The sequence below is a fragment of the Streptomyces sp. NPDC043427 genome, assembly GCF_056436655.1.
In genome coordinates, this window is sequence record NZ_JBWKCC010000011.1 from 102,820 (window position 1) to 160,009 (window position 57,190).

At 71.5% G+C, this 57,190-nt stretch carries 48 protein-coding genes and 1 pseudogene (1 of these 49 cut by a window edge); 23 read left to right on the forward strand and 26 right to left on the reverse strand.

The features are described from left to right. The first annotated feature begins 249 nt into the window (after positions 1-249). Positions 250-2,436, forward strand: coding sequence for a glycoside hydrolase family 3 N-terminal domain-containing protein (locus tag AC067M_RS19875; protein WP_478698415.1), 2,187 nt, complete (start codon positions 250-252; stop codon positions 2,434-2,436). Here AC067M_RS19875 and AC067M_RS19880 read toward each other — a convergent pair. From AC067M_RS19880 to AC067M_RS19905, 6 genes are all read right to left on the reverse strand, one after another. Further along, positions 2,400-3,275 (reverse strand): carbohydrate ABC transporter permease, encoded by an 876-nt coding sequence (locus AC067M_RS19880; RefSeq protein WP_478698306.1) that lies wholly within the window; start codon positions 3,273-3,275, stop codon positions 2,400-2,402. The two genes, AC067M_RS19875 and AC067M_RS19880, sit on opposite strands and share 37 nt — an antisense overlap. After that, positions 3,272-4,282 carry a carbohydrate ABC transporter permease gene (locus AC067M_RS19885; RefSeq protein WP_478698307.1) on the reverse strand — a complete coding sequence of 337 codons (1,011 nt, stop codon included), beginning with the start codon at positions 4,280-4,282 and terminating at the stop codon, positions 3,272-3,274. The genes AC067M_RS19880 and AC067M_RS19885 overlap by 4 nt, the downstream gene beginning before the upstream one ends. A 2-nt stretch (positions 4,283-4,284) precedes the next feature. Beyond that, entirely contained in the window at positions 4,285-5,658 is a 1,374-nt protein-coding gene (locus tag AC067M_RS19890) for an extracellular solute-binding protein (protein ID WP_478698308.1), read from the reverse strand. 137 nt (positions 5,659-5,795) lie between these two features. Continuing rightward, positions 5,796-6,452, reverse strand: a complete 657-nt coding sequence (locus AC067M_RS19895; RefSeq protein WP_478698309.1) for a peptidyl-prolyl cis-trans isomerase — start codon at positions 6,450-6,452, stop codon at positions 5,796-5,798. Beyond that, a complete protein-coding gene (locus AC067M_RS19900; protein WP_478698310.1) occupies positions 6,449-10,690 on the reverse strand; it encodes a glycoside hydrolase family 38 N-terminal domain-containing protein in 4,242 nt (1,413 codons plus the stop codon). Before AC067M_RS19900 ends, AC067M_RS19895 begins: the two co-directional genes overlap by 4 nt. Positions 10,691-10,804: 114 nt before the next feature. Next, positions 10,805-11,689: a MurR/RpiR family transcriptional regulator gene (locus AC067M_RS19905; RefSeq protein ID WP_478698311.1), complete on the reverse strand. Its 885-nt coding sequence runs from the start codon at positions 11,687-11,689 to the stop codon at positions 10,805-10,807. 133 nt (positions 11,690-11,822) lie between these two features. Here AC067M_RS19905 and AC067M_RS19910 point away from each other — a divergent pair, with 133 nt between their 5' ends. After that, on the forward strand, positions 11,823-12,596 hold the full coding sequence (locus tag AC067M_RS19910) for a sugar isomerase domain-containing protein (RefSeq protein WP_478698312.1): 774 nt from the start codon (positions 11,823-11,825) through the stop codon (positions 12,594-12,596). Between the two features lie 46 nt (positions 12,597-12,642). On the opposite strand, the gene AC067M_RS19915 is transcribed toward AC067M_RS19910, so the two are convergent. After that, a complete protein-coding gene (locus AC067M_RS19915) occupies positions 12,643-12,822 on the reverse strand; it encodes a hypothetical protein (RefSeq protein WP_478698313.1) in 180 nt (59 codons plus the stop codon). Positions 12,823-12,904: 82 nt separating this feature from the next. Between AC067M_RS19915 and AC067M_RS19920 the strand changes: the two genes are divergently transcribed. After that, the gene (locus AC067M_RS19920; RefSeq protein ID WP_478698416.1) at positions 12,905-13,594 is read left to right on the forward strand and encodes a hypothetical protein; all 690 of its coding nucleotides are present in this window, start codon (positions 12,905-12,907) and stop codon (positions 13,592-13,594) included. A gap of 337 nt (positions 13,595-13,931) precedes the next feature. On the opposite strand, the gene AC067M_RS19925 is transcribed toward AC067M_RS19920, so the two are convergent. Further along, positions 13,932-14,873 carry a helix-turn-helix domain-containing protein gene (locus AC067M_RS19925; protein WP_478698314.1) on the reverse strand — a complete coding sequence of 314 codons (942 nt, stop codon included), beginning with the start codon at positions 14,871-14,873 and terminating at the stop codon, positions 13,932-13,934. Positions 14,874-15,116: 243 nt separating this feature from the next. Between AC067M_RS19925 and AC067M_RS19930 the strand changes: the two genes are divergently transcribed. Next, complete coding sequence (locus AC067M_RS19930) at positions 15,117-16,598, forward strand: MFS transporter (RefSeq protein ID WP_478698315.1); 1,482 nt, start codon at positions 15,117-15,119, stop codon at positions 16,596-16,598. A 49-nt stretch (positions 16,599-16,647) separates the two neighbouring features. Here the strand turns inward: AC067M_RS19930 and AC067M_RS19935 are convergent, their stop codons facing one another. Then, positions 16,648-18,093, reverse strand: coding sequence for a sensor histidine kinase (locus AC067M_RS19935; protein ID WP_478698316.1), 1,446 nt, complete (start codon positions 18,091-18,093; stop codon positions 16,648-16,650). Continuing rightward, entirely contained in the window at positions 18,090-18,779 is a 690-nt protein-coding gene (locus AC067M_RS19940) for a response regulator transcription factor (RefSeq protein WP_133932720.1), read from the reverse strand. Before AC067M_RS19940 ends, AC067M_RS19935 begins: the two co-directional genes overlap by 4 nt. Positions 18,780-18,930: 151 nt before the next feature. Here AC067M_RS19940 and AC067M_RS19945 point away from each other — a divergent pair, with 151 nt between their 5' ends. The 6 genes from AC067M_RS19945 to AC067M_RS19970 all read left to right on the forward strand — a co-directional run bounded on the left by AC067M_RS19945 (position 18,931) and on the right by AC067M_RS19970 (position 24,293). After that, entirely contained in the window at positions 18,931-20,268 is a 1,338-nt protein-coding gene (locus AC067M_RS19945) for a ferredoxin reductase family protein (protein WP_478698317.1), read from the forward strand. Positions 20,269-20,278: 10 nt separating this feature from the next. Next, positions 20,279-20,671 (forward strand): FMN-binding protein, encoded by a 393-nt coding sequence (locus AC067M_RS19950; protein WP_478698318.1) that lies wholly within the window; start codon positions 20,279-20,281, stop codon positions 20,669-20,671. 1 nt (position 20,672) lies between these two features. Beyond that, the gene (locus tag AC067M_RS19955; RefSeq protein ID WP_478698319.1) at positions 20,673-21,407 is read left to right on the forward strand and encodes an FAD:protein FMN transferase; all 735 of its coding nucleotides are present in this window, start codon (positions 20,673-20,675) and stop codon (positions 21,405-21,407) included. 386 nt (positions 21,408-21,793) lie between these two features. Next, positions 21,794-22,924, forward strand: coding sequence for an ABC transporter ATP-binding protein (locus AC067M_RS19960; RefSeq protein WP_478698320.1), 1,131 nt, complete (start codon positions 21,794-21,796; stop codon positions 22,922-22,924). Next, the gene (locus AC067M_RS19965) at positions 22,921-23,628 is read left to right on the forward strand and encodes an ABC transporter permease (protein WP_478698321.1); all 708 of its coding nucleotides are present in this window, start codon (positions 22,921-22,923) and stop codon (positions 23,626-23,628) included. Before AC067M_RS19960 ends, AC067M_RS19965 begins: the two co-directional genes overlap by 4 nt. After that, positions 23,625-24,293 carry an ABC transporter permease gene (locus AC067M_RS19970; RefSeq protein ID WP_478698322.1) on the forward strand — a complete coding sequence of 223 codons (669 nt, stop codon included), beginning with the start codon at positions 23,625-23,627 and terminating at the stop codon, positions 24,291-24,293. Before AC067M_RS19965 ends, AC067M_RS19970 begins: the two co-directional genes overlap by 4 nt. Before the next feature lie 934 nt (positions 24,294-25,227). On the opposite strand, the gene AC067M_RS19975 is transcribed toward AC067M_RS19970, so the two are convergent. Genes AC067M_RS19975 through AC067M_RS19990 form a run of 4 tightly spaced genes read right to left on the reverse strand, consistent with a single transcriptional unit; the run spans position 25,228 to position 29,836 of the window. Next, complete coding sequence (locus tag AC067M_RS19975; protein WP_133932651.1) at positions 25,228-25,827, reverse strand: GTP-binding protein; 600 nt, start codon at positions 25,825-25,827, stop codon at positions 25,228-25,230. Beyond that, the gene (locus tag AC067M_RS19980) at positions 25,814-26,263 is read right to left on the reverse strand and encodes a DUF742 domain-containing protein (protein ID WP_478698323.1); all 450 of its coding nucleotides are present in this window, start codon (positions 26,261-26,263) and stop codon (positions 25,814-25,816) included. Before AC067M_RS19980 ends, AC067M_RS19975 begins: the two co-directional genes overlap by 14 nt. A 37-nt stretch (positions 26,264-26,300) precedes the next feature. Further along, positions 26,301-26,783 carry a roadblock/LC7 domain-containing protein gene (locus tag AC067M_RS19985; protein ID WP_478698324.1) on the reverse strand — a complete coding sequence of 161 codons (483 nt, stop codon included), beginning with the start codon at positions 26,781-26,783 and terminating at the stop codon, positions 26,301-26,303. Continuing rightward, positions 26,780-29,836 (reverse strand): ATP-binding protein, encoded by a 3,057-nt coding sequence (locus AC067M_RS19990; RefSeq protein ID WP_478698325.1) that lies wholly within the window; start codon positions 29,834-29,836, stop codon positions 26,780-26,782. The genes AC067M_RS19985 and AC067M_RS19990 overlap by 4 nt, the downstream gene beginning before the upstream one ends. Positions 29,837-30,116: 280 nt before the next feature. On the opposite strand from AC067M_RS19990, the gene AC067M_RS19995 reads away from it, so the two are divergent. Both AC067M_RS19995 and AC067M_RS20000 read left to right on the forward strand, forming a co-directional pair. Then, positions 30,117-31,073, forward strand: a complete 957-nt coding sequence (locus AC067M_RS19995) for an ABC transporter substrate-binding protein (protein WP_478698417.1) — start codon at positions 30,117-30,119, stop codon at positions 31,071-31,073. Between the two features lie 7 nt (positions 31,074-31,080). Continuing rightward, positions 31,081-32,658 carry an aromatic amino acid ammonia-lyase gene (locus AC067M_RS20000; RefSeq protein WP_478698326.1) on the forward strand — a complete coding sequence of 526 codons (1,578 nt, stop codon included), beginning with the start codon at positions 31,081-31,083 and terminating at the stop codon, positions 32,656-32,658. Positions 32,659-32,800: 142 nt separating this feature from the next. Here the strand turns inward: AC067M_RS20000 and AC067M_RS20005 are convergent, their stop codons facing one another. From AC067M_RS20005 to AC067M_RS20030, 6 genes are all read right to left on the reverse strand, one after another. Beyond that, the gene (locus AC067M_RS20005) at positions 32,801-34,174 is read right to left on the reverse strand and encodes a glycoside hydrolase family 43 protein (RefSeq protein WP_478698327.1); all 1,374 of its coding nucleotides are present in this window, start codon (positions 34,172-34,174) and stop codon (positions 32,801-32,803) included. Positions 34,175-34,350: 176 nt separating this feature from the next. Then, entirely contained in the window at positions 34,351-34,914 is a 564-nt protein-coding gene (locus tag AC067M_RS20010) for a GTP-binding protein (protein ID WP_478698328.1), read from the reverse strand. Beyond that, positions 34,901-35,257: a DUF742 domain-containing protein gene (locus tag AC067M_RS20015; protein ID WP_478698329.1), complete on the reverse strand. Its 357-nt coding sequence runs from the start codon at positions 35,255-35,257 to the stop codon at positions 34,901-34,903. Before AC067M_RS20015 ends, AC067M_RS20010 begins: the two co-directional genes overlap by 14 nt. Position 35,258: 1 nt before the next feature. Continuing rightward, entirely contained in the window at positions 35,259-35,690 is a 432-nt protein-coding gene (locus AC067M_RS20020) for a roadblock/LC7 domain-containing protein (RefSeq protein WP_133932660.1), read from the reverse strand. Positions 35,691-35,701: 11 nt separating this feature from the next. Further along, positions 35,702-38,020 carry a sensor histidine kinase gene (locus AC067M_RS20025; protein ID WP_478698330.1) on the reverse strand — a complete coding sequence of 773 codons (2,319 nt, stop codon included), beginning with the start codon at positions 38,018-38,020 and terminating at the stop codon, positions 35,702-35,704. Between the two features lie 91 nt (positions 38,021-38,111). Next, complete coding sequence (locus AC067M_RS20030; RefSeq protein WP_478698331.1) at positions 38,112-39,125, reverse strand: substrate-binding domain-containing protein; 1,014 nt, start codon at positions 39,123-39,125, stop codon at positions 38,112-38,114. Positions 39,126-39,545: 420 nt separating this feature from the next. Here AC067M_RS20030 and AC067M_RS20035 point away from each other — a divergent pair. Beyond that, positions 39,546-39,806, forward strand: a pseudogene (locus AC067M_RS20035) (ArsR family transcriptional regulator); the annotation flags it as partial. Between the two features lie 58 nt (positions 39,807-39,864). On the opposite strand, the gene AC067M_RS20040 reads toward AC067M_RS20035, so the two are convergent. Beyond that, positions 39,865-40,305 (reverse strand): DUF6114 domain-containing protein, encoded by a 441-nt coding sequence (locus tag AC067M_RS20040; protein WP_478698332.1) that lies wholly within the window; start codon positions 40,303-40,305, stop codon positions 39,865-39,867. Further along, a complete protein-coding gene (locus tag AC067M_RS20045; RefSeq protein ID WP_478698333.1) occupies positions 40,305-40,970 on the reverse strand; it encodes a DUF6230 family protein in 666 nt (221 codons plus the stop codon). Before AC067M_RS20045 ends, AC067M_RS20040 begins: the two co-directional genes overlap by 1 nt. Positions 40,971-41,732: 762 nt before the next feature. Here AC067M_RS20045 and AC067M_RS20050 point away from each other — a divergent pair. Continuing rightward, positions 41,733-42,371, forward strand: coding sequence for a Tat pathway signal sequence domain protein (locus tag AC067M_RS20050; protein WP_478698334.1), 639 nt, complete (start codon positions 41,733-41,735; stop codon positions 42,369-42,371). 18 nt (positions 42,372-42,389) lie between these two features. Here the strand turns inward: AC067M_RS20050 and AC067M_RS20055 are convergent, their stop codons facing one another. Further along, a complete protein-coding gene (locus AC067M_RS20055) occupies positions 42,390-43,319 on the reverse strand; it encodes a lytic polysaccharide monooxygenase auxiliary activity family 9 protein (protein ID WP_478698335.1) in 930 nt (309 codons plus the stop codon). Between the two features lie 386 nt (positions 43,320-43,705). Between AC067M_RS20055 and AC067M_RS20060 the strand changes: the two genes are divergently transcribed. After that, positions 43,706-45,517, forward strand: coding sequence for a S8 family peptidase (locus AC067M_RS20060; protein ID WP_478698336.1), 1,812 nt, complete (start codon positions 43,706-43,708; stop codon positions 45,515-45,517). 97 nt (positions 45,518-45,614) lie between these two features. Here AC067M_RS20060 and AC067M_RS20065 read toward each other — a convergent pair whose 3' ends face one another. Further along, positions 45,615-46,286 (reverse strand): ScbR family autoregulator-binding transcription factor, encoded by a 672-nt coding sequence (locus tag AC067M_RS20065; RefSeq protein WP_478698337.1) that lies wholly within the window; start codon positions 46,284-46,286, stop codon positions 45,615-45,617. A gap of 216 nt (positions 46,287-46,502) precedes the next feature. Between AC067M_RS20065 and AC067M_RS20070 the strand changes: the two genes are divergently transcribed. The 4 genes from AC067M_RS20070 to cyc2 all read left to right on the forward strand — a co-directional run bounded on the left by AC067M_RS20070 (position 46,503) and on the right by cyc2 (position 51,636). Then, positions 46,503-47,369, forward strand: coding sequence for a ScbA/BarX family gamma-butyrolactone biosynthesis protein (locus AC067M_RS20070; protein ID WP_478698338.1), 867 nt, complete (start codon positions 46,503-46,505; stop codon positions 47,367-47,369). Between the two features lie 69 nt (positions 47,370-47,438). Next, complete coding sequence (locus AC067M_RS20075) at positions 47,439-48,095, forward strand: ScbR family autoregulator-binding transcription factor (protein WP_393623917.1); 657 nt, start codon at positions 47,439-47,441, stop codon at positions 48,093-48,095. Positions 48,096-48,163: 68 nt separating this feature from the next. Beyond that, a complete protein-coding gene (locus AC067M_RS20080) occupies positions 48,164-49,342 on the forward strand; it encodes a damage-control phosphatase ARMT1 family protein (RefSeq protein ID WP_478698339.1) in 1,179 nt (392 codons plus the stop codon). A 131-nt stretch (positions 49,343-49,473) separates the two neighbouring features. Beyond that, positions 49,474-51,636: a germacradienol/geosmin synthase Cyc2 gene (gene cyc2 / locus AC067M_RS20085; protein WP_478698340.1), complete on the forward strand. Its 2,163-nt coding sequence runs from the start codon at positions 49,474-49,476 to the stop codon at positions 51,634-51,636. Between the two features lie 10 nt (positions 51,637-51,646). Here cyc2 and AC067M_RS20090 read toward each other — a convergent pair whose 3' ends face one another. Continuing rightward, positions 51,647-52,381 (reverse strand): CTP synthase C-terminal region-related (seleno)protein, encoded by a 735-nt coding sequence (locus tag AC067M_RS20090; protein WP_478698341.1) that lies wholly within the window; start codon positions 52,379-52,381, stop codon positions 51,647-51,649. A gap of 93 nt (positions 52,382-52,474) precedes the next feature. Here AC067M_RS20090 and AC067M_RS20095 point away from each other — a divergent pair, with 93 nt between their 5' ends. Both AC067M_RS20095 and AC067M_RS20100 read left to right on the forward strand, forming a co-directional pair. Next, positions 52,475-53,356 carry a LysR family transcriptional regulator gene (locus AC067M_RS20095; protein WP_478698342.1) on the forward strand — a complete coding sequence of 294 codons (882 nt, stop codon included), beginning with the start codon at positions 52,475-52,477 and terminating at the stop codon, positions 53,354-53,356. A gap of 138 nt (positions 53,357-53,494) precedes the next feature. Beyond that, on the forward strand, positions 53,495-54,085 hold the full coding sequence (locus AC067M_RS20100) for a PDZ domain-containing protein (protein WP_478698343.1): 591 nt from the start codon (positions 53,495-53,497) through the stop codon (positions 54,083-54,085). Positions 54,086-54,091: 6 nt separating this feature from the next. Here AC067M_RS20100 and AC067M_RS20105 read toward each other — a convergent pair whose 3' ends face one another. Next, the gene (locus AC067M_RS20105) at positions 54,092-54,850 is read right to left on the reverse strand and encodes a phosphodiesterase (protein ID WP_478698344.1); all 759 of its coding nucleotides are present in this window, start codon (positions 54,848-54,850) and stop codon (positions 54,092-54,094) included. Between the two features lie 216 nt (positions 54,851-55,066). Between AC067M_RS20105 and AC067M_RS20110 the strand changes: the two genes are divergently transcribed. Together AC067M_RS20110 and AC067M_RS20115 are read left to right on the forward strand one after the other, a co-directional pair. Continuing rightward, on the forward strand, positions 55,067-56,194 hold the full coding sequence (locus tag AC067M_RS20110; RefSeq protein ID WP_478698345.1) for an aminopeptidase P family protein: 1,128 nt from the start codon (positions 55,067-55,069) through the stop codon (positions 56,192-56,194). A 46-nt stretch (positions 56,195-56,240) separates the two neighbouring features. Then, positions 56,241-57,190: the 5' portion of an aminoglycoside phosphotransferase family protein gene (locus tag AC067M_RS20115; RefSeq protein ID WP_478698346.1), read on the forward strand. It continues 88 nt past the right edge of the window; the window shows 950 of its 1,038 coding nt (coding positions 1-950); its start codon is at positions 56,241-56,243; the stop codon falls past the right edge of the window.

Genomic DNA, 57,190 nt, shown 5'->3' on the forward strand with positions numbered 1-57,190 from the left:
GAGGTGTCGGGTTCGGCGGCTGGCGTGGCCGACGCTCTGCACCCCGCGGGCGACCGGGCCGACGCTCCGCGGTTCGACTCGTATCCCGCGGCCGACGCGGCGGCTGGGCACCCCTGCTCGTCGGCCCACGGGGACTCGCGCGCCACCGGGGCCTGCACCGGCGCCATCCGCCACGGAGGCTCGGCCCTCCCCCCGTACCGCGACCCCAGCACCCCCCTCCCCGCCCGCGTCGCCGACCTCCTCTCCCGTATGACCCTCCGCGAGAAGGTCGGGCAGCTCAACCAGCGGATGTACGGCTGGGACGCCTATCGGCGCACCGCCGACGGGGGCTTCGAGATCACCGAGGCCCTGCGTGCCGAGACGGACCGCTTCGAGGGGCTCGGGGCGCTCTACGGGCTGATGCGGGCCGACGCCTGGTCCGGGGTCGGGCACGGCAGTGGGCCCGGGGTGGCGGACAGCGCGGGCCTCGCCGACCTCGTGCAGCGGCATGTCGTCGAGCGCAGTCGGCTCGGCATTCCCGCGCTGTTCGTCGAAGAGGTACCGCACGGCCACATGGCCCTGGACGGCACCGTCCTGCCGGTGAACCTCGCCGTCGGCGCCACCTGGGACCCGGAGCTGTACGAGCGAGCCGCCGCCCACGCCGCTGCCGAACTGCGGGCCCGCGGCGGGCACGTGGCGCTGGTCTCCGCGCTGGACATCGCGCGCGACCCGCGCTGGGGCCGTACGGAGGAGTGCTTCGGCGAGGACCCGTACCTGGCCGCCCGGCTCACCGAGGCACTGGTGCGGGGCATGCAGGGGGAGCTCGGAGAACCCGACGACGCGTGCTTCGCCGCCGACAAGGCCCCCGTCGTCCTCAAGCACTTCGCCGGTCAGGGCGCCACCGTCGGCGGCCGCAACTCCGCGGAGTCCGAGCTCGGCCCGCGTGAGCTGCACGAGATCCACCTGCCCGCCGCCCGGGCCGGCGTCCGCGCCGGGGCCGCCGCCGTGATGGCCGCGTACAACGAGGTGGACGGCCTGCCGTGCTGCGGAAACCGTGCCCTGCTCGACGGGCTCCTGCGACAGCGGTGGGGATTCGACGGGCTGGTCATGGCGGACGGTCTCGCCGTGGACCGGCTGGCCCGCGTCACCGGGGACAAGGTCTCCGCCGGCGCTCTCGCCCTCGACGCGGGTGTCGACCTGAGCCTGTGGGACGAGGGCTTCACGCATCTGGAGGAGGCGGTCGAGCGGGGGCTGGTCGGCGAGGAGGCCGTCGACGCCGCCGTGGCCCGCGTACTGCGCCTGAAGTTCCGGCTCGGGCTGTTCGAGCGGCCGTACGGCCCGCACACGCCCCCGCCGTCGGCCGAGCGCGGGCGCGAGCTGAGCACCGCGCTCGCCCGCGCCGCCGTCACGCTCCTCCACAACGACCGTTGCGTACTCCCGATCCGCCCCGACGTCTCCCGGATCGCGGTGCTGGGCCCCCACGCGGCCACCACCGCCCACCAGCTCGGTGACTACACCGCCCCCCAACTCCCCGGCACCGGATGCACCGTGCTGGACGCGCTGCGCCGGCTGGCCCCACCCGGCACCGCCGTACGGCACACCCGCGGCTGCGCCCTCACCGGCGACGACCGCACGGGCATCCCCGAGGCGGTCGCCGCGGCCGCCGCCTCCGACCTGGCCGTCCTGGTCCTGGGCGGCAGCAGCGCCCGTACGCCCGACACGGAGTTCGACGCCAACGGGGCCGCGCGCAAGGCCGTCTCGGAGATGACCTGTGGCGAGGGCGTCGACCTCGCCGGACTGCGCCTGGGCCCCGCCCAGCACGCGCTCCTCGACGCGGTCACCGCGACCGGTACGCCCACCGTGGTCGTCCTCGTCCAGGGCCGCCCGCACGCCGTCCCCGAGGCGGCGGACCACACGGCCGCGCTGCTCACCGCCTGGTATCCGGGGCCCTGGGGCGGCGAGGCGATCGCCGAGGTGCTGCTCGGGCGCGCGGAACCGGTCGGCCGTCTGCCGGTCTCCGTCCCGCGCTCGGCGACTCAACTCCCCGTGTACTACAACCACAAGGACACCGAGTACGGCGGCTACGTCGACGACAGCGCCGAGCCGCTGTACTCCTTCGGGCACGGGCTGTCGTACACGAGTTTCGCGTACGGCCCGCCGCGTGCGGACGGGCGAACCGTCCGCGTCGACGTCACCAACACCGGGCTGCGCCACGGCCGTACCGTCGCGCAGCTCTACATCCGCCGCCTGCGGGCCCCTGTCTGGCCCCGCACCCTCGAACTCCGCGGCTTCCAGGCCGTCGACCTCGCGCCGGGCGAGACCCGCACGCTTGCCTTCCCCCAGGTCGGCGCCGGTTCGCAGAGCACGGTGGAGATCCGCGTCGCCGAGTCGGCGCGGGCGGCACTCACCGCCGTACCGACTCAGAGTTTCACGGCGCCGGACGACACTCCTCTGTAGAACCACCGCTGGGTGATCACGAACAGCACCAGCACCGGAATCACCGAGATCACCGAACCCGCCATCACCAGGCGCTGGTCGTAGCCGAACGACGACGACTGCAACCGTGCCAGCCCGAGCGTCAGCGTGAAGTGGTCCTCGGTGCGCAGCACGATCAGCGGCCACAGGAAGTCGTCCCAGGCGCTGATGAACGTGTTGATGGTGACGACGAGGAGCGCGCCGTACGCGGACGGCAGGTACAGGTACCGGAACCGCTTCCACTCGCCCGCGCCGTCGAGCATCGCCGCGTCCTCGATCTCGCGCGGGACGGCGAGGAACGCGGCCCGCATGATGAGGACGTTGATCGCGGCGACGAAACCGGGCAGCCACACGCCGGCCAGGTGGTCGACCAGGCCCAGGTCCCGGACGCTGAGGAACAGGGAGACCATGATCGACTCGAAGGGGAACATCATGGAGGCCATCAGCAGCACCCACACCAGCTTGCGGCCCTTCCAGCCGGGCTTGGAGAGCATGTAGCCGGCCAGCGTGGAGAAGACGAGCTGGCTGCCGATCGACAGGAGCGCCACGACCAGGCTGTTGGCGATGTACGTCCACACCGGGACCTGGTCGAAGACCTGCCGATAGGCCCGCAGCGACGGATGGTGCGGGAAGAGCGAGGCGCCCGCGCCGAACACGTCCTCGCCGGCGCCCTTGAGCGACGACAGCACCTGCCACAGCAGCGGGCCGACGGTGATCCCGAGGACGAAGAGCAACAGCAGGTAGCGCACGACGAGTTCGCGGGGGCGGCCGTAGTCCCGCCAGCGCGGCATGAGGCGGCGCTTGTCCACGGCCGTGGTCATCCCTCGTCCTCCTTCGTCAGGCGCTGTGCGATGAGTGTCAGGCCCAGGGTGAGGACGAAGAGGGCGACGCTGACCGCGGAGCCGTAGCCCGCGTTTCCGGTGAGCGGGTCCAGGCCGACGTCCCGGATGTAGAACGGCAGCGTGCGGTCCGCGCCGCCGGGACCGCCGGTGGAGCCGCCGAGCATGTAGATCTCGGTGAAGACGCGCAGCGAGCCGATGCCGGTGAGGGTGCCGACCAGCATCATCGAGGTCCGTACGCCGGGCACGGTGACGTGCCAGAAGCGGCGCACGGCGCCCGCGCCGTCCACGGCGGCGGCCTCGTGCAGTTCCTTGGGCACGTTCCCCAGCGCGGCCAGGTAGAAGATCATGTACCAGCCGAGGCCCTTCCACAGCGTCAGGCCCATCGCCGACAGCAGGATCAGCCACGAGTCGGAGAGGAAGGGAATGGCGGACCGGATCAAGTGGGCTTTCTGCAGCCAGGTGTTGACCAGGCCCTGGTCGGCCAGCAGCCACTGCCAGCTCAGGCCGACGACCACGCTGGAGGCGAGGACGGGCGTGTAGAAGGCGGAGCGGAAGAAGCCGATGCCGGGCAGGTTCTTCTCGACCAGGACGGCCAGCAGCAGCGGCAGCAGCACCATCAGGGGGACGACGATCAGCGCGTACAGCAGGCTGTTGCGGGTGGCGAGCCAGAAGTCGGAGTCGCCGAACATCCGGGTGTAGTTGTCCAGGCCCACGAAGGACGCGGCGCCGCCGAGCGGCTTGGCGTCGGTGAAGGACAGCAGGAGCGTGTTCAGGAACGGATACACCCCGAACACCGTCACGCCGATGATCGCCGGCGCCATCCACAGCCAGGGCAGCCACCAGCGGCGGTAGAGCGCGGCGCCGCCCGCGTCGGCGCTGGGGCCGGGCAGCACCGCCCGGAGCCTGCGCCACCGGGCGGGGCGCCCGGTGGCCGGGGCGCCCGTGTCCGATGCGGTGGGCACGGGCGCCGATGACAGTGTCGTCATCGTCAGCTGCCCTGCGCAATCAGCGCGTTCGCCTTCGACTGGGCCTCGTCGAGGGCGTCCTGGGCGCTCTTCTTGCCCTGCATGGCGAGCTGCACCTGCGCTGAGATGGCGTTGAGCTCACCGGGCGTGAGGGCGATCTCGTCGGCGGTCGCGGTCTGGCGATCGCTCGCCACGATCTTGCGGGCCTGCGCGAACGGGTCGTCGCCCTGGACCGACTGGAAGAACGGGTCGTTCAGGGAGGCGGTGGTGGACGGGAAGATGACGACGTTCGGGTCCTTCGCCCACTCCAGCTGGTTCGGGGCGTTCGTCAGGAACTGCGCGAAGGCCAGCGCGGTCGAGGCGTTCTTGCTGGTGGACGCGGTGCCGATGTACTGCGGGGCGCCGACGGTGTGGCCGAGGGCGTCCAGCATGTAGCGGGCGACGCCGGTCGTCTTGTAGACGCTCGGGTTGTTCTGCTGGATGAAGCGCAGGAAGTTGGGGTTGGTGGAGCCGTAGACCAGCTTGCCCTGGCCGTAGACCGTCGACGGGTCCTGGTTGGAGGAGAGCGAGTCGCGCGGCATGGCGCCCGCCTTGTAGAGCTTGGTCATGCCCTCGACCCACTGGGCGGTCTTCGGGTCGTCGGCGAAGGTGAACTTCTTGCCGTCGGCGGTGAGCACCTTGACGCCCATCTGCTGCCAGTCGGCGGGGATGCGCAGCTGGGGGTTGGCGAGGAAGGCGTAGTACTTGCCGTCGGAGACCTTGGCGATCTTCTCGGCGTCGTCGAAGAGACCGAGGATGGTCGTCGGAGGTTTGGCCGGGTCGAGGCCCGCCTCCTTCAGCAGATCGTTGTTGAAGGTCTGCACCATGCCGCCGGAGTACCAGGGCAGGACGCTGTGCACGTCGGTGCCGGAGGAGTCGGGGAAGGTGCTCGACTGCCACATCGCGGTGGTGAACGGCTTGCCCGCGTCGGGCGCCTTCTTGTCCAGGTTCAGCAGGTAGCCGTTCTTGGTGAGCGCGATCGCGGTGTTGACGTTGATGTTCACCACGTCGGGCAGGGTGCAGGCCTGGGCGTCGGCGACCAGCCGCTGGGTGAAGGTGGCGTCGCCCGGGTCGTCGATCCACTTGACGCTCGTGCCGGGGTGCGCCTTCTCGAACGCCTTGATGACGCCGTTGAAGTAGCCGCTGAAGTCTTTCTTCAGGTTGGTGGTCTGGAAGGTGATCTTGCCCTTCACCTCGCCGGTGAGCTTCCCCGATCCGACGTTGCCCTTGGCCACCTTGCACCCGCCGGCGGTGGCGGAGCCGTCGCCGGACCCGCCACCGGACAGGCCGCAGCCAGCGGCCGTCAACGTCAGGGTGACGAGACAGGTGAGGGTTCCGGTCAGTCTTCTCGCACGCATAGCTGCTGCCTCCTGCTGGTTCAAATCACCAACTCTGACCCCGGTTGATGAAAAGGTGGACCAGAATTCATCGGAGGTCAATGGGTTGCCGTGTTGCGTTTCGGTTCCGTCGTCAGATGGGCGCGAAGGGAGCGCGATCAGTGCCGGTGTTCGTGGTCCGGGTGGGACGGGTCGCCCGGGTGCTCGTGCCCGGTGGCGTACACCACCCCCGAGCGGGCCCGGTCCAGCCAGTCGAAGAAGGCCCGTCGGCCCGCCGTGCGTCGCAGCTCGCGTGCGATGCCGTCGCGGGCGCGTTCGTAGGGCAGGAAGTCCTCCGGGGCCGCCCCGCCGAACGGGTCGATGCCCCGACGCAGTGCCTCGGGAGTGAGGAAGCGGTCCGGGTTGCGGTCGTAGTAGTCGCGTACGGCCGACTCCGGGACCTCCTGCTCGCGCTCCAGCTCGGCCAGCAGGGCGCGCGCGGCCGGGGAGTGGGCGAGCGCCGCCGCGACGATGCTGCCGAGGTCGGCGACGTCCGTACCGGCCACCGCGAGCACCCGGGACGGTGAGACCTCGTCGGGCGGCGCGAGCCCGCGTTCCTCGCAGGTCCTGCGGGCGAGTTCGTCGGTGACGACGACCTGGGTCGCCCAGCGCCGCCGCTGCCGCTCGGCCCGGGCGAGCGCCTCGGGGCGCGCCTCGCCATCACGGGCGGGGACGGCCGTGAGCAGGGCATCCACCCGGGCCCTGGGGACGGCCTCACCGTGCACCAGGGCGGCGTGCTCCGCGTGTGCCGGTCCATGGGCCCCGTGTCCGTTCACGGTGTCACCTCCACCGGTACCGCCTCCGTGTACGCCACACAGCCGTGCCAGGCGAGCTTCGCCATCAGCCAGTACGTGCCCGGCGGCACCGCCGAGCCGTCCACCTCGACGACGTACTCCGCCTCCTCCCCGGCCTCCACCGTGAACCCCTGGCAGCCCGGCGCGACCCCCGCCCAGGTGCCCCAGGAGGACACGGCCCACAGGGTGCCGTTCACCGGCCCCCGGGTCGGGTTGCGCAGGGTCACCGGGACCCGGAACCGCTCGCCCCGGCGTACGGCCACCCGCTCCACTCCGATCCCGGACACCAGCGTCGGCCCCGGGGGCTCGCCCGGCACGTCGAGGGCGACCACGTCCTCGTACGTCTGCCCGCCGTACGACAGCCGCGCGCTCAGCCAGTGCCGGCCGGGCACCGCGTCCGGCGGCGGCACCACGGTGACCTCGCCGACCGTGAACCCGCCGGGGCCCAGCGCGTACGGCACCTCGGCGGGCTCGACCGACCAGCCGGGCGCCACCGTCAGGCGCACCGCCCCCGCCACCGACGCGTCCGTCAACTCCGAGCCGACCCGGACCGTCGCGGTGACCGGGCCGGACACGGCGAGCACGCTCGGCGAGAGGTACACCGCCACGGGGAGGTTGCCGCGGGGCGCGGGGCCGCAGTTGTGCAACCAGTAGCGGGTGGGGACGGGTTGGGCGGGCTCGTGGGCGGCGATGCCTGAGGCCTCCGTCGTCGCCGCCGAGTCGGGTGTCGCCAGGACCGTAGCCACCTCGAAGCCCGTCAGGCGCACCTCCAGCCCGCCGTCCGCGTCCGGGGTCAGGGGCTCCCCGGGCCGTTCCAGTACGTCCGCCCGGGCGGAGGCCGTCCACGCGTGCGGGCCGCGCACACGTGCCCGGGCCGGGCGGCCGTTCACCTCGTGCATCCGGACGACGACCCCGCGCCCGGGATCCGCCGGCGCCACGCTGCCGCGGGCGAGCGGTGAGCCCGCCGGCTTGAGGGCGTCGAGGAGGACCGTGCCCGTGGGCTCGAGCTCCAGCAGGGTCGCCGCCCTCGGGAGCACCGCCGCCTTGTCCGACGGGCGTCTCAACCGTGCCGTGAGCGGGTGGTTGAACGCATGGCCGGCCTGCGGCAGCCGCAGCTCGCGCCAGTCGCCCTCGCCCGCGACGACGGCGTACTCGAAGGTGTGGGACCAGCGCTGGAGTTGGAACGCGGATCCGTCGGGGGCGGTCCGGCGGGGTGGGTCGACCCAGATGCCGGAGGGCCAGCCGGTGCAGGAGCGCATGAGGGACATGTAGAGGTCGCCGGAGGGCGTGACGACACAGCCCGGCGTGCCGCGGTTGAGGAGGGCGAAGCTGCGGCCGTCCCAGGCGTCGCCAGGCGGCAGCGCCTCGCCGCCGCCCGCCGCGGTGGCCCGCACGGTCGCGGTGTCGTCGAGCTGGTCGACCAGCGCGTCCACGGCCTTGGCGTCGTCCTCCAGGAGGGCGCCCGCCACCACGAGCAGCGGCAGCCGTTCGAGGTCGCGCAGGTCCGCCCCGGGCACCCACTCCTCGCGCAGGGAGGCGCGCGGCGCCACCCACACCGCTGCGACCCCGCCGTCGGCGAGCTGCCGGCGCAGCTCGCGCGCGGCGGCCGGGTCCCAGCCGAGGGCCTCGGCGACCACGGCGTTGCGGTCGGGCCCGCCGACGGCCACGCGGATGTCGGGGAGGTTGGAGTCGACCTCCAGATCGCCGTACCGGGGGCCGCCCGCGATCGTCGAAGTCGCGGTGACGCCCGCGCGGACCAGGGCGGCCGCGAGCGGGGTGCCGAGGTCACCGGCCTCCTCCCAGGAGGCGAACACCAGCTCGGCGACCCCGATCGCCCGGTGCCCGAGGAACCGTCCGGAGTCGTCGTGCACGGCGACCCGTGCCGTGCAGCCGAGCCCGAACCATGTGTTCGCCGGGTTGTCCAGCGTCCAGGGGAACCGCTCGCTGTCCACGTCCACGAAGCCGAAGCCGCGGCCGATCACCGCGTCCGCCCCCTCGTGCACCGGCAGCCCGCCCCGCACGTCCGACGGCCAGCGCACCCGGATCAGCCGGTCGGCGCCGCCGTATCCGTCGACGGTGGTGGACACGTCCAGGCGGTCGACGCCCGTCCACAGGGTCAGCCGCTGCGTGTAGCGGAAGACGCCGAGGTCGGCGCGGACGGTGATGCGGGACCCGGCGGGGGAGTGTTCGACATCGATGTCGGCGCTCACGTCGCGGCTGCGGGCGACGGTGGTGCCGGTCGGCGTGAGGTGCCAGGGACCCTCGCCGAAGCGGGGGTGCCTCGGGTACTCCTCCTGCACGACGAGTTCGTTGCCGACGTCACCGGCCCGCAGTAGTTCCCGGCCGCCGTCCGCTTCGGTGAGGGCGCGCAGGCTGCTGACGGCGCCGCCGCGTGCCGGGTCGACCGTCACTTCGTAGAACTCGTTGCGGATCGTCGTCCCCTCGCCCCGGGCCCAACCGGGCACGGGACCCCGGGCGAGGGGGAGCGCCCTGAGTCCCGTACCCGGTGTCTTGGGTGCGACGACCCGCAGGCATCCGTCCTCGTCGCGCACGGCGGGCAGGGGCTGGAAGCCGTCGTCGAGGGGGACGAGGTCCGGGTCGTCGACCGAGAGCACGTCCCGGCGTTCCCAGGTGGCGGAGTTGAAGACGACCAGGTCGGGGCCGCTGCCCGGGGTGACACGGTCGGCGAGTGCCTGGGTCGCGTCGGCGTGCACGGCCCGGGCGAGGTCGTACAGCTCGCGCCAGCCCGTCAGCAGGTCGATGTAGACCTGGTCGGACTCGGAGCCGGTGATGGCGTCGTGGTGGGCGCCGTAGATCAGCTGCCGCCACGCCTTGTCGAGGGCCGCGTCGGGGTAGGGGTGGCCGGTGACGAGGGCGGCGAGCGTCGCCCAGGCCTCGGCGTCGGCGAGGAGCGTCTCGCCGTGGCGCTGGGCCTGCTTGGTGTCGATGTAGGAGACGTCCTTGCCGGTGTAGACGGGGTTCATGTCCCGCGTCTGCGGCGAGGCCCGGCGGCCCTCCTCGGCGAGCTGGGCCCGTACGGCGGCGAAGAAGTCGCGCGGGATGCCGCTGACGAAGCGCGGCCAGACGTACCGGGCGTTCCAGTCGCGGTGGATGGCCATCACCCAGCGGCACGGTGGTGCGTAGTCCCCGCCGACCGGGAGCAGCACGTTGCGGGTGAGCGCGACCTTCTTCAGCCCCCTGAACAGCTTGAGGGCGGCCGCCTCCGCCTCGGGCAGGGTCGGCGCGTTGTCGATCGCCCAGCCGGCGCCGTAGTGGTTGACCATGTACGCGGTCAGCAGCCCGCGCCCCGAGGGGGCGATCCACTCGAACTCGGCCGGGAACTGCATCCGTCGCGGGTCCCTCGGCTCCTCGCCGAACACGGACAGCGTCGGTCCCCACTGGTGGAACGGCCCGCGCGCCCACGAGCTGGACGTGACCCCCGCGTCCGCCATCAGCCCGGGGAACTGCGGATCGTGCCCGAACGCGTCCAGCTGCCAGGCGGTCTCCGGCGACGCCCCGATGATCCCGCGCTGGTACCCGTCGCCGTACAGCGCGTTGCGTACGGTCGCCTCGGCGCCGGTGAGGTTGGTGTTGGGCTCGTTGTAGGTGCCGCCCATGATCTCGACGCGGCCGGTGCGGATCAGCTGGCGCAGGAAGGCGCGCTCCTCCGGGAAGGCGTCCCAGTATGGCTTGAGGTAGTCGACCTCCGCGAGCACGAAGGTGTACGCCGGGTCGCGCCGCGCCAGGTCGCAGTGGGCGCGGACCAGGCTCATGCCGGACTGGCCGCGCGAGTCGAAGGTGCGGGCAGGCAGGCCGGTGAGGGCGGGGTCGTCGGCGACGTCCCAGGTCTCGGTGTAGGCGGCCTGGGTGTTCCACCAGACGGGGTCGTAGTGGAAGTGGCTGACCATGAACATGGTCCAGCCGGGCTCGGCGGCCGTGAACGCGGCGCTGTGCCGCGCGACGTGGGCGCCGTCCTCGGCGGTCACCGTGATCTCCCGGTGGTCGCCGGGGACGAGCCCCGTGGCGGTCACGGGGATCTCGGCGCGCAGGGCGCCGTCGTCGTCCGTCGTGGCGACGGCCTCTCCGGCGACTCCGGGGCCCTCGACGGTGAGGCGGACGCTGCGGCCGGGGACGTGGCTCAGCTCGACGGCGAGAACCTGGCGCGGCTGCTCCGCGGTTCCGACGAACAGCTCGGTCGACTCGACAGAGGTGACGCGCATGGGGCTCCTACGAAGGAGGGATGCTCGGCGGGGCCCCATGGTGGCACCGTGAGGATGGTTCAAACAACCATCTTCACGGTTTTCGGTTGGCTCGATCCTGCATGTGCGTGCGGTTCACCGAGCGCGACGGTTCTTGACCGCGTGCTGACCGGCGATGTGGTCGGTCAGTGCCAGCGACGCGCTCGCACGCTGGTAGGAGAGCTGGGCGACCCGGACGTACAGGCAGTCGATGAGGACCAGGACGGAGTGGCGGGCGCCGATGATGCCGGTGGGGAAGCTGGTCTCCGAGGTGGAGGAGATGAGCCGGATGTCGGCGGCGCGGGCGAGCGGCGAGCGCGGGTCGGCGGTGATCGCCACGGTGGTGGCGCCGCGCTCCTTGGCCAGCTCGAACGGCTCGATGGTCTCGCGGGTCACCCCCGAGCGGGAGATGCCGATGGCGACGTCCGCCGGGGTGAGCAGGGCGGCGGAGGTGGTGGCGGCGTGCACCTCGGTCCAGCCGCGGACCGTGCAACCGATGCGGAACAGGCGGGTCTCCGTCTCCTGGGCCACCGCGCCGCTGCCGCCGACGCCGTAGACGTCGATGCGGCGGGCGCGGGCCATGGCCTGTGCCGTGCGCTCGATCGCGTCGAGGTCGATGCGGTCGATGGTCTGCTGCACGGCCCGCAGGTCCGCGCTGCCGACGACCTGCACGACCCGTTCCAGGTCGTCGTCAGGGGAGATGTCGGGGCCGATCTCGGCGCTGCCCCAGTCGGACGCCTCGCCGCGGCCGCGCTCCTGGGCCAGCTCGATCAGCAGGTGCTGGTAGGAGTCGAGGCCGATGGCGCGGCAGAAGCGCGTCACCGTGGCCTGGGAGGTGCCGGTGCGGCGACCGAGTTCCGCAGCCGAGCAGTGGGTGACGGCGGCCGGGTCCTCCAGGATGAGCTCCCCGACTTTGCGGAGAGAGCCGGCCAGGCGTGGCAGTTCCGTGCGGATCAGGGTGGTGACGTCGGTCGAGGGCATGGGGAGAAGGTACCAGCCACCCTTTGACGCGCTGATTGAATACCAGGACCGCGTATGATTTATTGATTCACCGATAGGATTGCAGAAGGTGGTTCAATCCACCAACTGTCGTTGCCACTGTGGGGAGTGCCGAGTGTCCGTCGAGTCCGTCCAGTCCGTGAGCGCCGAGAGGTTCGCGCGGGAGGGCCTGGCCGTCCTCCACCGCGTCACCGAGTCCGCCCGGGACGACGTGGCCCGGGCCGCCGGACTGATCGCCGACTGCGTGCGCGCCGACGGTGTGGTCCAGGCGTTCGGGACCGGCCACTCCCAGGCCCTCGTCCTCGAACTCGCCGGTCGCGCGGGCGGGTTGGTGCCCACCAACCGGCTGAGCATCGCCGACCTCGTCCTGTACGGCGGCGACGCCCCGAGCGTCCTCGACGATCCGCTCCTCGAACGCCGGCCGGGCGTGGCCGAGCGGCTCTACGAGCTCGCCGCACCGCGCCCCCAGGACCTCTTCGTCGTCATCTCCAACTCCGGCGTCAACAACGTGATCGTCGAGATGGCGCTGCACGCCAAGGAGCGGGGCCACCGCCTGCTCGCCATCACCTCGCTCGCCCACACCCGTGCCGTCCCCGCCGGCCACCCCAGCGGCAAGAAGCTCGCCGACCTCGCCGACGTCGTCCTCGACAACGCGGCCCCACGCGGCGACGCCCTCCTCGAACTCCCCGACGGCGGCTCGGTCTGCGCCCTGTCCACCCTCACCGGCGTCATGCTCGTCCAGATGACCGTCGCCGAGACCGCAGCCCACCTCCTCACCACCGGCGACCGACCTCCGGTCTACGTCTCCGCCAACGTCCCCGGCGGCTTCGAGGGCAACCTGGAACTGGAGAAGCGGTATGCGGGGCGGATCCGGCGGACGGCGAGCTGAGGGGGCGAGTCGGCTGGGGCGGCGCATGTGTCTCCGACTACCAAGCTCACGCGCCGGGGGAGCGGAAGGTGACCTGCCGACGGACGGCCTCGTCGATGTCGTCGAGGGTGAGGAGAGGGGTGGCCGGGGTGTGGAGGGCGCCGCTGGCCTTGACGGTGAGGATGCCCCGTCCGGCGTCGTGGTTGTCACAAGCCTTCTGATCCGTAGCTCTGGCGGGATTGGTCATTGCGATGACCTTGCCTCCGCTGTCATGCGTAAAGGGATCGCGCCAACGGGCCGTTCGGGCGATGATCTGTCGCGTGACAGAGATGGCGGGCTCGGGCGTCGACGACGGCCACGGGTGGACTGAGCGTTTGGCGTGGGCTTACGGCCTGATAGCAACGGACCCTGACGAACGTGCCGCTGCCCTTGTTCGACTGGCCAGTGCCCGACGAGAGGTTGAGTCTGCTCGTCTCCGGATCATCAAGGCGTGGCACCCGACCCCCCGGTTGCGGTTCAAGGCGCGGGACCGGAGAGCTGCTCGGAAGGCCTACGACGAGGCCGCAAGCCACTGTCTGCCCGAAGCCCTGTGGAGCAGGCATGCCACCGGGGAGATCAGCACGTGGGCGGGGCTGCCCTTCGCCCTGCTGTTCCTGGAATGGGAGGCCCGGTACCCACAGGAGTGGACACAGCACGCGAAGGCGTGGGGTACGAAGCAATCTCTGATCAGGGAGTTGGCCACTGCTGATCACGAGGACCAGGTCAGAACGAAACTCGTCGATCTGGTCGACCTCGCTGTCCAGCGGGTCTATCGGTGCAAGGACCGTGAATACGTTCGTGTGGCCCGGGCGGTAGACGGAGTCGAACTGCGCGGCAGGCTCCACAAGGCTCATCGCTCGGGAACCCCGTTCGCACAGATCCACGCGGGCTACGTTCTCTGGCTCCTGGACAATCCCGAGGTGCCGAACACCCGACATGTTTGGAAAACGTGGCTCGCCGCCGGCACCCGCACCCGCTGATTCAGGCGCACGATCCCAGTGGGTGGCCTACGAACGAGCGTGAACGCCGCTGAATGAGACGAAAGCCGCACGTCGTCTGGCGCAAGTTCGGTCTTAGATCCCCGGACTCGCGATGGCTGTCGATACGGAACGGCCCCTACGGCCGCTTCCTGTCCTGAGCTGCCGGGTGCCCGCCCCAGGAACCGGCGACGCCCCGCGAGCAAGGGCGGTTGGAGAAGGAGATCCTGTGCTGGTCGGTCGGCGAGGAGCCCGGTGCTCGAACATTCCAGCGCGACCTGCGGCCGGCGCTTTCGCCGGGGGCTCCGGTGCCCGAAGAGGCGAGGATGGAGGCCCGGGCTCAGCCGGCGGAGGCGTGGGCCGGGGAGGGCGTACCGGCGGGGCATGACTCGGCGGCCGCCTCCGGATGGTCCGAGGGCGCCGACTCCGGTCGGTTGTCCGCAGACTCCAGGCGGAGCATGGCCGTCTCATCCGGGGTGCCGGGGGGTGCCTGGTAGACCACCATGCGCTGGCCCCCCGTCCGGGCCAGTCGCATGACCTCGTAGGTCAGGGTCATCGGGCCGGCCTTCGGATGCCGGAAGGACTTCTGCCCGCCGCCGCGTTCGCAGACGTCGTACCGCTCCCAGAGTCGCGCGAACTCCGGTGATTTCAGAAGCAGTTCACCGACGAGCGCGGTCAGTTCGGGATCGTCCGGGTCGGCCCCGGCGACTGCCCGCAGATGCGCCACCGAGAGGGCGACTGTGTCCTCCCACGGCTCGTAGAGCGTCCGGCCGACCGGGTGGAGGAAGACGTAGCGGGTCAGGTTGCGCCGGTCCTCCGGCCAGTCCCAGAGCCCGGGCATCAGCCGTCGGCCGGGCGCGTTCGCGGCCAGTACGCGGTTGTAGCGACTCACCACATAGGCGGGCAGCGGGCGCACCGACTCGAGCATCCGCAGCACCGAGTCGCGGACGGTGTGGTTCGAGCTGGCCGGCAGCTCGGAGAACCGGCCGGAGGCCAGTTCCGCGAGCTCGTGCAGGCGTTCGTAACCGTCGCCACGCAGTCGCAGGGCACGGCCGAGGGCGTCCACCACGGCGGGGGAGGGGTTGGTCTCCCGGCCTCGCTCCAGGCGGATGTAGTAGTCGACGCTCACTCCGGCCAGCGCGGCCAGCTCCTCCCGGCGCAGTCCGGGGGTGCGGCGCAGGCCCGCGCCGGCCGGGAGGCCGACATCCTCCGGGCGCACCTGCGCCCTGCGGGCCTTCAGGTATCGGCCGAGCTCCGTGCCTCTCGTATCCGCTGCTGCCATTCGGCCATTGTCGCAGGCGGTCAAGGAGCGTGGGGGGCCGTGTCAGTGCCTGGAACGCCGCACCCCGGGCACAGCGTGGTCTGCCGGGCGGCCACGCGCGGGTGGAGAGTTGATCCCGGAGCGGGCGGCCCGTCCGCCGGGGGCCCAGGGGGTGCGAGACACCGGACCGCGGCTCCGGCGGCTGCGACCGCCCGCCCAATTCTCTCTGATGAGCCGTCACCCGCAGTTGCCGAGGAGTTCACCATGCCCGCCACCCCTGCTCCGCCCCCCTCCCCGACCACGGCATCCATCCCCGGGCAGGCCTCGGAACTGTCGACGCGCGGGCGGTCACGACAGCCGGACCAGGCCCGACCAACCGCGCCGTCCGCCGAGGCCCCCGCCGCACCGCACCGGAGCGGCGTCGCGCTGGTCGCCTCGCTGCTCGGATTCACCGTGATCACCATCGACGTCTCGGCCCTGAACATCGCATTGCCTGCGATCCGGGACTCCCTGAGCGGCGGGATGGCCGGGCTGCAATGGGTGGTGGACGCGTACACCCTGATGTTCGCGGCCCTGATGCTCTCCGCGGGCGCCCTCGCCGACCGCGCCGGGGCCCGCCGTGCCTACGCCTGGGGTGTCGCCCTGTTCACCCTCGCCTCCCTCGGCTGCGCGCTCGCGCCCGGCATCGGCGTGCTGGTCGGCTCGCGCGTGGCGCAGGGCGCCGCCGCCGCGATCGTGATGCCGGCCTCGCTGGCGCTGATCCGGCAGGCCTACGAGGACGCCCGGGCGCGTGCCCGCGCCATCGCGCTGTGGACGGTCGGCGGCTCGGTGGCGATGGCCGCGGGCCCGGTGCTGGGCGGGCTGCTCACCGACTCGGCCGGCTGGCGGGCGGTCTTCCTGCTCAACCTCCCCGTGGGTGCTGTGATCCTGGGCCTGCTGGCCAGGGTGCCGCGCTCCCCGCGCCGGCCCGCCGCGCTGGACGGCGGCGGCCAGCTCACCGCCGTAGTGGCCCTGGCCGGTCTGGCCTTCGCGGTGATCGAGGGCGGCCATCTGGGCTGGACCAGCGGCCCCGTGCTGACCGCCGCCGCGCTCGCCCTCGCCTCCGGGTGCGCCTTCCGCGTGGTGGAGGCCCGGCACCGCCAACCCATGGTCCCCCCGGGCATGCTGACGGACCGCCGGGTGGCCGTCCCGCTAGCGGTGGGCTTCGCCGTCAACGCCGCCTTCTACGGCGGAATCTTCCTGCTCGGGCTGTACTACCAGCAGCTGCGCGGGATGTCGGCCATCGCGGCCGGGCTCATGTTCGTCCCGATGTCGGCGGTGGTGACGGCGACCAACCTGGTCTCGCCGCGGCTGGCGGAGCGGATCGGACGGCGGCCGGTGATCGTCGCCGGGCAGCTGATCTTCACCGGAGCGATGGTGGCCATGCTGCCGCTGGCCGCGCACACCCCGGTATGGCTGGTACTCGTCCTGCTGCTGCCGCTGAGTGTCGGCGGGGCGCTCGCGGTGCCCGCCCTGACCGCGCTGATGATGGACGCCGTCCCGCAGGAACGCGCGGGGACCGCGTCCGGGCTGCTCAACTCCCTCCGCCAAACCGGTGGTGCGCTCGCTGTCGCCCTCTTCGGCAGCTTGCTCTCCGGCCCGGGCGGGGGCTTCTCCCTGCCGGGCATGCGCATCGGCCTCCTCACCGTTGCCGCCCTCCTCCTCGCCACCGCCGCCCTGTCCCGCCTCCTCCTGCCCCGTGGCTGACCCCATCGATCGGCTCCACTCGCCCTCCTGCAGCCGCTCCGACGCGTCCTCACGCCCCCCGCGTCAACGGGAGCCGCACAGTGAACACCGTCGCCCCCGGCCCCCCGCCGAGTTCCAGCGTGCCGCCGTGGGCGTGGATGAGGGAGCGGGCGACGGAGAGGCCGAGGCCGCTGCCGCCGCGGTCACGGCTGCGGGCCTTGTCGACGCGGTAGAAGCGGTCGAAGACGCGTTCGCGGTCGGCGGGCGGGATGCCGGGGCCGGCGTCGGTGACGCGGACGAGGGCCGCGTCGGGGGCGACGGCGATCTCGACGGACACCGGGGTGCCGGCGGGGGTGTGGACGGCCGCGTTGGTGAGGAGGTTGTCCAGGACCTGGCGGACGCGCTGCGGGTCGATGCGCAGGCGGAGCGGGCCGGGACCGGTGGTGACCTTCAGGGGACGGTCGGGGCGGCTCGCGCGGAACGCGTCCGCCGCCTGCTGGACCAGCTCCACCAGGTCGGCGTCCTCCAGACGCAGCGGTGTCTCCACCTCGGCCGCGTCCAGACGGGCCAGCAGGAGGAGGTCGTCGAGGAGGAACCCCATGCGCGCGGCCTCGGCACGCAGGCGGGCCAGGTGCTTGTCCCGTTCCTCGGGCGCGTTGGCGGCGGCGTACTGGAAGAGGTCCGCGTAGCCCCGTACCGACATCAGAGGGGTGCGCAGCTCGTGCGAGGCGTCGGCGACGAAGCGGCGCAGCCGCTGTTCGGCCTCCGCGCGGACCGCGAGGGAGTCGTCGATGTGCTCCAGCATGGTGTTGAACGCGGTGCGCAGCTCCTCGACCTCCGGGCCGCCGCCGGGCCCGTCCGCGCGCAGCGGAAGCCGGGCCGCCGACTCGGTGAGGTCGTGCGAGGTGATGCCGTGCGCGGTGTGCGCCATGTCGCTCAGCGGCTTCAGACCGCGCCGCAGCATGGCCCGCCCGAACACCACGAGAGCCAGCAGCGCGAGCCCGAAGGTGAGGACCTGGATCGTGATCAGCTGGCCCACGGTGTCGTCGATGTCGTCCATGGGCGCCGCGCTGACCAGGACCACGCCGGGCTTGACCTCACAGGCGCGCAACCGGTAGGCGCCCTTGCCCTGGAGATGCTCGGTGCGCAGGAGTTCCGTGTCGGCGGTGGTCTGCGCCCGGGCCAGGGCGGCGAAGTCGTCGACGTCCTCCGGCAGGTCGGCGGGGTCGTCGGGCCTGCGGAGCTCGGCCTTGCCGTCCGACACGTCGTACACGGCGTAGAACCAGCTGTAGTACTTCTTCTCCGTCAGCGTGCCGTAGTCCGCGATGCTCTTGGCCTGGGCGATCTGGCCCTGTGCCAACTGCGTGTCGAGCTGGCGCGACAGGTAGTCGCGCATATAAGTCGTCAGCGCTGTGCCCACGACCGCGAACACCATCAGCGACAGCACGCCCAGGCCCAGCGCCAGCCGGGTGCCGAGCCGCAGCCTGCTGTACGTCCGCCGCAGCCGCCGGATCACTCGGCCGCCTGCCGGACCACGTATCCGAACCCGCGCACCGTGTGGATGAGCGGCGAACCCGTGGCGTCCAGCTTGCGGCGCAGCCGGCTGACGACCAGCTCCACCACGTTGGAGCGGCCCCCGAAGCCGTACTCCCACACGTGGTCCAGGATCTGCGCCTTGGTCAGCACGGTCGGCGACTTGCGCATCAGATAGCGCAGCACCTCGTACTCGGTCGGCGTCAGCGTCAGCAACTGCTCGCCGCGGCGCACCTCGCGGGTGTCCTCGTCCATCGTCAGGTCCGCCACCCGCAGCACCGACCGCTGGAAGGCGGGCCCGGCGCTGCGCCGCAGCACGGTCCGCAGCCGGGCCATGAGCTCCTCCACGGCGAACGGCTTGACCAGGTAGTCGTCGCCGCCCCGGGTCAGCCCCGCCACCCGGTCGGCGACCCCGTCGCGCGCGGTCAGGAACACCACCGGCACCATCGTCCCGGAGCGGCGCAGCCGGTCCAGGACGCCGAAGCCGTCGATGTCGGGCAGCATCAGGTCGAGCACCACGATGTCCGGATGGAACTCGGCGGCGCTGCGCAGCGCCGCCTCACCCGTGTTCGCGGTGACCGCCTCCCAGCCCTCGTAGCGGGCGACGGTCGCGACCAGGTCGGCGATGGGCGGATCGTCGTCCACGACCAGCAGTCGTACTTTTTCCACCCGCTCATACTGCGCCACGGACCCGCTCCCGCCACCCCCGGGCACCCCACCCATGTGCTTCGATAACCACTTGAAAGTTGTACGACAGGAAAACGACAGCTCCCAGCGGCGAAGCTCAGAGTCCCGAGGATTCGATCAAGGAGTTTCGTCCGTGACGACCGTCCAATCGCCACCCGCGCCCCCCACGGCGATACGTCCCAAAGTCGTGGCCCGCACCGGCCTCTACGCCGTGCTCGCCGCCAACGTGGCCGTCGTGACCTTCTTCTTCGTCCAAGCGGGCTTCGACTCCAACGCCCTCATGGTGCTGGGCCGCTTCACCGGCCTGTACGCCGCGCTGCTGATGGCGTTCCAGCTGCTGCTGGTGGCCCGGCTGCCCTGGCTGGACCGCCGTATCGGCATGGACCGGCTGACCTCCTGGCACCGCTGGGTCGGCTTCGGGCTGCTGTGGACGCTGGTCGGGCATGTGGTGTTCATCACCTTCGGCTATGCCGAGCTGACCTCGATGGACCCGCTCGACCAGCTGATCAACCTGGCCGAGACCATCGAGGGCGTGCTGCGCGCCCTCGTCGCCTTCGTGCTGATCCTGGTGATCGGCGCGGTGTCGGCCCGCTGGGCCCGGCGCCGGCTGGCCTACGAGACCTGGCACTTCGTCCACCTGTACACGTACGTCGCCGTGGTGCTGGCCTTCACCCACCAGGTCGCCGTCGGGACGACGTTCACCGCGTCCGCCGCCGCCACGGCCTACTGGTACGCGCTGTGGGGCGTCGCCCTCGGCACGGTGGCCGTGGGCCGTCTCGTGCTCCCGCTGTGGCGGAACTGGCGCCACCAGCTGCGCGTGTCGGCGGTCGTGCCCGAATCGGACAACGTGGTCTCCGTCTACATCACCGGCCGTGACCTGGACCGGCTGCCCGCCCGCGCCGGACAGTTCTTCCTGTGGCGGTTCCTGACCAAGGACCGCTGGTGGCAGGCGAACCCGTTCTCCCTGTCCGCCGCGCCCGACGGTCGCACGCTGCGGCTCACTGCGAAGGCCGCGGGCGACGGCTCCGCCGCCCTCAGGCACGTCAAGCCCGGCACCCGGGTCTTCGCCGAGGGCCCCTACGGCGCCTTCACCGCGATGCACCGCACCCGGCCCGAGGCCGTCCTCATCGCGGGCGGCGTGGGCGTCACGCCCATCCGGGCCCTGCTGGAGGAGCTGCACGGCCACGCCGTGGTCATCTACCGCGTCGCGACCGACCGGGACGCCGTCCTCTACGACGAGCTGCGCGAACTCGCCGACGCCAAGGGCGCCGAGCTGCACCTGGTGACCGGCCCACACGTCCCCGACAGGCTGGCCCCCGCCGAACTGGCCCGGCTGGTGCCGGACATCGCCGACCGCGACGTGTTCCTGTGCGGACCACCGCCGATGATGAACGCGGTGCTGGGCAGCCTGCGCGAGCTGAACGTGCCCAAGCAGCAGACCCACTTCGAGCGCTTCAGCCTGGCGGGATGAGGAAGACATCGTGAAGCGAGCCATACCTGTCCTGGTCCTGTCCGTCGTCGGTCTCATCCCCGTCTGGCGCTACGAGCCGTCGACCGGCTCCACCTCCACGGAGGCCACCGCCCCCGCCTCGACGCCGCCCGCGTCCTCCGGATCGACCGTCTTCACCGGCACGACCGTGACCACGGAGAAGGGTGACGTCCAGGTCCAGGTGACCTACGACGGCGGCAAGATCACGGCTGTGAGGATGCTGAAGCAGCCCAACCACCCGCAGACCACGGCCGCGGTGCCGAAGTTGATCGCGGAGACGCTTCAGGCGCAGAGCGCGGACGTCGACACGGTGTCCGGGGCGACGATCACGACCGAGGGCTACAAGAAGTCGCTCCAGGCCGCGATCGACGCGAAGGGCCCCTGACGTGCACCGCGTCGAACATGTCATGGGGTTCCCGGTCTCGCTGCGGATCGACGACGAGCACGTCCCCGCCGGGGCCGCGGACGCCGTCTTCGCGTGGCTGCGCGAGGTCGACGAGCGGTTCAGCCCCTTCAAGGCGAGCAGCGAGGTGTCCCGCCTCGACCGGGGCGAGCTGTCTCCGGACTGGCTGAGCGCCGACCTCACCGAGGTGCTCGACCTGTGCGAGGAGTACCGGATCGCCACCGGCGGCGCCTTCGACGTACGGCTGCCCGGGCGCGGCCTCGACCCCTGCGCGGTCGTCAAGGGCTGGTCCGTGCAGCGGGCGGCGGAGGTGCTGACGGTTGCCGGCGCGCGGCGGTTCTGCCTGAACGCCGGGGGCGACGTCGTCGTCTCCGGCGGCCCCTGGCGGGTCGGCGTACGGCACCCCGACCACGCCGACAAGCTGTGCACCGTCCTCGCCCTCACCGACGGCGCGGTGGCCACCTCCGCGCGCTACGAGCGCGGCGACCACATCATCGACGGCCGCACCGGCCGCCCGGCCACCGGCCTCCTCAGCGTCACCGTCGTCGCCCGGACCCTGACCGAGGCGGACTCCGTGGCCACCGCGGCCTTCGCGATGGGCCCCGAAGGCATCGACTGGGCGGCCGCACGCGAGGGCTGCGAGGTGTACGCCGTGGACGCGGAGCGCCGCGTGCTGCGGACGCCGGGGTTCCCGGGAGCGGCGGGGGCGGCTTCCTGAGCATCGGGGCAAGCGCGTCGTGCGGCTCGGGACGCCCACGCCTCCTCCCCGGGCACACCGCTTGAGCTTCTCCTCGGCCGGCTGTGTTGCCGTCTCCGACATGCTCGGAGTGGGACGAGGGTGAGGAGTTCGCTGTCTCCCGCGGGCGCGAATAGGTCCGCGCCGTCCGTGCGGCGTGTTCAACGCGGGCCGCTCACGATGTCGTTGAACATCCGGTACAGGCCGGCCTCACCGCCGCGGTTCGGTCGGTTTCCCGGCCTGCGGGGCGCCGAGACTCGGCCACAGCCGCGCAACATGGGCCGTCTACACTCACCCGCAACAGCCCGCCCGATCACGGCCAGGGGCGCGGGCAGCGGCTCTGCCAGACCCGAAGGGTGTTCGGCGCTTTGATACGGATAGATTCAGTCACCAAGCGGTATCCGGACGGCACGGTGGCGGTCGACCGGCTCTCCCTGGAGATACCGGACCGCTCGATCACTGTCCTCGTCGGCCCCTCGGGCTGCGGGAAGACGACGACCCTGCGGATGATCAACCGGATGGTCGACCTCAGCGAGGGCACCATCCTCATCGACGGCAAGGACATCACGCAGCAGCCGGTCAACTCCCTGCGCCGGTCCATGGGGTACGTCATCCAGAACGCCGGCCTCTTCCAGCACCGCACGATCGTCGACAACATCGCCACCGTGCCCCGCATGCTCGGCTGGGGCAAGGAGAAGGCACGGGAGCGGGCCCGTGAGCTGATGAGCCGGGTCGGACTCGACGCCTCGCTCGCCAAGCGGTACCCGTACCAGCTCTCGGGCGGCCAGCAGCAGCGCGTCGGTGTCGCGCGGGCGCTCGCCGCCGATCCGCCCGTGCTGCTCATGGACGAGCCGTTCTCCGCGGTGGACCCCGTGGTACGCAAGGGGCTCCAGGACGAACTCCTGCGTATACAGGGGGAGTTGGGCAAGACCATCGTCTTCGTCACCCACGATATCGACGAGGCCGTCAAGCTCGGGACGATGGTCGCCGTGATGCGCACCGGTGGCAAACTAGCCCAGTTCGCACCGCCCGCCGAGCTGCTGTCCGACCCCGCCGACGCGTTCGTGGAGGACTTCCTCGGCGCCGACCGCGGCATCCGCAGGCTCTCCTTCTTCCCGTCCGCCGCACTGGAGCTGCTGACCTCCCCGATCGTCGCCGTCGACGCCGGGGCCGAGCAGATCGCCGCGCGCGCCACGGCCGATGTCCCCTACCTCCTCGTCACCGACCTGGAGGGCAGGCCCCTCGGCTGGAGCGAGCCGGGCGAGCTGACCGCGGGGGAGGTCGTGAAGGAGCAGCTGCTGCCGTACGGGCGGCCCTTCATCGCCGGCACCGACTCGCTGCGGGCCGCCCTCGACTGTGCCGTGCTCTCGCCCACCGGGTGGGCCGTCGCCGTGGACGCGGACGGCCGGGTGACCGGCGTGGTCTCCCAGCAGACCATCGCCGAGGCGATCCGCGGCGCCCACGCGGAGGGCCGTACGGACTCCAAGGCCGCCCGATGAACGGCTTCTTCGACATCCCCAGCGACCTCCAGCACAGCTGGCTCGGCCTCGTCGGGCTGCACCTGCGTGAGGCTCTGCTGCCGGTCCTGGCCGGTCTGGTGGTCGCGCTGCCGGTGGCCCAGCTGTGCGTGCGCTTCCGCTGGCTGTACCCGCCGGTGCTGTGGGTGACGACCGTGCTGTACGCCATCCCGTCGCTGGCGTTCTTCGTGGTCCTCATCGACTACACCGGCCAGACCGAGCTCACGGTGATGATCCCGCTCACCGTCTACACCCTCGTCGTCCTCGTCCCGGCGATCGTCGACGGCGTCCGCTCGGTGCCCCAGGAGACCCTCGCCGCCGCGACCGCGATGGGCTTCGGGCCCGTACGCCGTTACGTCCAGGTCCAGTTGCCGATCGCCGTGCCCGCCATCATCGCGGGCCTGCGGGTGGCGACGGTGTCGAGCATCAGCCTCGTAAGCGTCGGCACCCTCATCGGCAACCAAGGCGCGCTGGGCAACCTGCTCAACGACGCGACCATCTACAACCGGCCCGAACTCGCGTGGAACGCCGTGATCACCATGGCCGTCCTGGCGATCCTCGCCGACGGCCTGCTGGTTGTCGTACGCCTCCTGCTGACGCCCTGGATGCCGAGCGGCGCGCGCCGCCGGAAAGCCAAGCCCGATGCGGACGTGCCCACCCTGAAGGTGAAGGACGCAGCCCGGTGAACGTACTCAACTTCGTCAACGCCTTCTTCAGCGACCACGCCCACTGGACCGGCTACGACGGCATCCCCACCCGCGTGGGGGAGCACGTCCAGTACACCCTGCAGGCGCTCGCCCTGGCCGCTGTGATCGGCCTGCCGGTCGGCCTGGTCACCGGCCACTACGGACGCGGCGGCAACGCCCTCTCCCTGATCGCCACCGCCGGGCGTGCCCTGCCCACCTTCGGTCTGCTGGTGCTGATGACCCTGCTGCTGGGGTTCGGCCTGGTGAACGTGATGATCCCCCTGGTCGTCCTCGCCGTACCGCCGATCCTGGTCACGACGTACGAGGCGATGCGCTCCGTCGACCCCTCCCCGGTGGACGCGGCCCGCGGCATGGGCATGCACGAGGCCGGCATCCTCTTCCGCGTCGAACTCCCGGTCGCCCTCCCGCTGATCCTCAGCGGCCTGCGCTCGGCGGCCATCCAGATCGTCTCCACCGCCACCATCGCCGCGTACGTCTCCCTCGGCGGCCTCGGCCGTTACATCGTCGACGGCCTCTACCAACGCAACTACGAGAAGGTCATCGGCGGCGCCACCTGCGTCGCCGTACTGGCCCTGGTGACCCTGGCCGTCTTCTGGGCGGTCGCCAGGATCGCGGTGTCCCCGGGGGTGCGCAGGAGCGCCTAGGGTCTTTCGTTTGAATCAGGCCGGACCCCGCGAGCCCGGCATGATCCAAACGAAAGGCCCTAGGTGTGCTGACCGGACAACCAGCAGGGCTTGGTCAGTTTCATGTGTCGGTGGCGTGTCCCGTGAGCCGACCGGAAATGCGTGAGCAATAGCGACACATCGCCAGGTCCTGCAACGGTTCGATTCGCGCCAACTGTCCTGCGATCAACGGCCCGCCCGGGCCGAATGCTCGTACAATTCGAGCTCCCGCCTGTGGCGGCAAGCGATTTCAGGAAATCGCTGGCCGTTGTCGATCAACATGACTAGTCTGACGGGCGACTTACCGCAAAGAGAACCTTGGTGCGGTACGGGCCGGTTCGTGGTCGTCGCATCGGCCACGGCCCACTCGATTCAACGGGGGCTTCATTGAACACACTGAGGAAGTACGCAACAAGCCTGAGACTCTTCGTGGTCGCTGTAATGGCAGGCGGCATGCTGACTGCCTTCGGCGGTACTGCCCAGGCAGCCGTCTCCGGCTGTAGCGCATTCGTCGGCGACGCCAACAGGGCGTACGCCCACTGTAGCCGGGGGTTCGGGTCGTATCGTGTCAAGGCTCAATGTGACTCGCCCAACTATCCTTACTCCATAACCGTCTACGGCGCGTGGAAGACGCGCACGACGACTGGGGACACTCCGGTGTCGTGGGTGGACGGCGACAATTACAGCTGCCACCTTGTGAGGGCTTGGCTGGACGTGCATTAAACCCACGGCGCGAGCCGAGAGGACCCTTCCATTGAGTACTTGGCAAGGGTCCTCTGTTTGTTGTGGGTCGACGAAGGCCGGTCAGTTCCTCGGTGGCTGGTTCTCCCAGGACATGCCGGACGACGTGTTCGAAGCCCAGGCCCACCGCCCAGGGCCGCGAAGTCACCCTTGCCCGCCGCGCATTCCGTGCCGCTCACGCCTCCGAGCGGGCCAGCGCCAGTTCCAGGACGACGAGCAACGCGTCCCGTACCGAGCCGCGTTCGCGGGCGTCGAAGACGATGACGGGGACGCGGTCGGCGACGTCGAGGGCCCAGCGGACCTCGTCCAGCGTGTGTTCGACCTTGCCGTCGAAGGCGTTGACGGCGACCGCGAACGGGATCTGCTTGTGCTCGAAGTAGTCGACGGCCGCGTAACAGTCGTCGAGGCGGCGGGTGTCGACGATGACCAGCCCGCCGACGGCGCCCTCGACGATGTCGTCCCACATGAAGCCGAACCGCTCCTGCCCCGGCGTGCCGAACAGGTACAGCTTCAGGGTGGGGTCGATGGTGAGGCAGCCGAAGTCCATCGCGACCGTGGTCGTGGCCTTGCGCGGGGTGTGCGTGAGGTCGTCCACGCCCGCCGCGACCTCGGTGATCGCCGCCTCGGTGGTCAGCGGCTCGATCTCGGAGATCGCGCCGACGGTGGTGGTCTTGCCCACCCCGAAACCGCCCGCGACCACCATCTTCACCGGCAGCGGCGGCCGTACGGCCGCCCGGTCGGCGGCGACGGGGGCGAGCGGTTCAGTCGGAGTCACGGAGTACCCCCCGGGAGTCGGGAATCGCGCGCAGGCCGTCGATGACCCTGCGCAGGACGGAAGCGTCGTGGGTGACGTCGGAGTCGGGCACGTGCACCGTCAACTGCCCCGCGTCGCGCAGGTCCTCGGCGAGGACCCGCACCACGTTCAGGTGCAGCCGCAGCCGGGCCGCGAGCTCCGCGAGGGACTGCGGCAGCCGGCACGCGGCGATGATGTCGTGCCGCTCGAAGGAGAGCCGGTCGAGCGCGTCGAGCCCGGTGACGGTGGCCACCACCTGGGTCTCGACGGGCATCGTCCGGCCGGAGGCGGTACCCGCCACCCGGCCGGCGGTGACCAGGAACGGCCGTACGGCGGAGGCGGGACCGACCGGGGCCGGTACGGGGGGCGGCGGGGTGCCGTCCTCGTCGGCGCCGCTCGCAGTGCGGCCGTCCGCCATCGCAGGTCGTCTTCCTCTCTCGGCCGGCGGCGGGCGCTCAGCGCCGCGTCGGCTTCGTGGCGCCGACGCTGTTCTTCAGCTCCAGCACGAGTTGCGGGCTGAGCGCGGTACCGGCCCGGTTGGCGAACACCGTCATCTCGTAGGCGATGTTGCCCAGCTTGGCCTCCTTGTCGGTGACCACGCCGAGCACGGCGCCGCTGCCGATCGCCGAGACCAGGACGTGGCCGCCCTCCAGGTCGATGATGACCTTGTTGAGCCCGCCGAGGCCGTAGTTGCCGGAGGCGCCGGCGGCCAGGCTGGTGATGCCGGAGACGATCGCGGCCAGGCGCTCGGAGTCCGCGTGCTCGCGTAGCTCCGACACGGCGATGAGCAGGCCGTCGGAGGAGACGGCGATGGCGTCCACGACGCCCGCGGTCTCGGTGGCGAAACGGTTGAGCAGCCAGGTGAAGTCGGCTGCGGCGGCCTGCAGGTCGGTCGGCGTGGTGCCTCCCGTCGGAGTGTCACCTGTCGACGTGCTCACTGCTCGGCTCCTTCCGGGAGGTGGTTCTGGTGGTGCGGTTCACGCGGGCCGGGGTGGTCGTGTCCGTCGCGTGGGGTGGGTGGGGGGTCCTGGGTGGGTCTGTCGGCCGTCGGTTGTCGGTCGTCCGTCGTGTGCCGGTCGTTCGCGTGGTGCGCGTCGCGCTCTTCGCGCGGGCCGCCGCTGTCGCGGTTCGCGCGCTCCACTGCCTCCTCGAACTCCTCCAGCGCCAGCCGTACGGCGTCGGCGTCGGCGGGGCGGGCTGCTTGGCGCGCGGCCTGCTCGGCGGCGGCACCGGCCGTCGTACGCAGGGTGGCTCCCCGGACGCGGCGGCGCAGGGGGCGTGAGCCGCCGTCGGCACCGGCGGGGGCCGGGGACGACGAGGGGGTGTTCGTCGCCCAGGACGGGGTCGCCCGGGGCGTGCCCTCGTGCGGGCGCTGGGGAACGGACGGGGTCTGCCCGGCATCGGCGGCCGGGGACAAGGGCGCCCGCGGGCCACCTGTGGCGTCGTCCCGCCTGGGGAGGCGGCGAGGAAGGGTGCCGGGCTGCTCGTCGGATCCGGCCCGGCCGGTCTGCGCGGGCACGCCGGGCAGCGGCGCCTGGGCGACGGTCCCGGCGTGACTGCCGACGCCCTCCGTGCCACGGGCGGCGGGGCCGCGCCCCGCATCACCGGAACGCCGGTCACCAGCGGTGCTTTTGACGCTCACCGAGCTCGGGACACCGGCCGCGCTGCCCGCGCCTGCCGTGTCTCCGGTGCCGTCCGCGCCCGCGGCGCCTGGGGCAGCGGTCGGGCTGCCCGCGCCCGTTGTACGCCTGGTGCCGTCGCCGCCTGCCGTGCCTGCGGCGGTAATCGTCCGGTCCGGGCCTGTCGTGCCTGCGGTGCCGGTGGCGCTTGCGGTACCTCCGGCAGGGGCCGCGCTGCCCGCCCCCGCCGTACCTGCGGTGTCGTCCGCGCCTGCCGCACTCCCGGTACCGACCGTGAGTTCGGCGCCCGCCGTCCCCGATGCGTCCCTCTCCTCACCGGCACCGTCGCGCACCGGTACCCCGGCTGAACCGCCAGGGGCCACCGCGCTCATGGTCAGGAGGAGGGTCGAGGGGATCGTCACCTCGGCGGTCACACCGCCGCCCTGGGTGCGGGCGAGGGTGACGCCGACCTCCCAGCGGCGGGCGAGGGCGCCGACGACGAAGAGGCCGAGGACCTTCGTGGGGACGAGGTCGAGGCGTTCGCGGCGGATGAGGCGGGCGTTCTCCTCCTCCAGCCGTTCGGCGCTCATGCCCAGGCCGTGGTCGGCGACCGTGATCAGCGCGCCCTCGGCGACGTCCCGCACGCTCACCTCGACGGTGCTGTCCGAGGGGGAGAACGACACGGCGTTCTCCAGGAGTTCGGCCACCATCAGCGTGAGGTCGCCGATGATGTCGGGCTCCACCATGACCTCGGTCCGGGCGGACAGCCGTACCCGCTGGTAGCCCTCGATCTGGCCGAGCGCGGCGCGTACCACGTTGGTGAGCGCGGTCGGGCCGGAGTCCAGGACGGTCTCGCGGATGCCGGCGAGCAGCATCAGGCTGTCGGCGTTGCGGCGCAGACGGACCGCGATGTGGTCGATGCTGTAGAGCCGTTCGAGCAGGGCCGGGTCGGTCTCCCCACGCTCCACCGCGTCGATCAGCGCCAGCTGCCGGGTGGTCAGGTTGCTGACCCGGCGACCGACGTTGCCGAACATCTCCGCGGTGTTGCGGCGGCTGAGCACCTGCCGTGCCAGCAGCGCGACCGCGGTGGTCTGCACCCGGTTGAACACCTCGGCGAGCTGGCCGATCTCGTCGCGCGCGGTGACCGGTATCTCGCGCAGCCGGGGCGGCCCGTCGTCCTCGGCGTCGTCGTCGGCGACCCGGGCGAGTTCGCGGTCGGCGACCTCGGCGACCTGCCGGGCGGCGCCGGTGAGGGCCAGCACCGGGCGGACCACGGAGCGGCGCACCAGCACGGAGAAGGCGATCCAGAGGGCGAAGCCGACGATCGTGAGCCACAGCAACAGCCGGGCCCGGCTCTGGGCGCTCTCGGAGGCGTCGTCGGCCCGGTCGGCGATCTCGCCGATGAGCGAGGTGGTGATCTTCAGCCGGCTCTCGGCCTGGTCGCGGTAGACGCCGTAGGACGCCAGCGACTCCTGGAACGCCTTGCGGGCCGCGGCGGGCGAGTCGGCCTGCAGCGAGCTGGGGTCGACGGTGAGTTCGGCGTAGTGGCGGCCGATGGTGGCCTGTGGGGTGCTGTGCTCGATGCCGCTGAGCGTGTCGGCCTGCTCCTCCGTGGCGAACCGCGAGAAACGTTCCGTCTGGTAGGTGTAGACGGCGTAGTTGCCGACCGCGCCGGTGAACTCGATGAGCGCGTTGGAGTCACCGGTGCGCGCGGAGAACACGCCGGTCTCGTAGGCGGCGTGGGCGGCGTCGGCGCGCAGCAGGGAGTCGAGGAGGTTGCCGGTGAAGGTGGCGGAGAGGGCGGTGTTGCGGTCCAGCCCGAGGCCGTCGATGACGCTCTGGGCGGCGTTGGTGTACGCCGGGTCGATGTTGTCGGCGGGCAGGTAGCCCTGCTCGATGGTGTCGCGCAGGCTGTCCAGGCCGGTGACCTCGCGCAGGGCCTGCGCCTCGGTGTCCGGCAGCCGGTCACCGAAGGTCTCGCGCACCGTGCGGACCTGGGAGTCCACCATCACCTGTGCCATCCGGTAGGCGGTCTGCGAGGGAGTGCCGCCGTCGTTGGCGGCCTCGTGCCGCACGGAGAGCAGGATGGCCTGCTGGTGCTCGGACTCCAGTCGGTCGACGAGCTTGGCCACCTCGGTGCTGTCGCGCACGAGTTGGGCCGCCGACTCGGCGCGGTCGGACTCCTGGGACAGGTCAATGATGATGTAGCCCAGCAGCACCGCGACCACGGCGAGCGGGACGCCCAGCAGGACGTTGAGCTTGAGTCGGAAGGGCCATCGGTCGGCGAAGCCGTGTACGCCGCGTATGCCGTGGATCCGGCGGGCCCCGCGCCGCGACGGCGCGGCGGGCGCGTCCACCTCGTTCGTGGACACCGGGCCTCCTTCGTGGGGTACGTGACCGGATCTGATCGACGCGGACTGGAACCCCCGCGACCACTGTGACCGATGTCAACCGGACGTGAGCCTACCGGCATGTGTGAGGGGCGATCGCGTCGCCCTACGTCAAGAATCCATTACGAAGCGCCGTCGCGTCGCCGTCGGCCGGACCGGGTCCTGTTTGCCGTGCTTTTACAACCGGTCATGTTTCGAAGCCAATCGGTAACAAGACTGCTCTTGACTGAGCCAGAACTGGCTGGATTGGATCAACTCTGTGATTCCTACCGCGAAGAGCAGCTCGTTCAGCCCGAGACACCCCGGCGTCGCAGCCGTCGCCGTCGCCGCCGCGGCGGTGCTCGTCGCGGGATGTTCGTCGTCCTCCGACGACACCAAGGACCCCCTCTCCGAAGGCAAGTCGGACGGCAAGACCGTCGTGGTCGGCTCCAACAACTTCGCCGAGAGCATCCTGATCGCCGACATCTACGGCGAGGCACTGAAGGCCAAGGGCCTCAAGGTCACCTACAAGCCCAACATCGGCAGCCGCGAGACGACCTACGGTCTGCTGAAGAACGGCTCCATCACCGTCCTGCCCGAGTACAACGGCTCGCTGCTGGCGTACCTGGACGGCAAGGCGGAGCAGAAGTCGAAGGAGACCGTGAACGCGGCGGTCAAAGCCAAGCTCGACAGCAAGCTGACGCTGCTGGAGTCGGCGCCCGCCGAGGACAAGGACTCCGTCACGATCAACGCGGCGACCGCGCAGAAGTACAACCTGACCGCGCAGTCCACCCTCGCCGACCTCAAGGACGCCGCCCCCGACCTGGTGATCGGCGGCTCGCCCGAGTTCCAGACCCGGCAGCAGGGCCTGCTCGGTCTGAAGTCGGAGTACGGCCTGGAGTTCAAGTCCTTCAAGGCCCTCGACGCGGGTGGTCCGCTGACCCAGGCCGCGCTGAAGAAGAACACCGTGCAGGCGGCGGACATCTTCACCACGGACCCGACCATCCTCAAGGAGAAGTTCGTCGTCCTCCAGGACCCGAAGAACCTCTTCGGCTTCGCGAACGTGACGCCGCTCGCGTACAAGAGCGGGCTGTCCCAGGAGGGCGTCGACGCGCTGAACGCGGTCTCCGCGAAGCTCGACACCAAGACGCTGCTCGACCTGGACCTGCAGGTGCAGCTGGAGAACAAGGACCCGCTGGACGTGGCCAAGGCCTGGCTGAAGTCCGCCGGCCTGGGCTGACCATCTGGTGAGCACCATCGCCGACGATCCGACGCGACCGCCCCCGGCCCCCGGGGGCGGCCCCGTCACCCTGGACGGCACCGGCCTCACCGTCGACGAGCTGATCCGGCTCGCCGACGGCGGGGCCGTTCCCGTCGTGGCCCCCGAGGCCTACGACCGGGCCCGCCGCTCCTGGCACACCGCGCAGCGACTCGCCGCGTCGGGGCGGCTCTACGGCCGCGGCACCGGCGTCGGCGCGCACCGCTCCGTCACCGTCGACAGCGACGACGAGGCCTCGCACGGCCTGCGCGTCCTGCGCAGCCACGCCGGCGGCGCGGGGCCGTTGCTGCCCGCCCGCGAGGTCCGCGCGATGCTCACCGTCCGCGCCAACCAACTCCTCGCCGGCGGCTCCGGCATCCAGCCCGCCTTCATCGACGCCCTCACCGAGGCACTGACCTACGGCGTCCACCCCGCGATCAACACCTACGGCGGCATCGGCACCGGTGACCTGACGGCCCTGGCCCAGACGGGCCTGACCCTGATCGGCGAACGGCCCTGGCTGACCGACCGGTCGGCGGCACCGGAGGAGCGGTCGGGGGAGGCACAGGGCACGGAGTCGGTGTCGGGGCGGGCCGGGGAAGCGCCGGTCGGTCCGACGCACGGCCTGCCCACCCCCGTCACCCTCCACCCCGGTGACGCCCTCGCGCTGCTCAGCAGCAACGCGCTCGCGCTCGGACAGGCAGGGCTCGTCTGTCACGAGGTCGGGAGGTTGGTGCGGGCCACGCATGCCGTGGCCGCCTTGGCGCTCGTCGCGGTGGCCGGGTCGGGGGAGGCGTACGCCGCACCCGTGCACGCGCTGCGGCCGTATCCGGGGGCGGTGCGGGCGGCCGGAGAGGTGCGGCGGCTGCTGGGGCTGCCGGATCGGCCGCTCGGCACCGGGCGGCGGATCCAGGACCCCTTCGGCTTCCGGGCGTTTCCGCAGGTGCACGGCTGCGCCCTGGACGCCGTCGACGCACTGCGCCGGATCGTCGAGGTGGAGGTCAATTGCCCCTCCGAGAACCCCCTCATGGACCCCGACGGCACCACCGCCTACCACCACGGCGGCTTCTTCGCCGCGCCCCTGGGCCTCGCCCTGGACGGACTTGTCCTCGCCCTGCTGCAGACCGCCCAGCTGTCCGTCGCCCGCCTCACCGCGCTCGGCGACCCGGACCTCACCGGGCTGCCCGCCTTCCTCGCCTCGGGCCCCGCGAGCAGCTCGGGCACGATGATCCTGGAGTACACCGCCAACTCGGCCCTCGCCGAACTGCGCGCCTGCGCCGCCCCTGCCTCGGCCGGCCACGCCGTCCTCTCCCACGGCCTGGAGGAGGCCGCCAGCTTCGCCTCCCAGGCCGCCCGCCAGGCCCTGCGCGCAGCCGACGCCTACGCCACCGTCCTGGCCTGCGAACTCGTCACCGCCGTACGGGCACTGCGGCTCCACCCGGCACCCCCGCCGGTACCCGCCTTCACCATCGCGACGGCCACCCTGCCCGAGGGCACGGACGACCGCCCACTGACAGCGGACGTGACCACGGCGACAGAACTGCTGCCCGCGCTCGCTGAGTTGTGAGGTGGGCTGCACGCCGTGCCCGTCTTCGCCGTCAGCGGCGGTCGTCCTGCCCGAAGGCACGGACGACCGCCGCCGGCGGTGGAGGTGAGCGTGGTGGCGGAACCGCTGTCGGGGCTTGCCCAGCTGTGAGGGGCTGGGGAGGTCAGTAGCCGACGTAGAACGTGGCGTCCTGCTTTTCCGTCGTCGTGGAGATCGGGTCGATGCGCAGGACGTAGTTCGAGTGACGTATGTAGCGGGTCGGGAAGTTGTGCGAGCGGAAGGAGGCCCAGCTAGCGTCCGCCAGCCCCGCCTCGCGGTGGAACGTGGCGTCCGAGGCGAACGTCGACGTGCCGTCGTTGACGTCCAGGCGCAGCTCGTAGTTGTAGTGGCGCAGATAGCGGGTCGGGTTGTTGACCGACTGGAAGGAGACCCCGGAGCTGTCGGCGAGGCCCGGCACCAGCTTCCACTGCGAGTCGGTGTACGGGTCGAAGGGGTAGGGGTCGATGCGGCCCACGTAGTTGCTGTGCCGCCAGTAACGGCCGGGGAAGTTGTACGACTTGAGCCGGTTCCAGGTCGGGGCGCCCCACTTCGCGACCAGGTTGTCGTACACGGTCGAGGTGATCGACTGGATGCCGCAGTGCTTTGAGTTGAGCGGCTGGGTGTAGAGGCGCTGGTCGAGCGCCGTCCAGGTGCCGGCCGCGAGGTCGCTGCTCTGCCAGGCGTAGAAGACGCCGTTGGGGGTGTAGGTGTCGCCCCACAGGTACCAGGTGCCGGACGACAGCGATCTGACCAGGGTCGGGGCCTCGGTGCCGCCGTGCGAGACCGCGGTGCTGAACGGCGTGAAGCTGCCGGGGTTCAGCGAGTTCGACTTGGCGCCGACGAGGGTCCCGTTCTTCTTGAAGTACAGGTAGTTGACCCCGTTGACGCCGACGGCCATGTCACCGTCGATCACGTCGTAACCGGGGTCGAAGAAGACCTGCGGGGCCGACGCCGTGACGAAGTCGGTCGTGTAGTTGACCATGATGACGTTGTGGCCGCTGCTGTTGACCGCGGAGTAGATGAGCGCGTACTGGCCGCGACCCGCGTCCCAGAACGCCTCCGGTGCCCAGCTGTGGGTGTTCATGTCGTGCAGCTTCAGCCGGTGGTAGCCGGTGAAGGTGCGCAGGTCGGTGGAGTTCCAGACGTGGACGTACTGGCTGACGTAGTTCCAGTCGGTGCCCTTGAGGTCGGTGGCGAGCACGACGAAGGTGCCGTCCTGCTTGCGCAGGATGAACGGGTCGCGCAGCCCGAGCGCCCCCTCGGTGGGCGTGACCACGGGGTTGTTCTGGTTGAGCGGCATCCACTGCAGACCGTCCTGGCTGACGGCCAGGTGCAGACCGTAGTTGGCCTCGAGCATGGTCGTGGACTCGGTGAAGTACGCCATGACGTACGCCGAGTCGGCCGCCTGGGCGGAGCCGGAACCGAGGGTCAGGCTCAGCGGCACGGCGGCGGCCAGGCCGAGGATCGTGCGGCGGGAGGGTTGGGGGGCCGGGGTCATGTGCTCTCCAGGGGGTGCGGGTGCCCTCAAGGCGCGCTCTAGGTTGTTCGATGTATCGAACGTGGTTCGGTGGGGCGGTCAGAAGGTAGAGCTGAGGCGGGTGAGCGTCAATGACACGGACGTGCTTGGCGGGAAACCGCCATCCGTTTACGGCGGTTCACCGTGATGCGGTTGCTTCAGACCGTGGCGATCAACCGGTCGATCAGCGCGATCAGCACGTCCCGGCACGACTCCCGCTCCCGCGCGTCGCACAGGAGCACCGGGATGTGCTCCGGCAGCGCCAGGGCGTCCCGGACGTCCTCCGGCGGATACGGGTGCTGTCCGTGGAAGCCGTTGACACCGACGACGAAGGGAATGCCCCGGCGCTCGAAGAAGTCGACGGCGGCGAAACTCGCCTCCGGCCGCCGCACGTCGATCAGAACCACCGCGCCCAGCGCGCCCACGGCAAGGTCGTTCCACATGAACCAGAACCGCTGCTGCCCCGGCGTGCCGAACAGGTACAGCACCAGGTCGTCGCTGATGGTGATGCGACCGAAGTCCAGGGCCACCGTGGTGGCACGCTTCTCCTCGATGCCCACGAGGTCGTCGACGCCCAGCCCGGCCACGGTCAGCGGTTCCTCCGTACGCAACGGGGCGATCTCGCTGACCGAGCAGACCATGGTGGTCTTGCCGACGCCGAAGCCGCCGGCGATGAGGATCTTCACGGTGTCGGGTGCGGCGGTGGTGTCAGAGCCGGCCAAGGCCGTCCCTCACTTTCTGCAGCAGGTCCAGGTCCGGGGTGCCGGAGACGGGGTGCGGCGGACGCGCCGTGATCAGGCCCGCCTCCAGCAGGTCGCAGAGCATGATGACGACCACGCTCACCGGGAGGTCGAGATGGGCGGCGACCTCCGCCACGGCGACCGGCCGCGCGCACAGCCGCAGGAGCCGCGCCTGCTCGGGCTGCGGGCGCATGGCACGGTCGGGCGGCGGATCCACCGCGGTCACCGTCGTGATGAGCGTGAAGTCGGCGCGGCTCGGCCGGGTCCGTCCGCGGATGAGGGCGAACGGTCGTACCAGTCGGCCCGCCTCGTCGGCTCCGCTCACCTCACCCGCCGTTGCCGACAACGGGACCGACACCGGCCCGCGGCGCCGCGCTCAGGTGCTCGCCGATCTTCTTCACCAGCATGTTCATCTGGTACGCCACCACCCCGACGTCCGCGCCCGGCCCGGTCAGCACCACGAGATGGGCGCCGGGCCCGGCGGCGGTGAGGATCAGATAGCTGTTGGCCATCTCGATGAGCGCCTGGCGCACCGGTCCGCCCCGGAAGTCCATGCTGACGCCCTTGCTGAGACTCATCAGCCCGGACGCGGTCGCCGCGAGGCGTTCGGCGTCATCACGAAGGAATCCGGTCGACTTGCTGACCACCAGCCCGTCGTCGGAGAGCACGACGGCCTGGTTCACGTCGGCGACCCGGTCCACGAGTCCGGTGAGCAACTGGTCGAGCTGGGTGTTCGTGGCGGGGATGGGGCGTGTCATGACGGTGTCCTTCACGAGCGGTCGGCGGGTGGGGTCGAGGTCGGGGAGGCGCCCGTGGCGGCCGGCTCCTCAGCGTCGTACGGCTCCGGTCCTTCGTCGTCCCGTGCGCGGAGCGTGCCGCGCTGGAAACCGGCGAGCGAGGAGGCGGCGCGCTCCGCGGTGAAGTCGTCGGCCGAGGTGTCCTCCTCGGCGGGCAGGGCCTCCTCGCGCAGTTCGACGGCCAGGCTGGTCTGCGGGACGCGCCGGGGCAGCGGGGTGAGCCCGTCGGTCCGCGCGGGCGCCGCGGGGGCGGCGACGGCGGCGGTGCGGACCGGGACGGGGGAGCGGGGCGGGAGCGCCTCCGGGGCGGGCCCGGCCGCGTCGGCGTCGGCGTCGGCGCTCCCCTCCGGCTCGCCGGGCGCCTCCCGTACCACGATGTCGTGCGGGATCAGCACGATCGCCGTGGTCCCGCCGTACGGCGAGGAGCGCAGATGGGCCGTGATGCCGTGCCGGTGCGCCAGCCGGGAGATCACGAACATGCCCAGCCGCAGGTCGTCCGCGAGCCCCACCACGTCGAACTGCGGAGGCTCCGCCAACTGTGCGTTGAGCGAGGCGTAGTCGTCCTCGGACATGCCCAGGCCCCGGTCCTCGATCTCGATGGCGAGGCCCTTGGCCACCATGGAGGCCCGCACCCAGACCGGGCTGGGCGAAGGTGAGTACACGGTCGCGTTGTCGATGAGCTCGGCCAGCAGGTGGATCACGTCCGCGACCGCCGGCGGGGCGAGACACACTTCCTCCTCGGTCTGCACCTCCACCCGCTGGTACTCGGCGACCTCGCCGACCGCGCCCCGCAGGATGTCGATCAGCGCCACCGGTTCGCTCCAGGTGCGCCCGGGCCGCTCGCCGCTGATGATGACGAGGTTCTCCTCGTAGCGGCGCAACTGGCTGGCCGTGGAGTCCAGTTCGTACAGGCCCTTGAGCACGTCGGGGTCCTGGTGTCGGCGTTCCAGCGCGTCGAGCTTGCTGAGCTGGAGGTTGACCAGGTTCTGGCTCTGCCGGGCGATGCCGAGGATCACCTTCTGGAATCCGCGCCGGGTGTCGGCGAGTTCGACGGCGGTGTGCACCGCGGTGCGCTGCGCGGTGTTGAAGGCCTGCGCCACCTGACCCAGTTCGTCGTTGCCGTAGTCGAGCGGGGGCGTCGCCGAGTTCACGTCGACCTTCTCCCCACGGTCGAGCCGTGCAACCACATCCGGCAGCCGTTCCTGCGCCAGGCCCAGGGTGGCCTCCCGCAGACCCCGCAGCCGCCGGGACAGGGACCGGGTGATCCGCCAGGACATGCCCACGCAGAGCAGCAGCGCGACCAGGCCGCCGGCGCTCAGCGAAGCGGCCTTCAGCAGCAGCCCGTCGGCCCGGTCCGAACTGCGTTCGAGGAGTGCGTTCGTCTGCTGCTGGATCAGGTTCGTGTAGTTCTTGGAGAGCTTGTCCATCGCGGTGCTCCACCGCTTCCCCGACTCCGGCAGAGCGATGCTGCGGCCGTCGCGGCTCGAGATGCGGGCGGCGAGCACCTGGTCCTCCACGGACTCCAGGGTCTGCCACTCGGGGCTCTGCAGTATCCGCTCGGTCTCCGCCTTCGCGGCGCCGGTCAGCGCGGGGACGACCTGGTCCTGGACCAGCCAGCGGCGCGCTTCCACGAGCTGCGCGTACGCGGTCCACGCCTTGCCGTCCATCTGCCCCGTGGGCCAGGCCAGGGTGAGCTGGGCGTCCTCCTGGGAGACCAGCTCCGCCGCGTGCTCCAGCGCGACGAGCGGGCCGGCCTGCGAGGTGAGGTCGCCGTCGTCGACCTGGGAGAGCTCCTGGAAGGCGTGGATCTGGTCGTCGATGATCGACGTGTACTGGTCCAGCGCCTGCTCGGCGGTGATGTCGGTGGGATGGTCCACCTGCCCCCGGTAGTACTCCAGGCTGCCCACCGACGCGACGACCGAGTACATCCGCTCCGCGACCCGGTCGGGTGCCTCCTGGATGGCGTCCTGCTGGCTCACCAGCTTCGCGACCGCCTCGTCGGTCTGCTTGCGCGCCGCGTCGAGGGCGGCACGGGAGCCCTTCGGCGAGGCCAGCCAGGCCGCTGACAGACTGCGTTCCCCCTGGAGGGCGAGCGTGGCCTCGGTGCCCATGGCGCCGGTCGACTTGCTCAGCTCCGTCTGGGCGCGCAGCCGTAGCCCTTCCGAGAACGTCTGGATCGTCGTCACGCCCCACATGGCGGCGAGGGTGACGCTGGGGACCAGGGCCAGCAGGATCAGGGAGAGACGTATGGAGCCAAGACGGCGGCGCCGGGCACCTTTCCGTGGAGACATCGTCATCCTTGGGCGATCAGCGGGGAGCGAGGGGAGGGGACGGTGGGGGAGGGCGGGGGAGTATGAGGGACGGTGAGCGGGGATGGTCCGGTCAGCGGGTTCCGTTGGCGGCGAATCCAGCGACCGCGGCGACGTTCGCCTTGGTGACGAACGCGGGGCCGGTGAGCACCGGCGCCACGCCACCGCCGCTGATGTTGCCGTTGGTCTTGTACAGCCACAGCGCGTCCACGGCGAGGTAGCCCTGGAGGTACGGCTGCTGGTCCACGGCGAACTGCACGTCACCGTCGCGGACCGCCTCGACGAGGTCCTTGTTCAGGTCGAAGGTCGCCACACGCGCCCGGCTGCCGGCCTTCTTCACCGACTTCACCGCCGCGAGCGCGAACTGCGCGCCCATCGTGACGACCTCGTCGATGCTCGGGTCCCGCTCCAGGCTCGTGGTGACGGCGGTGGACATCGCGTTCATGTCGGTGCCGTCCACGTAGAGCATCTCGGTCTCGCCACCGAACGTCTTCTTCACGCCCGCGCAGCGCGCCTCCAGGCCGATGTTGCCCCGCTCGTGGATGACGCACAGGGCGTGCTTGGCCTTCAGCCCGTTCAGCTTCTCACCCACGGCCCGGCCCGCGACGCTCTCGTCCTGGCCGAAGTACTCGAGCATCCCCGTGGACTGCCAGGCGGTGACACCGGAGTTCAGGCCGACCACCGGTATGCCCGCCGACTTCGCCTCGGCGACCGGTGCTTTCATCGCCTGCGGCTTGGCCAGGGTCAGCGCGATGCCGTCGACCCGGTCGCGGATCGCGTCCCGCACCAGTTCCGCCTGCCCCGCCGCGTCGGAGTCGCTCGCGTACGTCAGGTCGACGTGGTCCTTCTCGGCCGCTGCCTCGGCGCCCTTGCGCACCAGCTCCCAGAAGTCGTCGCCCCTGCCGCCGTGGGTGACCAGGGCGATCTTCAGCCGCCCCGTGTCCGCCCGGCCCGCCGCGTCCGCGTTCGCGTCGGCCGAGGTGTCGCCGAAGGCGGAGCAGCCGGCGAGGAGGAGACACACGGCTGCGGCGAGAGCCGTGACGCGCACGGATCTGCGGGGGGAGGGAGGTGGGAGGGGAGTGTTCATCGGGGGTGCACCTCGCTGTGCGGCAGAGCAGGAGGAAAGATCGAGCGCGGTCGAAGTCGCAGGAAGGACGCCGACCGAGACACTTTCGCTGGCTGGGAGCCAACCGTGTGTGACCGCCGGTAGTCAAGTGAGCAATCGCATGCGGTGAGTTGCCGCTGCCGCATCGTGATCTACTAGGCGGGACCAATCGCCCTTTTCACGGGGCGAGTTGCCGTATTCGCTCGAAACCCGGACGTGAGTATTCCTCCACGCGACCTCCAGCGACGGAAGAAATCCTCCACAGCGGAGCGATGGCCGAAATCATGCGATCTCGCGCCGACCCCAAGTCCGCACGACGTCCATGGCGTGGGCCCGCGACCAGGTGCCTGGACTGGGCCGGTCCCGTGAGGGGACGCGGTGGGGCACAGGACACAAGAGGCGGTGGCGGTCGGCGGGCGCGGCAGGGGCGGTGGAGGTTACGGGGATCCGTCCGCCGATGTGCTCGCACGGGCGGCCGAGACCTTCGGGCTGCCGGCCTCGCCCGCGCGGCCGCACATCGTGTGGGCGCTGGCGCTGGCGCAGGGCCGAGAGCGAAGTGAGCGGGCTGGCGGAGCGGGTCGGCTGGGCGTCGCCCGCGTCAGCCGGCACCTGACGAAGCTGAAGCTCGCCGGGCTCGTCCGCTCCCGCCGCGAGGGCCGTCGCGGCCGAAGACGCCGCCGCGCCGGCCCCCGTCACAGGGGTCGGCGCGGGCGTACAGCGGTCAGGCGGGTCCGCCGGCCTGCTGCTCGAACGACGACGGTACGGCGGCGGCCTTGGCCTGCAGCCGGGCCTCGTCCTTGCGCTGGCGGCGGCTCTTGCGAGGATCCTGGTCCGCCACCCACCCGAAGGCCAGGCAGCTGCCCACGACTCCGAGGAGCAGACCGATGAGGAAGCCCCCGATGTTCGAGGTGAGCCACGTGCCCAGGGAGAGCAGGACGCCCAGGATCGAGTAGAAGAGGCGCTGGGTCGGGTTGAACAGGATCAGCAGCCCGATCAGCACCATCAGGGTAGGCAGGAGGTAGCCGGCCAGTCCCTGCATGCCGACGTGCAGGATGACCGGCAGCGGTGCCTTCATCGTCACCAGGATCTCCGCGCCGCCCAGGACGAGCATCAGCCCGCCGGGGAAGGGCCGGCGCGCGCTCCACTGCCGGAACCGGTTCATTACTTGCAACCCTCGCTGCTGAACTTCATGCGCAGGTCGGGCAGCTTGAAGACGGCCGCGGTGGCGGCGTAGTTGTGCTGGTAAAGGTCGGTGATGACGACCTTCTCGGCCTGCTGGCCGTAGACGCCGGGCATGCCCCGGGTGTCGACCTTGTCGAAGGTGCTGGCGTCCCGGCCGATCTGGATGTTGTTGAACGCCGCGTTGCCGGTGATCTCGTCGGAGTCGATGGCCAGGTTCTCCACGCCCACCTTGGTGCCCTTGTTGCCGGCCGTCAGGACGAGCTGGATGCCACCGAGGTCGACGCTCTGGCAGAGGTTGGTCAGCTTGCCGCTCTTCACCACCGAGGTGACGACCAGCACGTCACCGCCCGTGTCGCCCTGGTTGGGGCTGTTCGGGATCATGTGGTCCAGCGAACCGAACTGCGCGAAGCCATTGCCTTCGAGCTTGTCGGCGGTGACCACGAACGGCATACCGGAGATCGAGAACTGCACGCCGAGGGCGCCCTCGGCGGTGAGGATCGCGAGCCCCGCGGCGACACAGGTCGCGGGCACCGCCATCACGGCGGCCCGGCGCAGCCGGACCCGGCCGCGTCTCTCTGCGGAACCGCTCACCGGGTTCTCGGGGGTGTTGTCGGCGGACGACGTGACGTCCGAGGACGAGGCCATGTCTGCTCCCATGGGCATAGTCATGCGGGTTGGGCTTCAAATGGCACGTTGTCCTGGCGCGGACAGCGGCTGTCGCGCACACCTCCTCACAACTCCCGGAAATCGCAAGGGCTTTCTCGTTACGCGTCAGTAGCCATCTCGGAAGTTACCGATGGTTACACCCAGGGGTCAAGGGCATTGTGAAAAAAGGGTGTCCATTGTGTGTCACTCGTGATCTGGATGCCAAACAAAGATCGACAAGGTCGTCCTCTCCACACAACTTCCCGACTACTTCTTGACGCTGACAGATCCTCAGGTCTACAACTCTCCTGGTTCACCGGATCCGTGGCGCCGGATCCGCGGCGCGCCGGCCAACTGGCGCGCACTTCCCGGACTTACCTTCCTCACGGGCACGTTCTGCCCCCGAGTCCGCCTGATCAGCACCTCCCGGCACCGGCACGGCCGCCCTTCCCATCCTGGGAACCGTGTCCGGTCGCCCCTCCTGCCCGGCCCGGCCGGAGGCCACCCCCAGCGCCTCCGGCCGGTCACCGGCCGCCGTCGCTGCCGGTCCGTCACGTACGGAGAAGGCGTCACGGACCGGCAGCGGCGGACACCGAGCCGCGCCGTCCCCGCCAGCTCCTTCGGGACCAACCGCGCCCCCCACCCCGAAGGCCCCCCACGCGCACGACCACCCCCACCCCCGCACGGCCACCCCCCACGCCCAAGTCCACCCCCCACCCCCACGAGTTCAGCCCCCCACTCCCCAGAAATGAGGCACCCCGCATGCGTACGCGTTCTCTCCTCACCCTCGTCGGCACCGTCGCCGCCCTCTCGCTGCCCGCCGTCGCCCCCGCCTCCGCGGCCGACACCCCGGTGCTGACCGCGGGCGGCAACGCCGTGGCCGTCGGTGACGTCCTCACCGCGTCGCTGGCCGGCGGCACCGCCGCCACGCTCTACTCCAGCGCCACCGGCACCAGCGGCGTCTCCTGCTCGTCCTCGCAGTTCACCGCGACCGTCACCGGCAACCCGACCGCGCCCGGCACGGCCACCGAGTCGCTCACCGGGCACACCTTCTCCAACTGTTCCGCGAACGTGCTCGGCGTGCTCGGCGTCACCGGCATCACGGTCAACAACCTGAACTACACGACGAGCGTGTCCTCCGACGGCACCGTCTCGGTGACCCCGGCGGCCGGCTCCACCATCCAGACCACGGTCGTGCTGCGCACCCTGCTGGGCAGCATCAACTGCGTCTACCAGGCGCCCAGCCTGACCGGCGCGGCCGGCAACGCCGACAACAGCATCACCTTCACCGCGCAGGAGTTCACGAAGGTGTCCGGCTCGTCCCTGTGCTTCGCCAAGGGCTACTTCACCGCCAAGTACGCCCCGGTGACCGACGGAACCACGCCGGTCACCGTCAACTGACCTTGCTGGGAGGAGAGCTCAGCGCCGACGCAGGCGCAGGACCAGGGCGGCGCCGCCGGTGAGCACCAACACCGCTGTGGCGCCGCCCGCCAGCATCGGGGCCGACGGACCGGACCCGGCGTCGGTGGTGGAGGCCACCGGCGCGCTGTCCGGTGCGGAGCTGCGGGCCTGCGCGGCGGTGCCCGCCGGGGCCGGCGCGGAGGGCGGCGGTGTCGGCGTCGGCGTCGGCGAGCTGGCCTTGGCGGACGCCGGCGGCTTGCTCGCGGCCGGGGTCTTCGCCGCGGGAGGCGCGGCCGATGCCTTCGCCTCCGGGAACACCACGTCGGAGCACGAGTAGTACGTGTCCGGCGTACTGCTGTTCTGCCAGACCGTGTAGAGGACGTGCCGTCCCGTCCGGTCGGCCGGCAGTTTCGCGCTCAGGCGGTACGCGCCGCCCGTCAACGCGGGGTCCGTCACCTCGGCGAACGGCTGCTGCGGCAGGTCGGACCAAGTCAGCGGCTTCGTCGGGTCGTAGCCGGGTTTCGTCAGGTAGAGCCTGAAGGTGCCGGTGTGCGGGATCGTCGAGACGTACTTCATGCTCAGCGTGGAGCCGGGCGTGAGCCGTGTCGACGGCCAGTCGGAGCGGGCGAGGTCGAGGCCCTTGTAGGCGGGCAGGCCGCCGCTGCACAGCTCCCCGTCGGGGATCGTCTGCCGGTCCCGGCCGTTCACGTTCGCGACGCGCAGGTTGTCCCAGGCGGTGAACGGTGCGCCGTTGGCGGCGACGGCCGCCTTGCAGGCCGCCGTGCCCTTCTGCGCGCCCCCGTCCGGCGAACAGGCCACCACCCGGCTGACCGGATCCGTGGGGGCGCCGTGCGCCTGGGCGGGCCCGGCCGCCCACACCGCGAGCAGAAGCGGGCTCGCGGCGACGGCCGTCAGGACAGCGGTGCGGTGTGCGGTCATCCGGGGCATCCGGAACGTCTCCTCGGCCGGCATAGGAACGGTCTGCTCCCCTGGAGTACGGCCGACGGGCCCGGCGCGTTCAGTACGCCCCGCCGCGTTCACCACGCGGTCACCCCGCACCGGTCGCGCGGGCAAAGGGGACATTCGCTGTCAACCGGCCGATGTTGAGGGTGGGTTTCCGGCCGGATCGAGGGTTTCCCCTGTATCCCTATGACCTCCGCTTTGCCTATCGTTCCAGCACAGCTGACCCACAGGTAACCCCTCGTCCGGTCGGCACACGCGCCTGGCCGGCCGTTGCTCCGCTTTTCGACGCACCCCCTCCGCTTCGACGACGAAGCGATTCGAACCGCGCCAACTCCGCGCTGCCCGGAGTACGGCAACGAAAGGCAAAGCCCTTGCGTACCTCTCCCTCCCTCAGACGGAAGCTGATATCCGTCGCCGCCCTCTCCGCGGCCCTGCTGACGACCGGCACCGCCTCCGTCGCCGTCGCCCAGGAATCCGCTCCCCGGGACGCCTCCGCCGTCCCCACCGCGCAGACCGAGGCCGCCCCCGGCACCACCGCCGAGCGCCTCATCGTCGGCTACAAGTCCGGCGCCGAGGAGGCCAAGTCGAACCAGGCCGCCGAGGCCGACGCCGCCGCCAAGGGCAAGGAGGCCGGCGAGGACGTCGACTTCCAGCGCCGCCTCGGCACCGGCGCCGCCCTCGTCGACCTGGGCTCGGACGTCACCCGGGCCGACGTCGCCGACGTCGTCGCCGAGTACCGGGCCGACCCGCAGGTCGCCTACGTCGTACCGGACCGCCTCAACAAGCCGAAGGCCGACCCGAACGACACCGAGTACGCCAAGCAGTGGGACCTGTACGAGGCCACCGCCGGCATGAACGTGCCGGGCGCCTGGAACACCACCACCGGCACCGGCGTCACCGTCGCCGTCATCGACACCGGTTACGTCACCCACTCCGACCTCGCCGCGAACATCGTCGCCGGCTACGACTTCATCGGCGACACCGCCGTCTCGGTGGACGGCGACGGCCGTGACAGCAACCCGGCCGACCCGGGCGACTGGTACAACGCGGGCGACTGCGGTTCCGGTATCCCGGCGAGCAACTCCTCCTGGCACGGCACCCACGTGGCCGGCACCATCGCCGCCGTCACGAACAACAACAAGGGTGTCGCGGGCATCGCCTACGGCGCGAAGATCTCCCCGGTCCGTGTGCTCGGCAAGTGCGGCGGCTACGACTCCGACATCATCGACGCCATCACCTGGGCCTCCGGCGGCACCGTCTCCGGCGTTCCCGCCAACTCCAACGTCGCCAAGGTCATCAACATGAGCCTGGGCGGCGACGGCGCCTGCACCTCGGCGACCCAGAGCGCGATCACGGCGGCCGTGAACCGCGGCACCACGGTCGTGGTGGCCGCCGGCAACGAGAGCGACAACGTGGCGAACCACTCGCCGGGCAACTGCAACAACGTCATCTCCGTCGCCGCGACCAACCGCTCCGGCGCGAAGGCGTCCTACTCCAACTACGGCTCCCTCGTGGACATCTCGGCGCCCGGCGGCCAGACCAGCACCGGCACCGCGAACGGCATCCTGTCCACGTTGAACTCCGGCACGAAGACGCCGTCCAGCGAGTCGTACGCTTACTACCAGGGCACCAGCATGGCCACCCCGCACATCGCGGGCCTGGTGGCGCTGCTGAAGTCGGCGAACGCCTCGCTGACCCCGGCCCAGATCGAGTCGGCCATCAAGGCCAACGCCCGTGCGCTGCCCGGCTCCTGCTCCGGCGGCTGCGGCGCGGGTCTGGCGGACGCGGCCAAGACGGTGCAGGCGGTGACCGGGGGCTCCGGCGGCTCCACGGGGGGCACCACCTTCTCCAACACCACCGCGGTCTCCATCCCGGACAACGGCTCGGCGATCGAGTCCCCCATCGCCGTCACCGGCCTCAGCGGCAACGCGCCCTCGACGCTCCAGGTCGGCGTGGACATCACTCACACGTACCGCGGTGACCTGGTCATCGATCTGGTCGCTCCCGACGGTACGGCCTACCGTCTGAAGTCCTCCAGCACCTCGGACTCCGCGGACAACGTCAACACCACCTACTCGGTGAACGCCTCCAGCGAGGTCGCAGGCGGCACCTGGAAGCTGCGCGTGCAGGACGTGGCCGCGCAGGACACGGGCCGGCTCAACAGCTGGAAGCTGACGTTCTGACCTCAAGACCGACGAGGTCGACAGCGGTGACGCCATGAACGGGCGGGCCGGCCGGTGCGGATGGGCGCCGGCCGGCCCGCCTTCGCGTTCCCCGGCGTCACACGTGCGTGGGCTCGCGCTCCTCGGCGCCCAGCGGGTCGAGCGTCGCCAGGACCCGGGCGCCGCGGTCGGCCGCGCTGTCGAGGTGTTGCAGCAGACCCGGTACGGCGATGCTCGGCAGGATGTGGGACCACAGCACCGACAGCCGCTCACCGAGGTCCGCGCGGCCGGTCAGCGCCCGTGACATCAACTGGATGCCGGTGAACGCGCCGACGAGCATCTCCACCGTCTCTCGCGGCCGCACGGTCGGCAGCAACTCGCCCCGCTCCCGGGCCAGTTCCAGCAGTACTGTCAGTCGCTCGGCCCACTGCCGGAACGGCTCGCTGTGATCCACGCTCGACGGGGTCTCCTGGTCCACCGCGAGCCGGACACTGCCCCGCAGCAGGGAGTTGCTCAACAGCCGCTGACCGACGACGAACGTCATGTCGACGATCTCCTGCACCTTGCAGGTCTGCGGTGGCACGGCACCGAAGGGCACCTGCTCGTCCAGCACCGCCTGGGCGAGGGACTCCTTCGACGGGAAGTGGAAGTACAGGGCGCCCTTGGTGACTTCGGCCCGCTCGAGCACCATGGCGATCGTCGTAGACGTGTAGCCGTGCTCGTCGAACACCGCGCCGGCGGCTTCCAGGATCGCCCTGCGCGTCCTGATGGCGCGCTCCTGTTTCGCCATAAGAGCCCCTCCGCGGCGCCGAGTCAGTCTGTCTTCGCCTTCGTGTGCCGGAACGGCCCGATCATAGAGGATCTTCGACTGATCTCCATTGAAAACAAACCGGTCGCCTCGTACTCTAACGCTCACCGGAGCGGACGATCCACCGTCCGCCATGGCCTTTCGGGGACCGTAGGGAGCGAGATGACTCGACCGCGGCAGGTTGCCGATGCATCACCCATGACGGCGACCGTCCCCCGTCAACTCGTACACCGTGCGGCGGTCGCGGAAACCTATCTGACCGGCTGGAACAGAACCGGGGCCGACCGGTTCGCCGTGTCGGCCCAGTGGCCGCGAGCCCACGGGTTACACGTGTCGTCCGACTGGTCGGCCTACGATCCACTGCTCGTCGTGGAGACGGTCCGGCAGAGCGGCACGCTCCTCATGCACACCGGCTACGACGTCCCGCTGGACCATCAGTTCGTGCTCCAGGAGTTCCAAGTCGACACGTACCCGGCGCACTTGTTCGTCGGCCCGCGGCCGGCGGAGCTCGTCGTCGAGATCGACTTCACCCAGGTCCGCTACCGCGGCACCCGCCCCGCGTCCGCCCGTTACGCGGCACGCGTCCTGCGCGCCGGCGCCCTGGTCGCGACCGCCGACGTCGCCTTCACCTGCGTAGGGCCCGCCGTCTTCCACCGACTGCGCGGAGGCCGCGCCCCGGAGACGATCTCGGCCGTGCCCGTTCCGCCCGGACTGCCCGCGGCCGCCGTCGACCGTGTCCAGCCCGGGGACGTCGTCCTCGCCCCCACCGACCGTCCCGACCGCTGGCAGCTGCGCGTCCATACCGGACACCCCGTTTTCTTTGATCACCCCCTCGACCACGTCCCGGGCATGCTGCTCATGGAGGCCGCCCGCCAGGCCGCCCACCTGCGAAGCTCCGACCGAGAGGTGCCCGTGTTCTACCACGCGACCTTCCACCGCTTCGCCGAACTGGATCAACCCGCCTGGATCGAGGCGAGCGGCGGCAACGGCACGAAGGTGCAAGTCGTGGGAACCCAGGGCGAGTCGACGCTCTTCGAATGTGTGGTCGCCACCACCGCAGAGTGAGTTATGGTGTGCGGGGGGTAAGAAACAAACGGCATGACCCGTTCTTTACGTCCCAGGAGTGTCCAGCCGATGGCGAGGCAACTACGCGCCGAGCAGACCCGAGCGACGATCCTCACGGCCGCCGCCGACCTGTTCGACCGTCATGGGTACGAGTCGACGAGCCTGAGCGACATCGTTCAGCACGCCCATGTCACCAAGGGCGCGCTCTACTTCCACTTCGCGGCCAAGGAGGACCTGGCCCACGCCATCATGGAGCTCCAGTCGCAGGCCTCCCGGCGGCTGGCGGGCGAAGTCGACGAGCGGGGCTGCTCCTCCCTCGAAGCGTTGATGCGCCTGACGTTCGGCCTCGCCCGGCTGTCCGTCGAGGGCCCCATCACCCGGGCCGGCCTCCGGCTCGCCACCGGGGGAGCGGAGGTGCGCGCGCCCCTGCGGCATCCGTTCAACGAGTGGCTCGACCTGATCTCGCGTCGCCTCGTCGGCGCGGTCAAGGAGGCAGACCTCCACCCGGACATCGATGTCGACGCGGTCGCCCACTCCCTCGTCAGCTTCTTCGTCGGCACCCGGGTCGTCGGCCGCACCACCGAACCCCCCACCCGACTGCCGCGCAGAGTCGCCGAGATGTGGCACGTCCTGATCCGCGGCCTGGTACCGGTGACCCGCCGCCCGCGCTACCTGACCCTGGCGACGCGGCTGGAGCGGGAGATCAGGGTCTACGAGATGCAGTGACGGGGCGGGGTGTGTGCCGTGGCGGGTGATCGGGGGCGGCCTGCCGGCCGGGCGGTACGGTGAGGCGCATGCCCCGCACTCCCTCCGCACCCGTGATCCTCGGCGACGAGCCCGGCTCCTTCCCGCACAGCGTGCTGGCCGAGCGGCACCCCGCGATCATCCGCCAAGTGCGGGACGCCTTCCCGTACGGACCGGAACAGCACCGCGCCCTCGACGCCCTGCTGGAGAACTGCGCCAAGGGTGTGATCGAGCCGCTGCCCGCCGACGCACACGACGGGGAGCGATGGCGGGCCTGGGGCCTCGCGGATCACGTGGGCCGGTCCTGGTTCGACGTGCCCTGGCTGTGGTCCGAAAGCTACTTCTACCGTCAACTCCTCGACGCTGTCGGCTACTTCGGCCCCGGCGCCTGGCGGGGCATCGACCCCTTCCGGCCCTCCAAGCTCGCCGAACTCGACGCCTTTGAGACGGACGAGGAACTGGCCGCGCTCGACGACCTGGAGGGCCGCCCGGCCGACGAACGCGCCAACGCCCTCCTGCACGGCTCCCTGTGGGGCAACCGCGCCGACCTCGGCTTCCGTCTCTCCGCGGGCGGCGCCGACACGCGGGCCCCCACGCCCGCCCTGGTCGCCGACGACAGCGACACCCTCTGGTCGCTGCTTCCCGCCTCCGGCACGGGCACCCTCTGCCTCGTCGCCGACAACGCGGGCCGCGAGCTCATCCCCGACCTGCTCCTCGTCGCCCATCTCCTCGACCAGCAACGCGTGGGCCGGGCCGTCCTGCACATCAAGCCGTACCCGTACTACGTCTCCGACGCCACGACCGCCGACCTGGTCGACGCGCTGCGCCGGCTGACGGCGGCACCGGGCGCGGCGGCCACGTACGGCAGGCGCCTGTGGGCCGCCCTGGCCGACGGCAGCCTCACGGTCCGCGCCCACCCCTTCGCCGCCGCCCCGCTACCGTTCGAGGCGCTGCCCGCCGACCTGCGCGCGGAGTTCGGCGCGGCCGCGCTGACCATCGTCAAGGGTGACCTCAACTACCGCCGCCTGGTCGGAGACCACCGGTGGCCACCCACCACTCCCTTCGCCGACGTCACCGCGCACTTCCCGGGCCCGGTCGCCGCCCTGCGCACCCTGAAGTCCGACGTGATCACCGGACTCGACCCCGCCACCGAGGCCGCACTGGTGGCCGCCGAGGGGCAGCGCTGGCGAACGGGCGGGACGCACGCGCTGATCCAGGTTCGGCGGTAGCTCACGTGTCAGCCTGTGGTGCAGCCGGCCAACTCCGCTGGAGGGCACGGAATCCCGGGCCGATTCACGCGATGGTGTGATCATGTCCCGCCCCGCGGATGGCCGCCGAGGGCCCAGGGTAGGGCCCGGCCATGACGCAGCCGTTCGAACTCCCGCACTTCTACATGCCGCACCCCGCGCGGCTGAACCCGCACGTCGACGAGGCCCGTGCCCACTCGACGCGGTGGGCGCGCGACATGGGCATGTTGGAGGGGTCCGGGATCTGGGAGCAGGCCGACCTCGACGCGCACGACTACGGGCTGCTCTGCGCGTACACCCACCCCGACTGCGACGGCCCGGCGCTCTCGCTCATCACCGACTGGTACGTGTGGGTGTTCTTCTTCGACGACCACTTCCTCGACATGTACAAGCGCACCCAGGACCGCGTCGCGGGCAAGGCACACCTTGACCGGCTGCCGCTGTTCATGCCGCTGGACCTGTCGACACCGGTGCCCGAGCCGCAGAACCCGGTCGAGGCGGGCCTTGCCGACCTGTGGGCGCGCACGGTGCCGTCGATGTCGGTCGACTGGCGCCGCCGTTTCGCCGTGGCGACCGAGCACCTGTTGAACGAGTCCCTGTGGGAGCTGTCCAACATCAACGAGGGGCGGATCGCCAACCCCGTCGAGTACATCGAGATGCGGCGCAAGGTGGGCGGGGCTCCCTGGTCGGCGGGTCTGGTGGAGTACGCGACCGCCGAAGTGCCCGGGGCCGTCGCCGGTACGCGGCCTCTCCGGGTGCTCATGGAGACGTTCTCCGACGCCGTGCACCTGCGCAACGACCTCTTCTCCTACCAGCGCGAGGTGGAGGACGAGGGCGAGAACAGCAACGGCGTGCTCGTCCTGGAGACCTTCTTCGGCTGCACCACCCAGCAGGCCGCCGACACCGTCAACGACATCCTCACCTCCCGCCTCCACCAGTTCGAGCACACCGCGTTCACCGAAGTGCCCGCCGTGGCCCTGGAGAAGGGGCTCGCGCCGCACGAGGTCGCCGCGGTCGCCGCGTACACGAAGGGCCTGCAGGACTGGCAGTCCGGCGGTCACGAATGGCACCTGCGCTCCAGCCGCTACATGAACGAGGGCGCAACCTCCACCACCGGCTGGCAGCGCCTGACCGGCCCCGGCACCTCCGCCGCCGACGTCGGTGCCCTGCTCGCCTCGGCCGCCGCCGAACGGATGCGCGCCTACCGGCACGTCCCCTTCCAGAAGGTCGGGCCCTCCCGACTCCCCGACTTCCACATGCCGTTCGAGGTGGAGCTGAGCCCGCATCTGGAGGGCGCCCGCCACCGCCTCACCGACTGGGCGCACCGCATGGGCATCCTGGAGGAGGGCGTCTGGGACGAGGACAAGCTCGCCGCGGCCGACCTCCCGCTCTGCTCCGCCGGACTTGATCCCGACGCGACCCAGGAGGCCCTCGACCTCAGCTCCCACTGGCTCGCCTGGGGCACCTACGGCGACGACTACTACCCGCTCGTCTTCGGTGCCCGCCGCGACCTGGCCGCGGCCCGGCTGACCACGGCCCGTCTGTCCGCCTGCATGCCCGTCGACGGCGAGGAGTTCCCCGTCGCCGTCAACGCCATGGAGCGCGGACTGATCGACCTGTGGGCGCGTACGACGGCGGAGATGACCGTCGACCAGCGGCGCACCCTGAAGGCAGCGGTCGACGTGATGACCGAGAGCTGGGTGTGGGAGGTGGCCAACCAACTCCACCACCGCGTCCCCGACCCCGTCGACTACCTGGAGATGCGGCGCGCGACCTTCGGCTCCGACCTCACCCTCAGCATGTGCCGGATGGGCCAGGGGCCCGCCATCCCGCCGGAGGTCTACCGCAGCGGTCCCGTCCGCTCCCTGGAGAACGCCGCCATCGACTACGCCTGCCTCGTCAACGACGTCTTCTCGTACCAGAAGGAGATCGAGTACGAGGGCGAGGTCCACAACGCGATCCTCGTCGTGCAGAACTTCTTCGGCTGCGACTACCCGACCGCGCTGAACATCGTGCACGACCTGATGACCCAGCGCATGCAGCAGTTCGAGCACGTGATCGCCCACGAACTGCCCATCCTGTACGAGGACTTGCAGCTGTCGGACGCGGCCCGCGACGCCATGGGCAACTATGTCGCGGACCTGCGGAACTGGCTGGCGGGCATTCTCAACTGGCACCGTGCGGTGGACCGTTACAAGGCGGACCACCTGGCCCGGCGCGCCCACGGCTTCACCCCGGACCGGCCACCCGCTCCGGTGCTGCCCGCCCGCCTCTGACGCCGCCCGGTCACACGGGCTGCCCCGCTCGCCGTGCGGCGTGCTCGACCGCGGCTCGCGCCAGCCCCCGTACGGCGGGGTGCGGGCGCGAGCCGTCGCCGTACAGCTCCGGCTGGAAGAGCGTCGCCAGGAAGAAGGGATGGCCGGGGAGTTCGGCGATCCGGACCTGCCCGGCCCTGTCCCGGCCGGAGAAGCGCAGGCCGTGCGCGCGCAGGGTGTCGAGGTGACGGGACGGTCCGTACTGGCAGGAATAGCGCTCGACCGTGCGCTCCGTGCCGAGCACGCAGTGGGCGAGCGAGCCCGGTTCGACGAGGACGACGTCCTCGTGGCCGGCCAGCGAGCAGGCGAGCGGTTCTATGAGGAAGTCCTCGGCGTCGGGGTCGTTCTCGGCGTGCGCCACCCCGGTCAGCCCGCACACGCCCCGGGCGAACTCCAGCAGCGCGTGCTGGAACCCGCCGCACGTGCCGAGGAAGGGGATGCCCTCCTCCCGCGCCGTGCGGATCGCGGCCAGCACGCCCGCCTCACTGCGGTACGGGCTGCCGGGTACGACCCACACCGCGTCGAAACCCCGTACCGCGCCCTCGGTCTCGGCGTCCTCGGACGGGATCCAGTAGGCGTCGAGGACGAGCCGCTCGCGGGCGGCGAGCGCGTCGAGCTGGAGGGGGAGGCGGGTGTGCGAGACGACGTGGGGGGAGCGGTCGCCGACGACGGCGACCCTGGCGATCTGAACGGCGCTTTCGGTCATGCCCTCATCCTCGGCACGGGCCCGCGTTCACGTCCAACGATGATTCTTGCACCCTCGATAAGCAGAACTGATGTCGATGGGATCCTGGTGCGCATGGACCCGCACCTCCTGCGCACGTACGTCACCGTGGCCCGCCTCGCCTCCTTCTCCGAGGCCGCCCGCGCGCTGGGCTACACCCAGTCCGCGGTGTCCCAGCACATCGCCGCCCTCGAACAGGACCTCGGCGCCCCGCTGCTCACCCGCCGTCCCGTCGCCCCCACGGCGGCCGGCGAACGGCTCCTCGAACACGCGGGCCCGCTGCTGCTGCGCCTGGACGCGGCCCGCGCGGACATCGCCCGCATGGCGAACGCCCCCGAGCACGGGCTGACGCTCGCGGCGACACCGACCGCGCTCGGCCCCCGCGTCCTCGCCGCGCTGCCCGCCGCGGGCGTGACACTGCGCGTCATGACCCGTGACGAGATCCCGGCGGCCGTCGCCACCGGCACGGCCGACCTGGGCCTGGTCGACGGCCTGGCCGCGCCCAGCGACCCGCTCCGGCTGCCGGACGTGGCACCGCTGACCACGCACGCGGTGGCGGAGGAGCCGGTCTGCGTCCTGCTGCCCGGCACCCATCCGCTGGCCCGCCGCCGAGCGCTGCGCCTCGGCGACCTCGCCGACGCCCGCTGGCTGGACGCCCCCGACGCGGGCCTGCCCCTGGCCCAACTCCGCGCCGCGAACGGCGGCCACGGCTTCCGCCCCGCGCTGCGCTACGACGGCACCGACCTGCGCACCCTCACCACCCTGTCCGCCACCGGCCACGGCCTGACCCTGTTGCCGACCTCGGCGGCCGGGGGAGTCCCGGGCACGGTCGCCGTCCCTGTGACCGAGCCCCGAGTCGTCCACCGTGTCGAAGTCGTCCACACAGGGAGCTTGAGGGGAGCGGCGGCGAGCTTGGCCGGAGACGCTGTGACGGCGTGGTCGGCGAAGACGCTGTGACGGCTATGGCTTCCCGCCCCCGACCCCTCGGCAGTCTCACTCGTTCGTGGTACGTCGTGCGCCGGTGCGCCGGGTAGTGCACCCTCCGGCGGTGATCCGCACCAGCCGGAAGCGGCCCGCACCAGCCGGAGGCGATCCATGGAACAGACAGCGTTGCGTCCCAGGCCGATGCCGGGCGGGGAGCCGGGCGGCGGCACGAACGAGGGTCCGACGCGGCGCCCGCATGCCGCGCGCCGGCGAGGCGGACGGCTGACGACCCTGCTGTGCGGCCTGCTGGTCGGGACGGTCCTGGTCCTGTCCGGCGTCGGACTCGGGCTCGTGGGCGCCACGGTGATCGGTATGAGCAAGCTCGCGGAACTGCAGCGGCAGGCGGGGCGGGTGATCCCAGGGGCGTCGGCCGGTTCCGCCGCGTCGGCCGGTGCGCCCGGGCCTTCCGCGACGCCGTCCCCCTCGCCGGCGCCCGTCCGCCCGACCCTCGGGCTGGAGGCCGTGGACGCCGAGAAAGTCGGTGCGCTGGTCGTGGGCGTCCACGTGCCAGGGCCCGGCTACTCGGCCGGGCTGGTCCGGGGCGACGTACTCCTCGCCCTCGGCAGGACCCGTATCGACTCCGCCGCCGACCTCGCCCGCGCGGTCGCCCGGGCCCGCCCGGGAGCCGAGCTCGTCCTGACGGTGCGCCACCGCAGCGGCGGCTACCAGCAGCTGAAGGCCGTCCCCGGCGTCGTCACCTGACGTCGCTCACGCGCTCACCACCCGGAAGTGGCTCGTGAGCCGCCCCTCGTCGTCCAGCACGTGGAAGGCCAAACCCACCGGAGCCTCCCGGTCCGCCACCTGCTCGCCCTCCCACGGCAGCCGCAGCGTCCAGGTCACCCCGGGGCCGACCACCAGCGGCCGTCCCGCGAAGGAGGTGGCGGCGGGCGTGTGCGCGTGCCCGGTGACGAGCCCGGCGATCTCCGGCCGACGCCCCAGCAGCGCGGCAAGCCGGTCCGCTCCGCCGAGCTGGTAGGAGTCCGGAAGCGGATGGTGGAGCGCCACCGGCGGATGGTGGAAGGCCAGCAGCGCCGGAACGGCCCCGTCGAGCTCGTCGAGCGTCGCCTCGATCCAGTCGTACGTCTCCTCGTCCAGGGCCCCGTCGTCCCTGCCGGGAATGCTGGAGTCGCACATCAGCACCGCGCCGCCGTCGAAGACCTGCACGGTGTTGACGGGCCCGTCGGCCGCGGGCAGGCCCAGCAGGGCCTTGCGGTACGGGGGGCGGCTGTCGTGGTTGCCGGGGCAGGTGAGCACCGGGAACGGTGCGTCGCCGTCGCGCAGCCCCAGAATGCGGGCCGCCTCCTCGTACTCCGCCTCCGTGCCGTGGTCCGCGATGTCCCCGGTGACCAGCAGCGCGTCCACCTGCCCCGGCAGCTCCCACAGTCGGTCGCGCACCCGCTCGGCGCGCTCCGTCGCCCGTGGGCTGCCGTCAAGATGCAGGTCGCTGATGTGTGCGAGTACGAGCACGGTGGTCGGCCTCCTTGTACGTCCCTCGGACGTCCAGGTCGAGTAATGCTTGGATCGCATCAAACCATTAGCACTAATGGCATGGCAATCGGCAACCGTTAGTACTCCGCCCTCATTCGCCAGGACTCCGGAAACCCCGCACAACCGGCTCGCGCAGGCCCCTCCATCCAGGCAGGATGCTGCCCGTAGCCCACCCATCCGCTCAGGGAGGCCCGGATGACCGGCCGTACGCCCGTGTCCTTCACCGCCGACGACTACCGGGCCCGCATGGAGCGCGCCGCGCGCGCGGCCGCCGACGCCGGACTCGCCGGTCTGCTCGTGTCGCCGGGTCCGGACATGGTGTGGCTCACCGGCTACACGCCCACCGCCGTCACCGAACGGCTCACCCTCCTCGTTCTCGTCCCCGGCCACGACCCCGTCCTGGTCGTCCCCACCCTGGAGGCCCCGGACGCCGCCCAGGCCCCCGGCGCCTCGGCTCTCACCCTGCGCGACTGGACCGACGGCAAGGACCCCTACGCCGTCACCGCCGCCCTCCTCGACGGCAGTGCCGGCTTCGCCATCAGCGACAACACCTGGGCGATGCACCTGCTGGGCCTGCAGAAGACGCTGCCCGGCACCTCCTACGCCTCCCTCACCGACGCCCTGCCCATGCTGCGCGCCGTCAAGGACACGGCGGAGCTGGAGTTGATGGCGGCCGCCGGCGCCGCCGCCGACGCGACGTTCGAGGAGATCCGTGACGTCCCCTTCGCGGGGCGAAGGGAGTCGGAGGTGGCGGCGGACCTCAGCCGCCTGCTGCGGGCACACGGACATGAGCAGGTCGACTTCACGATCGTCGCCTCGGGCCCGAACGGCGCCAACCCGCACCACGAGGTCGGCGACCGCGTGATCGAGCGCGGCGACATGGTCGTCCTCGACTTCGGCGGCCTCCGGGACGGCTACGGCTCCGACACCTCCCGCACGGTCCACGTCGGCGAACCGACCGACGAGGAGCGCCGGGTCCACGACATCGTGCGCGAGGCCCAGGAGGCGGGCTTTTGCGCGGTGCGGCCCGGCGTAGCCTGCCAGGAGGTCGACCGGGCCGCCCGCGCGGTCATCGCCGACGCGGGGTACGGCGCGTACTTCATCCACCGCACCGGGCACGGCATCGGCGTCACCACGCACGAACCGCCGTACATGATCGAGGGTGAGGAGCAGCCCCTCGTGCCCGGGATGTGCTTCTCCGTGGAGCCCGGTGTCTATCTGCCCGGGCGCTTCGGCGTACGCATCGAGGACATCGTCACCGTGACCGAGGACGGCGGCCGCCGTCTCAACGACACCACCCGCGAGATGGTCATAGTGGACTGAGCGACCCAGGAGCCCCCACACACCCCCGAGCGACTACGGCGCGACCATGACCCAGGCACCGACACCCACCGCGGACACCGTCCACCGACTGGTCCGTTCCCTGCTCAAGGACACCAAGGGCGACACCGAGGAGGGCTCCGACGAGGGCCGGCAGGCGAAGGCCGGCACGGGGATCCGCAACGGCAACGGCAACGGCAACGGCAACGGTGGCGTGGGCGCCGCCGGACCCGAGGTCCGGCCCGTCGCTGAGGGCGCCGAGCACTCCACGTGGTGGGTCGGCACCCGCCATGTCGTGCGACTCGCCCCCGACCGCGACGCCGCCGCGCGCCAGCGCCGCGAACTGCGCCTGCGTGACGTCGTGCGCCCGCACGTCCCGGTCGCGGTGCCGACCAGCGTGGCGCACGGGGAATGGGCGCCCGGTCTGACCTACACGCTGGACACCAAGGTGGTCGGCGGCACGGCGGAGCAGTACGACGTGTCCGCGGTCGGCGAGGCCGATCTGGCCGGGCTGCTCACAGGGCTGCGCGAGGTGCCGGCCCGCCAGGCCGAGGCGCTCGGCGTCCCCCGGGCCGCCCCGCGCTCTCTGGAGGCGTTGCGCCGGATGGCCGTGTCCGCGGCCAAGGCCCTCGCGGCGGCCGACGAGTTCGACGCCGCGCGCCTGACCCAGCTGACCCCGCCCGGCGCGGCCCAGCTCGCCGCCCAGCCGGCCGGCGCCGTCCTCGTCCATCACGCGCTCAGGGGCGAGCACCTCGTGGTCAGCGCCGACGGCCGCGTGCGCGGCGTCCTCGACTGGACCGACGCCGTCCTCGGCGACCCGGCCGAGGACATCGCCGGGCTCGTCCTCGCCGTCGGGTCCGGCGCGGCCGTCCGCGCCGCCACCCTCGCCGGGTACGGGGCCCGTCCCTGCCTGCGCGGTCTGTGGCTCGCCCGCTGCGACACCCTGATCCACCTCGCCGCCCGTGTCGCCGGCCGCGAGACCGGTTCGCTGCCACTGCT

Excerpts from the sequence above, each read along its gene's own strand:
- AC067M_RS20065 (WP_478698337.1), bottom strand. The coding sequence starts at position 46,286 with ATGGCGAAACAGGAGCGCGCCATCAGGACGCGCAGGGCGATCCTGGAA.
- AC067M_RS20050 (WP_478698334.1), top strand. The coding sequence starts at position 41,733 with ATGCGTACGCGTTCTCTCCTCACCCTCGTCGGCACCGTCGCCGCCCTC.
- AC067M_RS20045 (WP_478698333.1), bottom strand. The coding sequence starts at position 40,970 with ATGGCCTCGTCCTCGGACGTCACGTCGTCCGCCGACAACACCCCCGAG.
- AC067M_RS20005 (WP_478698327.1), bottom strand. The coding sequence starts at position 34,174 with ATGACCCCGGCCCCCCAACCCTCCCGCCGCACGATCCTCGGCCTGGCC.
- AC067M_RS20080 (WP_478698339.1), top strand. The coding sequence starts at position 48,164 with ATGCCCCGCACTCCCTCCGCACCCGTGATCCTCGGCGACGAGCCCGGC.
- AC067M_RS20055 (WP_478698335.1), bottom strand. The coding sequence starts at position 43,319 with ATGCCCCGGATGACCGCACACCGCACCGCTGTCCTGACGGCCGTCGCC.
- AC067M_RS19890 (WP_478698308.1), bottom strand. The coding sequence starts at position 5,658 with ATGCGTGCGAGAAGACTGACCGGAACCCTCACCTGTCTCGTCACCCTG.
- AC067M_RS20110 (WP_478698345.1), top strand. The coding sequence starts at position 55,067 with ATGACCGGCCGTACGCCCGTGTCCTTCACCGCCGACGACTACCGGGCC.
- AC067M_RS20070 (WP_478698338.1), top strand. The coding sequence starts at position 46,503 with ATGACGGCGACCGTCCCCCGTCAACTCGTACACCGTGCGGCGGTCGCG.
- AC067M_RS20040 (WP_478698332.1), bottom strand. The coding sequence starts at position 40,305 with ATGAACCGGTTCCGGCAGTGGAGCGCGCGCCGGCCCTTCCCCGGCGGG.
- AC067M_RS20075 (WP_393623917.1), top strand. The coding sequence starts at position 47,439 with ATGGCGAGGCAACTACGCGCCGAGCAGACCCGAGCGACGATCCTCACG.
- AC067M_RS19965 (WP_478698321.1), top strand. The coding sequence starts at position 22,921 with ATGAACGGCTTCTTCGACATCCCCAGCGACCTCCAGCACAGCTGGCTC.
- AC067M_RS20095 (WP_478698342.1), top strand. The coding sequence starts at position 52,475 with ATGGACCCGCACCTCCTGCGCACGTACGTCACCGTGGCCCGCCTCGCC.
- AC067M_RS19880 (WP_478698306.1), bottom strand. The coding sequence starts at position 3,275 with ATGACCACGGCCGTGGACAAGCGCCGCCTCATGCCGCGCTGGCGGGAC.
- AC067M_RS19900 (WP_478698310.1), bottom strand. The coding sequence starts at position 10,690 with ATGCGCGTCACCTCTGTCGAGTCGACCGAGCTGTTCGTCGGAACCGCG.
- AC067M_RS19980 (WP_478698323.1), bottom strand. The coding sequence starts at position 26,263 with ATGGCGGACGGCCGCACTGCGAGCGGCGCCGACGAGGACGGCACCCCG.
- AC067M_RS19905 (WP_478698311.1), bottom strand. The coding sequence starts at position 11,689 with ATGCCCTCGACCGACGTCACCACCCTGATCCGCACGGAACTGCCACGC.
- AC067M_RS20100 (WP_478698343.1), top strand. The coding sequence starts at position 53,495 with ATGGAACAGACAGCGTTGCGTCCCAGGCCGATGCCGGGCGGGGAGCCG.
- cyc2 (WP_478698340.1), top strand. The coding sequence starts at position 49,474 with ATGACGCAGCCGTTCGAACTCCCGCACTTCTACATGCCGCACCCCGCG.
- AC067M_RS19920 (WP_478698416.1), top strand. The coding sequence starts at position 12,905 with ATGGCGGGCTCGGGCGTCGACGACGGCCACGGGTGGACTGAGCGTTTG.
- AC067M_RS20090 (WP_478698341.1), bottom strand. The coding sequence starts at position 52,381 with ATGACCGAAAGCGCCGTTCAGATCGCCAGGGTCGCCGTCGTCGGCGAC.
- AC067M_RS20030 (WP_478698331.1), bottom strand. The coding sequence starts at position 39,125 with ATGAACACTCCCCTCCCACCTCCCTCCCCCCGCAGATCCGTGCGCGTC.
- AC067M_RS19875 (WP_478698415.1), top strand. The coding sequence starts at position 250 with ATGACCCTCCGCGAGAAGGTCGGGCAGCTCAACCAGCGGATGTACGGC.
- AC067M_RS19930 (WP_478698315.1), top strand. The coding sequence starts at position 15,117 with ATGCCCGCCACCCCTGCTCCGCCCCCCTCCCCGACCACGGCATCCATC.
- AC067M_RS19915 (WP_478698313.1), bottom strand. The coding sequence starts at position 12,822 with ATGACCAATCCCGCCAGAGCTACGGATCAGAAGGCTTGTGACAACCAC.
- AC067M_RS20025 (WP_478698330.1), bottom strand. The coding sequence starts at position 38,020 with ATGTCTCCACGGAAAGGTGCCCGGCGCCGCCGTCTTGGCTCCATACGT.
- AC067M_RS19885 (WP_478698307.1), bottom strand. The coding sequence starts at position 4,282 with ATGACGACACTGTCATCGGCGCCCGTGCCCACCGCATCGGACACGGGC.
- AC067M_RS20020 (WP_133932660.1), bottom strand. The coding sequence starts at position 35,690 with ATGACACGCCCCATCCCCGCCACGAACACCCAGCTCGACCAGTTGCTC.
- AC067M_RS19925 (WP_478698314.1), bottom strand. The coding sequence starts at position 14,873 with ATGGCAGCAGCGGATACGAGAGGCACGGAGCTCGGCCGATACCTGAAG.